Source organism: Myxococcus sp. CA040A, from assembly GCF_013336725.1.
GTDB lineage: Bacteria > Myxococcota > Myxococcia > Myxococcales > Myxococcaceae > Myxococcus > Myxococcus llanfairpwllgwyngyllgogerychwyrndrobwllllantysiliogogogochensis.
Genome location: NZ_JABUMR010000001.1, coordinates 1660120 through 1717790 on the forward strand (window position 1 = coordinate 1660120; position 57671 = coordinate 1717790).

Below are 57671 nucleotides of genomic sequence, written 5' to 3' on the forward strand. Positions count from 1 at the left end.
TTCTCCAGCAGGTCCTTGAGCGGACCCATCTTCCGCACCATGCGGATCTGCTCGACGAAGTCCTTCATCGAGAACTGGCCAGACAAGAGCTTGCGCGCGTCGTCCTCGGCCTTCTTCTCGTCGACGACCTTCTCGAAGTCCTTCATCAGGCCGACGATGTCGCCGAACCCGAGGATGCGACCGGCGAGGCCCTCCGGGCGGAACTCCTCCAGCTTGTCCATCGACTCGCCCATGCCGAGGAACTTGATGGGCTTGCCGGTGACTTCCTTGATGGAGAGCGCCGCGCCGCCGCGAGCATCGCCGTCCAGCTTCGTCAGGATGAAGCCATCCAGGCTCAGGCGCCGGTCGAACTCGGCCGCGGTGCGCACCGCGTCCTGACCAATCATCGCGTCACACACCAGGAGGATGTTGTCCGGGTGGACGTTGGTCTTGATGGACTCCAGCTCGTTCATCAGCGCTTCGTCGATGGCGAGCCGACCGGCGGTGTCGATGATCACCACGTCGCACTTCTGCTCGCGAGCGGCGGCATAACCTCGCTTCGCCAGCTCGGGCGGCTGCACGCCGGGCTCGTGGTAGACGGGCACCTTGAGCCGCTCACCCAGCACCTTGAGCTGATCCACGGCGGCGGGACGGTAGATGTCCGCGGCGACGAGCAGCGGCTTGCGACCCTGCTGAAGCAGCCGGTTGGCGAGCTTGCCGGTGGTCGTCGTCTTACCGGAGCCCTGGAGGCCCACCATCATGATGCCGGACAGCTGCCCCTTGGGCTTGAGGTTCAGGCTCGTGTCGACCGGCCCCATCAGCGCCTCGAGCTCGTCGTGGCAGATCTTGATGAAGTGGTCCATCGGGCTGACCTTGCGCTTCTGGCCCGAGGCATCGGTGATGGTCGTCTGGACGAGCTCGCCCACGGCCTTCTCGCGGACGCGGGCGACAAACTTCTTCACCACATCGAAGGCGACGTCGGCCTCGAGCAGCGAGACGCGGATGTCGCGCAGCGACTCGTCGACCAGCTCGGGGGTGAGCTCGCTCTTGCCGGCGAGGCGGTTCTTGGCGGCGCGGAAGCCCTTGGTGACGGTCTCAAGCATGGGGGGCGCTTTATAACAGGGGGAAGGTGGGATGCGACCGTGGAGCGCATCCCGGACGTCGAAGAGTGGAGAGCCGGGCACCCGGCCCCGCCTGCCCGGGGCGGCCTGGAGCACGGACCCCGAATTCATCAACGCTCTTGAGGGGTTGGCGCATCCCTGGCCCCCGGAAGGCACCCGCCGGGGACCCCATGGGGGAAGTGCCCCCCGGGTCCGCCGGACCGAGCCTCCACCCTTCGGGCAGGCGCGGATACACCGGGTCCCTTGGGGGTTCCTCCCGCGCGAAGGCGGTTGTCCCTGTCGCCCGGATGCAGGACTGGGGGGCAAGGGGGCGCGTTCCGGAGCCCAGCCGTCGCGAGGCGGGACTCGCCCTGGGCCAGGTGCGCCGCCGAGCGGAGGGGCGAAGTCCATCCCTCCGCCTCACGGTCGCGCCTGGACGAGCCAGGGGCCTGGTGCTCAGGCGGCGGAGAGCAGGTCCGCCTTGGGGTACTCGCGGACGTACTTGAGGAAGCCGAGCAGCGTCTTGTCCGCTTCGACCATCACCCCTTGGCGGAACTGGATGGTCTGCAGGACACCCTCGTCGTCATCGAGGAACGCTTGCATGAACTTCGCGGCACGCAGCAGGCGAGGCGCGTCCTTGAGGAAGCTCATCATGGTGCCGCTCACGAGCGCGAACTGCTCCGTGCGGGTCGGCGGCCGGCCCTTGTTCTTGCCTTCCTTTCGAGGCACTCCCGCGAGCAGGTAGGCCCGCGTTCCACCCCCTGGGATGCGCGTGCCGGTGAACATGCCGAAGATGGGGCCCGAGGGCGTGCGGGAGATGGCGGAGAACGTGTTGGTGCCTGTCACCCGGTTCCAGTTCTCCACCTTCAACCCATCACGGGTGGTGTAGTGGACGTCGTGCTCGAGGACGTAGTCCGAGCTGTTCATGTTGATGGGCCCCTCGATGATGCCCAGCTCGTGCAGCGTGTGCAGGTGCTGGTAGTCGTGGGAGTTGCACACCATCACCCAGGGTGGGACGGGGAAGCCCGCCTCATGCACCTTGACGCCGTACAGCAGGTCGCTCTCCTCGTAGCCGCGCACGCCCGGCACGTCGAAAAGCGGCTTCTCGCCGTTGAAGGCCCAGACCATTCCCCACTTCTCCGCCGTGGGAAAAGTCTGGATGCGGGCGCGGTCGGGAATCTTGCAGCCCACGGGGATGTGGGTACAGACGCCCTCCTGGTTGTACTGCCAATGGTGGAAAGGGCAGCGCACCTCGTCGCCAATCACGTCGCCGATGCTCAGGTCCGCGCCAATATGACTGCAATAGGCGCTCATCACCTGCGCCTTGCCGTTCTTCCCTCGAAAGGCAATCACCTTTCCATCCAGGAACCCACGGCCGACAATCTTGCCGGGCTTGAGTTCCCTCGAAAGGCAGACGGCATACCAGTTCTGGTGATAGCCGATTCCGGGGCCTTCGAGGATGGGCCGCGAGTCGCGCACAGCGGGTTCGGTGGCGGGGCGCATCAATGCCGTCATGGGTTCCTCTGGGGGTGGGGGTGGGGAAAGACTGACTGCCGTGGGTCCTCGGCGAAGGCGCGCAGCAGGGCCTGGAGTTCTCGGGCCCAGTTGGTGACGGTGTCGGGGTCGATGCGGTCGCTGTCGTGGATGAGCTCTCCATGCAGCCCCGCCGGGGTCTCTTCCAGGTACAAGGTGAGGTCGAGCAGCGCCGTGTCGTGCGCGAGCGCCAAGGGGGTCGCCTCGAGCGCGGACAGCTCGGGTTGGGGCGCGACGCCCTTCAGGACGAGCATCACGTTGGGCGTCGGGCCTCCAATGGCCTCGGGCGGAACGTCGGGATGGGCATAGGCGCCGAGCGCGACCGCTCGTGCATGCGCGAGCAGCTCCAGGAAGCTCGGTGCGCCCTCGGGACGCAGGCGCAGCGCCAGCGTGTTGATGAACGTCCCGACGAGCGGCTCGAGGTCCGTGTGGCCCCGATGTGCGGCGGGCGTGCCGATGAGCAGGTCTCGCTGGCCACACGCTCGCGCGAGGAGCACGTACAGCGAGGACAGCAGCACCATGAAGAGCGTGCTGCCCGCCTGCTGTCCCACCACCCGCAGCCGCTCGACGACCTCGTGCTCCACGCTGAAGTCGACGGAGCCACCGTGGTAGCGCCGCTGCTCCATTCCTTTCGAGCGAGTGGGCCACTCCAGCCGAGGCGGCGGGGCCGCAAGCTGCTGCTTCCAGTACCCGAGCTGTCGTGGAAGGACCTCCTCCTCGACCCATCGCCGTTGCCAGCGCGCGTAGTCAGCGTACTGGAGGCGCAGGGGCGCGAGTGGACAGGGCTCGCCCGCGAGGAAGGCCGCATAGAGCACCGTCAGCTCATGCACCAGCGCTCCCCGGGATGCGCCGTCCACCACCGTGTGGTGCATCATCAGCACCATCACATGGCGCTGCTCGGAGAAGAGCAGGAGCCAGGTTCGGAACAGCGGGCCTCGGACCAGGTCGATTCGCCGCCGTTGCTCGTCGTGAAGGAGGCGGCGAAGTGCTTCCTGCTGCGCCTCGGCGTCGAGCGCGCACAGGTCCACGGGCTCCATTGCGGTAGCCCCCGGTGGCGCGATGACCTGGACGGGAGTGTCTCCCCGGAGCTCGAACGTCGTCCGCAGCACCTCGTGGCGCTCCACGAGCGTCGCCACGGCACGCGTGAGCGCATCCCGGTTGAGCGGCCCCTCCAGCCGCATGGCGAAGGTGGCGATGTGGGCTGGAGCGAGGTCCGGCTCCTTCACCTCGGCGCGCCACAGCCGCTCCTGGGTGAGAGACAGCGGCGGTGGCCCGTTTCGAGGCAAGGGCTCCAGTCGAATGGACTCCGGCGCCCCCCGCGCCTGCTGAAGCAGCTCCAGCAAGCGCGGCTTGTGCTCCACGAGCGCCGAGCGGAGCGTCGCGTCCACGACGCCCTCTTTTGCTCGGACGCGCAGCTGCTGCCCCTCCGCCCAGAGCTGGACGTGGCGCTCCGTGAGGCTGGAGAGGAGCTGCTCCAGGTTCATAGGGTCAGCTCACTCATTCCCGGCGTGGAGTCCGCCGTCAGCGCCTGCGTCGACGCGAGCTGATTGACGGTGAGCTGCTGCTGGGTGAGCTCCGCCAGTTCCTGGAGGCTGGCGCCGTCGATGAACTTCGCGATGGGCAGGTCCACGCCCAGCGCATTCATCAGGTGGTTCTTCAGCTCGATGGCCATCAGCGAATCGAGACCCAACTCGGTGAGGGGCCGCTCGGGCGCCAGCCGCGATGGATTCTTGATGCGCAGCACCTTGGACAGCCGCTTCTGCAGTTCGGTCACCAGCAACCGGCGAGCCTCCACGGGGGAGACCTCCGAGAGCTTGCGGAGCAGCGCATCGTCCCGGGCCGAGGCTTTCGCACCACCACCGCCCTCCCGTGCGACGAGCGCGGACAGCAAGAGCGGCACCGCGCCCTGCACCTCGAAGCCACCTCGGGCGATGGGCATGACCGCCACTTGAATCGCGGCGCTCGCCGAAAGCAGCGACGACAGGACGGCGAGCCCCTGGGCCGGACGGATGGGATTCATCCACCGGTCGGCGAGTCGCTCCTGGACGCGCTCGTTCGCCGCGGCGCCCACTTCCGACCACGCTCCCCAGTTGATGGTCAGCGCGGGCAGGCCCTTGGCGCGCCGGTAGTGGGCCAGCGCGTCCTGGAACGTGTTGGCCGCGGAGTGGTTCGCCTGACCGCTGTTCCCCAGCAGCGACGCGATGGACGAGTAGAGGACGAAGAAGTCCAGCGGCTGTCCCAGCGTCAGTCGGTGCAGGTTCCACGAGCCGAGCACCTTCGCCGCGAACACCTTCTTGAAGCGCGCGTGCGTCTGCTGCTCGAGGATGCCGTCGTCGAGTGCTCCCGCGGAGTGGATGACCCCTCTCAACGGAGGCATCCCCTCCAGCCCCGACGCCAGGGCCCTGGCCAGCGCGTCTTCCTGCGACACATCCGCGCGGGCCACCACGACGCGCACATTCGCGCTCTCCAGTTCCTGGAGCTGCTCCGACGCCGCCGCTGTCGGGGCCCCGCGTCCAAGCAACAGGAGGTGACGGGCCCCGCGCTCCACGAGCAGTCGGGCCGTGAGCAGGCCCAATCCGTTGAGTCCGCCCGTGATGAGATAGGTCCCATCTTCACGGCACTGGAAGGGCACCTCCGACTCCATCCGCGAATGCCGCATGACGCGAGGCACGCGCCGGATGCCGTCCCGGAAGGCGACCTGCTCGTCGGAGCGTTCCGAGAGCAGCTCGGTCACCAGCCCTTCCAGGTCATCGCGCCGAGGGTCCAGGTCGATGACCGTGCCTCCCAGCTTGGGGTACTCCATCGCGATGCCTCGACCGAGGCCGTGCAGCGGTGATTGCGCGACGCCCGGGGCTCCATCCCCCAGCACGTCGAGCGCGCCCCGGGTGACGAAGCTCAGCGCGGGAGAGAGCCGAGTGGCCAGCAGCGCCTGGAGCAGGTCGAGCGCGCTGCCACAACCGTTGCGGTACGCCGCCTCCAAATCGAGCTGCGCCATGTCGTCCGGTCCCGAGGAGTCGAGGCTCGTGAGGTGGACGACGTGCGTGGGGGCTTGCGTGATTGCGAGCTCTTTCAACAGCTGGGTGAAGTCCGCGACGGTGGCCCCCGTGCCAGAGATCACCGCGCACAGCTCGCCTCGGGCTTCCAGTCGCTCGGCCAGCCTGTATCCCGTGCCTCGTTCGTCCGCGACGATGAGCCACTGCCGCCTGCTGGCGCGCGCGTCCTCGTCGGGCAGTCGAGCCAGGATGACCGCCGCCTGGAGACTGGCTTCGTGCTCCTCTTTCGCCAGCGCCGCGCTCGCGGAGAAGCCCTCCTGCGCGAACAGCGTCTTCCACCCCGCGCTCGAGATGAGCGGGTGCGTGGGGCGCAGGTCCGTGTCCGTGTAACGCCACCAGCCCGACGTCAGGCCGAACGTGAGGTCGACCCAGCGCCGCTTGGACGTGGCCTCGACGACGAGCAGCATCCCCGAGGGCGCCAGGAGCCGCCGCGCGTTTCTCAGCGTCTCCTTCAAGCTCTCCGTGGCGTGCAGGACGTTGGCCGCGACGATGATGTCGAAGCCGCCGGCCTCGAAGCCCTGGGTGGCCGGGTCCTTCTCGATGTCCAGCGTCCGGTACGTCACGAACGGATGCGCGCGGAATTCCTGTGCGGCTCGCTGGAGGAAGAGCGGTGAGATGTCCGTGAAGACGTACTCGGTGCGCTCCGCGGGCAGCTCGGGCAACAGCAGGGCCGTCGTGCCACCGGTGCCGGCGCCAATCTCCAGCACCCTGATCGTGCGCTCCGCGGGCAATCGCGAGACAGCCTGCGCGAGCGCCGTCTTCGCCTGCGCGTTGAGCTCCCGAGGGCCTGGCGAGTCACGGTACAGGCTGGCCGCGACCTCCATGTCTCCCTTGGGGAACAGCAACTCCAGCGGGTCGCAGCGCCCCCACAGGGCCTCCGCGAGTCCTTCGCCGCAACGCTGCACCAACGCCTGCTCCGAGCGATGCGCCGGGTAACGCTCCGCCAGGGACGCCATGCGCGCCGCGACGTCCATGGGCGCCGGACAGGTGACGACCTCCAGTGTCTCTCCCGTGGCTCGCAGCAGGCCTTCCTCGGTGAGCATCTCGAGCAGTCGCCGCCACAGCCGTTGGTGCAGCGGAACGACCCCTAGCCGCGCGGCACGCTCATCCGCCTTGAAGCTCGTGCCCGGCGTGAGGTCGCAGCCCAGCCGCTCCATGGCCTGGAGCACGTAGGGGACGCACAGCGACTCCAGCTCCTGGAGGAACACGCCGTAGGCCGCCAGGTCTTCGCGGCCGGACAAGGCCTCCAATTGAGGGAGGACCGCGTCACGCAGCGAGTTCGGAGTCGGAATCCAGGATGGGGGCACGCGGCGCCCATGGGGCAGGGCGGGGTGCCATTCGAGTGCGTAGAGCCACTCCTCGAGCAGCTTGTCACCCTGGCCCAGCAACGCCTCCAGTCGGACCTGACGGAAGCGCAGTCGCTCCGCCTCCGCGAGCAGTCGCCCATCCGTGCTGAACACTCGAAGCGATGCAATCGCCTCCACGCCTTCCTGGCGACGCTGGAGACTTGCCCAGACCTCTCGCTCCATCGGGGCGTGGAGTCGGAGCCCTTCGACACCGGCGGGGAGATACGGCACGTCCTTGCGCTTGGGGAACGTCACGCCCAGCGCCTGGAAGCACGCGTCCAACATCACTGGATGCACGGTGTACGGCTCCAGCTTGAGTCCCTCCGGCAGGACGATGCGCACGAGGGCCTCGCCCTCCTGGCCGTACATGGCCTGGAGTGCCTGGAACATCGACCCGTACACCAGCCCTCCGCTGGCCAGATGCGCGTAGTAGTCCGCGGGCGCGATGGCCTCCGTCATCCGCGCTCGCAGGGACGCCAGGGACTCGCCCACCGCCTTTGACGGTGACGCCGCTCCGAGTCGCCCCGTGGCCACCTGTTCCCAGGTGGTGACCCGGTCTTGCTCCCGACGCATGAACACCTTGAGGACCTGCGTCGCTCCCTCCTCCTTCACCAGTGTCGATTGAAGGACGACGGCCCCCTTCTCCGGCAGGGCGACGGGCCGCTCGAAGGTGAGCTGGAGCAGCTCCAGCGGCTTCTCACCCGCCATGTTGGAGAAGCGACCCGCGGCCAGTGCCAGCTCGACATGGGCCGCCGCCGGCAACAGCGCGGTGCCCGCCGCGCGATGGTGGTCGAGGAAGAAGGGCTCCCTGGCGCCGAGCGCTCCCTCGAAGCGCACATCGTTCGAACCCGCCAGCTCGACGCGCCGGCCGAGCAGCGGATGGAGCACTCCCGCCTGGGAGGGCAGAGGCTGCGCGCCAGCAGTCTCCGGACCTGTCTCCACCCAGTAGCGCTCGCGCTCGAAGGGCGTGGTGGGCAGGCGCACCCGCCCACGAGACGTCTTCCCGTGTACCTGCGACCAGTCGACGGGGACGCCGCGTGTGTGGAGCGTGGCCAGGCTCTCCAGCATCCGTCGACGGTTCCCCATGCCCGTGTGCAGCGACGGAAGCCACTCGCGTGACTCGCCGTCCTCCGGAATGCACCGCTGCGCGAGGCCGAGCAGCACGCTCGCGGGGCCCACCTCCACGAAGTTCCGCACACCCAAGGCGTGGATGGACTCCACCGCTCGCGCGAAGTTGACGGGCTGGAGCAGGTGCCGGCACCAGAAGTCCGGCTCCGACAGCTCACCCTCCACGAGCTGGCCTGTCATGTCCGAGACGATGCGCAGCCTCGGCGTGTTGAGCCGCACCCGGGAGAGGTGCTCACGGAAGCGGTCGACCATCGGATGCATCAGGGGCGAGTGGAACGCGTGCGAGACGTTGAGCTTCTTCGCCTGGATTCCCTCCGCCGCCAGTGCCTCCACCACCGCGTTGACGGCCTCACTCGCGCCGGAGATGACCGTGCTCGTGGGGCCATTGATGGCCGCGATGGACAGTCGCTCGCGATAGGGCTCGATGGCCGCCGCCACCTTCGCGTAGGGCGCGAGGAACGACGCCATCTCGCCCCCCGGTGGCAGCTCATGCATCAGTCGTCCACGCAGGGCGACCAGCGGCAGCACGTCTTCAAGGCTGATGACGCCCGCCACGCACGCGGCCGCGTATTGCCCCAGGCTGTGCCCCACCACGACGGAGGGCTCCACGCCCCAGGCCTTCCACTGCTCGGCCAGGGACACCTCCAGCGCCACCATGGCGGGCTGGGTGAACACCGCCTGCTCCAGCGATGAGCCGCTGCCCTCCTCGGCGAACAGCACCTCCAGCAGGGGCTTCGGAAGGTGCGGTGCCAGGATGCTCGCGCACCGGTCCATCGCCGCGCGGAACACCGGCTCTCGTGTGTACAGCTCCCGCCCCATGCCCAGGTGCTGAGAGCCCTGTCCGCTGAAGAGGAAGGCAACCTGCGCGGCGCGCGACGCGGCCTCCTCGGAGACGATGAGCCCGTCGATGGGATTGCCATTCGAGAATGCCTGGAGCTGTGCTCGCAGTTCGTCACCCGAGGTGGCGACGGCGGCGAGCCGGTAGGGCATCGTGGAACGGCTGGCGGTCGCGCTGTGACACACGTCGGAGACGTCCTGCTCCGCGTTCCTCGTCAGGTGGGTCGTGTAGCTCCCGGCCAGTGTCGACAGCGCCGAGGCGGTCTTCGCCGAGAGGACCAGGACGTGTTCTCGTCCCGGTTCGGAGGGCGTGGCGCGCTTCTCGGTGATGGGCGCGGCCTCCAGCACCACGTGGGCGTTGGTCCCGCTGTAGCCGAACGAGCTCACTCCCACGAAGTTCCGAGGGCCGCCGGGAAAGTCGCGCCGCTCCGTGACGACGGACACGGGCAACTCGTTCCAGCGAATCTCCGGGTTTGGCGTCTGGAAGTGCAGGTTCTTGGGAATCTGCCGGTGCTGGAGGCTCAGCGCGGCCTTCATCAGCCCCGCCATGCCGGCCGCGATTTCCGTGTGCCCTATGTTCGTCTTCACCGAGCCGATGAGGAGCGGCTCCTCGCGGTGCCGCTCGTCCTGGAAGACGCGGCCCAGCGCTTCGACCTCGATGGGGTCACCCAGCGCCGTCCCCGTGCCGTGGGCCTCCACGAAGTCAATTTGCGAGGGCTCCACGCCACCGTTGCGGAGCGCGGAGCGGATGACTCGCTCCTGGGCGCTGCCGTTGGGCACCAGCAGACCGCTGCTGTGGCCGTCGTGATTGACGGCGGAGCCTCGAAGCACCGCGATGACTTCGTCACCGTCCGCGAGCGCGTCCGACAGGCGCTTGAGCACCACGACGCCGCAGCCCTCGCCCCGGACGAAGCCGTCCGCCCTGGCGTCGAAGGTCTTGCAGTGTCCCTCCGCGGAGAGCATCCGCATCTGGCATTCGACGATGGTGCTCATCGGCGAGAGCATCAGGTTGACGCCCGCGGCCAGCGCCACGTCGGTCTCTCCGTTGCGCAGGCTCTGACAAGCCAGATGCAAGGCCACCAGCGAGGACGAGCACGCCGTGTCCACCACGAGCGTGGGACCTTCCAGCGCGAGCAGATGGGCGATGCGTCCCGCCGCCACGCTCAGGCCCGTGCCCGAGCCGGTGTGCGAGTCAATCTCTCCGGAGGCATGCACCAGATAGGCGTAGTCGCGGTGCATTATGCCCACGAACACGCCGGTGGCCGTGCCCCTCAGCCTCGACGGCGAGAGCCCCGCGTGTTCGAGCGCTTCCCAGCTCGTCTCCAGGAGCAGTCGTTGCTGCGGGTCCATCAGCACCGCCTCACGCGGAGAGATGCCGAAGAACAGCGGGTCGAACCGGTCCACCTGGTTCACGAAGGCGCCATGCCGCGTGTACATCTTCCCCGGCGTGCCGGGGACGGGCGAGTAGAGCGCGTCCAGGCTCCAGCGGTCCGAGGGCACCTCGGTGACGGCGTCGCGCCCCGCCGCGAGCAGCTCCCAGTACGCCTCCGGACTGTCCACGTTCCCAGGGAAGCGGCAACCCATTCCGACGAGTGCGATGGGCTCCGCCGGGACGAGCCCCATCTTGTTGCGAAGCTGCTTGGCGGCATACGCGAGCTGCGTCGCGCTCATCTGGGCCAGTTCATGCGCGTTCATCGGTCACCTCGGGGCCCTGCTTCGTTGGACCGCCCGGCGGCGAGCGCCGCGGTCACATCGGCTTCGGACATCTGATTGACCTCCATCAAGAACGATTCGAGCTCGGCGTCTCGCGGGGCCGCGGACACCTCCTGCGCCTCGGGGGCGGGCACCAGCTCGCGCGCGAGGTGATTCGATAGGGCCTGGACACTCGGGTGGTCGAAGATGAGGCTCACCGGCAGCGAGCGACCCAGCGTCCGCTGGAGCGCGTTGCGCAGCTCCGTCGCCATCAGCGAGTCCATGCCCGCCTCGAAGAGGCCTTGCTCCGGGTCCAACGGACGGCTCGCATCCAGCCCGAGCACCCGCGTCGCCACCGAGGCGATGTGCTCCCGCAGGAGTCGAGGTTTGTCACCGGGAGGCGCGCTCTCGAAGCGGCGCAGGAAGTCCGCGCCCGTCGCGCCGCCCGTGGGTGTCACTCCCGCGAGCTCCGAGAAGTACGGCGCCGCGGCGAGCCGCCCCATCGACTGCCAGCCGATGGCCACGACTCCCACCTGGGGCCTTCGCTGACCCAGCAGTTGCTCGAAGGCGGCGAGCCCCTGCTCGGGACTGATGGGGGTGACGCCCATGCGGCGGACTCGCTCCATCACCCGTTCCGTCGCGGCCACGCCCACCTCGGACCAGGGGCCCCAGTTGATGGAGAGAGCCGGCAGGCCCGACGCATGACGGTGATGCGCCAGCGCGTCGAGGAAGGCGTTGGCGGCCACATAGCTGGCCTGCCCTGACTGCCCCAACAGTGAGGCCACCGAGGAGAAGAGGACGAAGAAATCCAGCGGCTGTCCCAACGTGTGACGGTGGAGATGCCACGCGCCGAGCGCCTTGGGGCCCAGCACTCGCTCGAAGCGCTCCAGGTCCTGCTGCAACAGCATGCCGTCGTCGAGGACCGCCGCCGCGTGGACGATGCCGCGCAACGGAGGCATCGTGTTCGCGAGGCGCGCGAGCAGCTCCGTGACTTGTGCCTCCACGGAGATGTCGACCTGCAAGGTGACGATGCGCGCACCTCGTGCTTCCAACTCGCGCAGGCTGTCCCTCGCTTCAGCCGAGGGGGCGCGCCTGCCAAGCAACACCAGATTCCTGGCGCCACGCTCCACCAGGCGGCCCGCGAGCTTCAGGCCCAGTCCGCCGAGTCCGCCCGTGACGAGGTACGTCGCGTCGCCACGGAGCTTGAGCGTCGTGGTGCCTTCCGCTGCCTCGGCGCTCCTCGCGAGTCGCGACACGAGTCGCTGGCCGCCTCGGAGGCAGACCTCGTCCTCGGGTGTGCGTTGCTGGAGCTCCGCGACGAGCGCCTCGACCCCGTCCGTTCCTTGCGCCGGGTCCAGGTCCACTCGCAGGCACCGCAGCTCCGGGTGCTCCTGCGCGATGGCCTTGCCCAGGCCGGACAGACACGCCTGCACGGGCGTTGGAAGGGGGTTTCCCTGCGTCGCCTGGGCGCCTCTCGTGACGAGCACCAGCCGGGGACTGACGCCTGTCTCGGCCGCCGCTCGCACGAGGTGGAGCGTGCTTCCCAGGAGGCTTCGATAGTCCCGGGCGAACGTGTCGGGCTCTCCGTCTCGCGCCGCACGCACGTCCAGCGCCGCGAGGTGGAGCATCCCCGTGAAGGGCCCCGCCTCCGTGAGCAGCCTCCTCGCGCTTGCCGCGAGCGTCAGGTCCACATGTCGCGTCCCGGTGTCCTCGGGGCCTGTTGTTTCTCCTGGCAGGGCCACGATGCAGTCCGACCCCGAGGCGCGCAGGCGGCGTGCGATATCCGTGGCCCGTCCACCCGTGTCACCGACGATGAGCCACCGCTCGCGAGGCGGCGTGCCCGTGGCGGGCGGCAGGGGCAGAGGACGCCATGCCACCTCGTACATCCAACCGCGCGGCACCCGCTTCGAGTTCCCGAGCAGGGCCTCACGCGGTGCCTGCTGGAACTCCAGTCGCTCCAGCTCCGCGAGGACTCGGCCGTCGGGCGCCAGGAGCGTGAAGTGCGCGGTGTGGACGCGCTGCCCCAACTCCGGCCCACCGTCGAGTCGTGCGTGGACGAAGACCTCACGCCCCAGCTTGTCGTGGACCCGCAGCTGTCCGATTCCCACGGGCAGGTAGATGCTGCCTGGAGGCCCCTCGGGAAACACGGCGCCGAGGACCTGGAAGCAGGCGTCGAGCAGCACGGGATGCAACACGTGCTCGCTTGCTTCGAGCGCATCGGGGAGCGTGAGCTGTCCGAAGGCTTCCTGTCCTCCTCGGCCGAAGCGTGTGACGGCTCGGCACAGCGGCCCGTAGTCGATGCCGTGCTCACCGATGCGCCGGTAGAAGTCCGCGACGGAGACCTCCTCCGCGCAGCGCCTCGCGAGCACCGTGACATCCTGATGCAGCGAGGCCGAGGGCTTCTCCGTCGAAGACAATCGCCCCGAGGCATGGAGGGTGAAAGCTCCGTCGGACAGGCTGTGCACCTCGAAGGTGCCCTTGCGCGCGCCCTCGCCGTCGTCCGGCGTGACGAGGACCTGGACCGTGCGCGGCTCGCCTTCCTCCAGCCGCACGGGCTTGTGGAAGCGGACGTCCTCGAGACTCAGCGCGCCCTGGCCGAAGACCTCCTGGCCCGCTGCCACGCCCATCTCCAGATACGTCGCACCCGGGACGATGACCGAGTCGTAGACGCGGTGGTCGGCGAGAAAGGCGGGAGACTCGGTGCTCAGCTCGCCCTCGAACTGGATGACCCGAGCCGCGGAGTTCAGCCTTCGTCCGAGCAGCGGATGCCGCGCCTGCTCTTCTTCGCTCCTCGCGGACTTGAGCTTCATCCAGTGGCGCTTGCGCTGGAACGGTTGGTTCGGCAGGGGCACCCGTGAGCGCCGGCCGTGGGTCGCAATCCCCGTGAGCCCACTCGATGCTCCTCGCACCCAGAGCTCCGCGAGACTCGCGCGCATCTGCTCCACGTCCGAGTGCCCGTTGCGGAGGCTCGGCAGCCAGACCAGGCGCTCGTCGGGCAGACAGGTGCGCCCCATTCCGAGCAGCACGGGGGTGGGGCCGAGCTCCACGATGAGGTCCGCCCCCTTCGCGTGCAGGGCGCGCAGGCCCGCCGCGAAACGCACGGGCTCCCGGACATGGCGACGCCAGTAGGCCGGCGTCGTCGGCTCGTCACGCACCAAGGCGCCGGTGAGATTGGAGATGAGCGGCAGCTCGGGTGGGCGCAGTCGGAGCTTCGCCACCATGCGCTCGAAGGAGTCGAGCATCGGCTCCATCAGCGGTGAGTGGAACGCGTGGGAGACGTTCAGGGGTTTGACCTCCACGCCCTCTCGCTGGAGGACTTCCCCGACGACCCGAAGCCGCTCGCTCCTGCCCGCGATGACCACTTCCGAGGGCCCATTCACCGCGGCGATGGAGAGCTCCCGGGGATGCGCGGCGACGAGGGCCGCCACTCGCTCCTCGGGTGCGCGTACCGCCAACATGCCCCCCACGCGTGGCAGCTCCTGCATCAGCCTTCCGCGCGTTGCCGCCAGCAGGAGCGCGTCCTCCAGCGACAGCACCCCCGCGACATGCGCCGCTGAAATCTCCCCGACGCTGTGTCCCATCACCACCGAGGGCTCGACGCCCCAGTGCTTCCACTGCTCCGCGAGCGCCACCTCCAGCGCCACCAGCGCGGGCTGCGTGTACGCCGTGTCATGCAACGCGCTGTCACCCGGCTCTCCCGCCGATGGGTAGAGCACCGACAGGAGAGAGACGCCCAGATGCGAGCGCAGCAGTTCGTCACACCGGTCCATCACCTCGCGGAAGCGAGGCTCATGGGCATACAGCTCGCGCGCCATGCCGACGTACTGCGAGCCCTGACCCGTGAACAGGAAGGCGACCCGGGGTTTCCTTCCCGTGGGCACCACTCCCGCGCTCACCCCTGAAGGCCGCTGACCCGAGGTGAACGCCTGGAGTCGCTCGTCGAGCTGCGCTCCGCTGGAGGCCAGCACCGTCAGCCGGTGCGGAAATGATGCGCGCCCCGTCGCGGCCGTGAAGCAGACATCCGCCAGCGGAACGTCCTTGCCCGGCCCCTGCCTCCAGGTGAGGTAGCGCCGCGTGAGCTCCTGCAGCGCCTCCTCGCTTCGTGCGGACAGCGCCAGCAACTCCGGACCGGGTCCCGGTGTCTCCGGCACTCTCTGCTGCGTGACAGCGAGTGGGGCCTCCTCGATGAGGACGTGCGCGTTGACTCCAGAGAGTCCGAAGCTGCTGACGCCCGCGATGCGAGGTCGGGTGCCGCGCTTCCATGGCGTGCGCTCCGTCGTCACCGCGATGCGCGCCGGGTCCCACGCAACTTGCGGGTTCGGCGTGCGGAAGTGCAGATGCGCGGGGAGCTCTTCGTTCTGGAGTGAGAGCACCAGCTTCATGATGCCCGCGACACCGGCCGCTGCTTCCAGGTGACCGATGTTCGTCTTCACCGAGCCGATGAGGAGCGGCGCACCCGGCGCTCGCTCGGGACCGAAGACCGCGTCGATGGCGCGAACCTCTATCGGGTCTCCCAGCGGGGTCCCCGTGCCATGGGCTTCCAGGTAGTCCACGTCGCGCGGCGACAGCCGCCCCGAAGCCAGGGCCTTGCGAAGCAGCTTCTCCTGCGCCGGGCCGCTCGGAACCGTGATTCCGCCGCTCTGTCCGTCGTGATTGACGGCCGAGCCCCGCACCAGCGCCAGCACCGGGTCTCCCGCGCGCACGGCGTCGGAGAGGCGCTTGAGCACCAGCATCCCGCAGCCCTCGCCACGGCCGAACCCATCCGCCGACGCGTCGAAAGTCTTCGAGCGACCATCCGGCGCCGTCGCGCGCATCTTCGACAGGACGATGCTGGTGTCCGGGAACACCATCAGGCTGACACCTCCCGAGAGCGCCAGGTCGCACTCGCGAGCGCGCAGGGCCTGACAGGCCAGGTGCGTCGTCGCCAGCGTGGAGGAGCAGGCCGTGGCGATGACCATGCTCGGGCCTTGCAGGCCGAGCACGTACGAGAGCCGCCCCGCGGCGAAGCTCATGTCATTGCCCGTGCCCATGTACGGCAGGTCGGGCGGGTCGATGCGCTGGAAGGGGACTCGGCCGTAGTCGCCGGTGATGACGCCCACGTAGACGCCGGTGGCGCTGCCGCCCAGCCGGTCCGGAGCGATGCCCGCGTTCTCCAGCGCTTCCCAGCTCGTCTCCAGCAACAGGCGCTGCTGCGGGTCCAACATGGCCGCCTCGCGCGGCGACATGTTGAAGAACGGCGCGTCGAACAGGTCGATGCGCTGGTCCACGAAGCAGCCGTACCGCGTGTACATCTTCCAGAACCGGTCGGGGTCCGGGTCATAGAGCGCGTCCGCGTCCCAGCGCTCCAGCGGCACCTTGCGCGTCGCGCACTGCCCTTCCTGCAGCAGACGCCAGTAGCTGGCGGGGTCATTGGCTCCGCCCGGATAGCGGCAGGACATGCCGACGATGGCGATGGGTTCTTCCTGGACCGCCTGGAGCGCGTCCAGCCGCGAGCGCATCTCCTTCAGGGCGATGGCGGCCTGTTGAAGCGGCGTGGGGACTTCGCGGGGAGGGGAGGAAACCGTCATGGGTCTGCCTCAACGGGAAACGAGTTGGAACTCATGGGTGATGAGCGCCTCCAGCTCCTGGTCCGACATGCCCTGAATCTCCTGGGCGTGCGGAATGGGAGGCGGGGGCGAGGAGGGCGGGAGGTGGGGAGCCGCCACGGGCTCGGGTGGTGGGAGCACTCCCAGCACGTCGCGTCCCAGGTGCTCCACCAGCGCGTCGATGCGCGGGAAGTCGAAGACGAGCGTCGAGCGCAGCGGGCGTTCGAGGCTCGTGGACAGCCGGTTCTTCAGCTCGACCGCCGTGAGCGAGTCCATGCCCAGGTCGAACAGGCGGTGGTCTCCACCGACGGAGTCCAGGCTGCTCATGCCCAGCACGCGCGCGAGCTGGCTCCGGACGTGCTCGTCCAGCAGCACCCGTCGCTCGTGCACGGAGGCGACCTGGAGGCGTGCCAGAAGGCCCTCTCGCGCCGGCTGCTCCGGCTCCGCCTTCGTCTCGGCGAGCAGTCGCGACAGATAGGGACTGGCGCCGACCTTCCGTGCGAACTCCGACCAGACGATGGGCATGACACCCAGCTGCGCGGCCCCGGACGCGAGGATGCGTTCGAGCAGCTCCAGGCCTCGCTCGGGGCTGATGGTGCTCATGCCCAGCTCGCCCATGCGCGTGCCTGCCTCCGCGCGGTTCGCGGCGCCGACTCCCTCCCACGCGCCCCAGGCGATGCAGGTGCAGGGTAGTCCGAGGGCCTGGCGATGGTGGGCCAAGGCATCGAGGAAGGTGTTGGCGGCCGTGTGGTTCGCCTGTCCCCAGGCGCCCAGCAGCGACGTCGCCGAGCCGTAGATGACGAAGAGGTCCAGGGGCTTCGTCCGGGTGAGCACATGGAGGTTCCAGGCTCCATCGACCTTCGGCGCGAGCACCGTGGCGAAGCGCTCCCAGCTCAGTCCCGAGAGGACGCCATCCTCCAGCACGCCCGCGGAGTGGAAGACGCCTCGCAGCGGCGGAAGGCGCCGCTCCAGCTCGGCCAGTGCCTGTGTGAGCGACTCTTCGCGCGAGACGTCGCACGGCAGGCCCAGCACGGTGGCTCCTCGCGCCGTGAGCTCCGCCATCGCCGTCCGGGCTTCGGGTCCCGGCGGCCTGCGCGAGAGGAGCGCGAGGTGGCGTGCTCCCCGCTCAACGAGCCAGCGTGCCGTCAGCAGACCCAGTCCACCGAGCCCACCCGTGATGAGGTACGTGGCATCAGGGCGGATGGACACGCTGTGCGTTGGCGCGAGCTGGCCGGCGCGCACGAGGCGGGCCACCCTGCGCTCCGCGCCTCTCAGCGCGAACTCCTGCTCGTCGCTCGGGTCCAGCACCGCGTCGAGCAACGCCTCGGGCTCGGAGGACGTCGGCGCGTCTTCCAGGTCGATGATGCGGCAGCGCAGCTCCGGATGCTCACGGGCAATCACGCGGGCCAGCCCCCAGAGCGTCGACTGCGCCACCCCTGGCACCGCGCCGCCCGCGGGCTGGGCTCCTCTCGTGATGAGCGTCAGGGGTGGAGGCGGTGACTGCGTTCCCTGCGTGAGCGCCTGGACGCACTGCAAGACGCTGCCGCAGCCTGCCTTCGAGGCTTCGCGCAGTTGTTGCGTGGACAGGTGGGCGGCGGACGCTCCATCCAGTGCCCACAAGTGGATGACGCCCCGAACGTTGGCGACCTTGGCTTGGAACAGGGCAAGGGAGGCGGCGGAACGAGGGTCGATGTCGGACCCCGTTTCGTGAACGAGGAAGCACTCGCCTCCCTGGGCTTGGAGCTGATGGGCCAGTGCCTGACCCACGCCCCCTCGGTCCGCGAGGATGAGCCATGCTCCGGCTGCGCGAGTCTCCTTCGGAGTCCGAGGCGTCTGCGCGACGATGACGGCCTGCTGTCCCAGGAGGGGCGGAAGAGTGTCGCTCGGAGAGGCGATGTCCGCGTGAGCGAAGCCTTCTTCCTCGAGCACTTCACACCAACGTGCTGGTGGCAGAAGCGGGCAGTCGGTGCGCAGGGCGGTGTCCTCGAAGCGCCACCAGCCGTCCGTGAGCCCGAAGGTGAGGTCCACCCAGCGCAGCGCGACGGTCCCTTCCAGCAGGACAAGTGTGCCTCCCGGTGCCAACAGCTCGCGGAGGTTGCGCAGGGTTCGTCGTGCATCCCGCGTCGCGTGCACCACGTTCGATGCGAGCACCAGGTCGAAGCGCTCCTTGCCGACCGGGGTCCGCTCGACGTCCAGCACCTCGTAACGGACGAAGGGAAAGTCCGTGAAGCGCTCCGCAGCCCGCTCCGTGAAGAACGCGGAGACGTCCGTGAAGAGGTAGTCGCTCCGCTCGGCGGGAAGTCGCGGCAGTACCCAGGCCGTGGTTTCACCTGTTCCCGCGCCGACCTCCAGGATGCGCAGCCGACGCTCTGGTGGTGCGCCCGCGAGCGCGCGTGTGACGACCTGCTGCGCCACGGTGTTCATCATTCGGATGACCGGAGTGCCTCGGTAGAGCTCCGCCACCGCGTCTGGATTGCCATCGGGGAAGAGCAGATCGAGCGCGTCACGCTCTCCGCGAAGCACGGCCGCGAGCTCCATTCCGCAGCGCTCCAGCATCGCGAGCTGGGCACGTGTGGAAGACGAGTCCTCCTCGGCGGTGAGCAGTCGCTCCGCTCGTGCGTGCGGGAGTTCCTGGAGGACATGCCAGCCCTCGTTGGTGCGCTCCAGGATGCCTTCCTCGGAGAGAATGGCGAGCAGTCGCCCGAGCAGGCGTTGATGGGGCGGGGCGACCCGGAGCCGCTCCGCCAACTCGCGGGTGCTGAAGCGCTGGCCGGGCTCGAAGCCCGCCCCCAGTCGGTGGAGCGCGGCGAGGATGTAGCCGAGGCTCGCTGCTTCGAGCCGCCCGAGGACCGCCGTGTACCGCGTGACGTCGTCCTCGGGGATGATGGAGCCCAAGCCCTCGCGCACGGCGTCACCGAGGATGCGCGGCGCGGGGATGAAGTCGGCTTCGGCGTCGACCTGCGGCGCAAGAGGCCAGTCGACTGTGTAGAGCCAGTCGGAGGCGGGCTGTCCTCCCAGGAAGGCCTCGCGCCGTGCGAGGCGCAGTTCCAGGCCCTCGACGACGACGAGCACGCGGCCGTCTTCCGCGCGAAGGCACGCGTCGACCTGGAGGCGACCCTTTCCGAGAGAGGGGCGCTCTTGCGTCTCGCAGAAGGCGGCTTCGCGGGGTGACTCGTGGACCGTCAGTCGCTCCAGGCCCACGGGCAGCCACGCCTCGCCCTCCACTGCGTCACCGAAACCGACACTCAGTGCCTGGAGACAGGCATCCAGCAGGGCAGGGTGCAGGACGTAGTTCCCCGCTCGATTCGGAAGGACGACGTGCGCACCCCCTCCGCGCTCGGTGCGCCAGAGCGACTGGATGGAACGGAAGAGTGGGCCGAGCGCCAGGCCATGCTCGCGGGTCCGCTGGTAATGGGACTCGACGGAGAGCAGGGCTTCCCGCGCGGGAGGAACGACGACCGTGGCCTCGGGGCGGCGTGAGTCCTCGCGACGAACCTTGCACGTGACGTGGAGGCGCCACGCACCTTCGGCTCGGCTGAAGATGCGCACCCCGCGCCGTCCCGGACCTTCGGGCGCGAGCACGGTGTGCACCACGATGGTGCCCTCTTCGGGAAGCAAGAGTGGTTGGGAGAGCTCCAGCGCCTCCACGCGCAGGGCTCCCTCGCCAAGAGTCCTCTGTCCGGCCGCGAGCGCCAGCTCGATGAAGGCCGTGGCGGGGACCACCGCGCGCCCGAAGACGCGATGCTGTCCCAGCAGCGGGGGCGAGGCAGGTCCCAGGTGTGCCTCGAAGTGGGCGTCCTCAGGACCCTGTACGGGTGAGTGCAGCCGATGTCCCAACAGGGGATGCGTCGTCGTTGCCGCGCTGGAGGCTGGCGTGCGGCCGGACCGGAACTGGAATGTCTCCTCCTTGAGCCAGTAGCGGCGGCGCTCGAAGGGGTACGTCGGCAGGGTGATTCGGCTCCGGGCTCCACGGGCTTCGAGCGCCGCCCACCGCACGGGAGCACCGCGCACATGAAGCCGCGCCAGTGTCTCCAGGAGCCCGCGTGAATCGGACGAGCCTTTCATCAGGCTGGGCAGGTACAGGCCCCCGTCGTCTGGCAGGTTGCCCTTCGCCAGGTCGAGCAGCGCCGACCCCGGGCCCACCTCCAGGAAGACCTCGCAGCCGGTGGAACGAAGCGCGCGCATTCCGTCCGCGAAGCGCACCGGGCTGCGCACGTGCCCGACCCAGTGGTCAGGTCGAGTGACCTCCGAGCCCATGGCCCGGCCCGTCACGCTGGAGATGAAGGTGACCCGAGGGTCCGTCGTCCGAAGCCTCGCGGCGACGGCTCCGAGGCCCTGCAGCATCGGCTCCATCAGCGGGGAGTGGAACGCGTGGGACACGTCGAGGAGCCGGGACCCGGTGCCTTCCGCGAAGATGGCGGCCATATGTCCCTCGTCCATGAGGGACTGCATGATCCGGCCTCGCTCGGAGACGAGCGTCAGCCCGTCCTCCAGCGAGAAGACTCCGGCGGCACACGCCGCGGCGAGCTCACCGACGCTGTGACCCAAAACCGCCGCCGGCTCGATGCCGAAGGACTTCCACAGTTCAACCAGCGCGTACTGGAGCGCGAAGAGCGCGGGCTGCGCGTAGGCGGTTCGGGACAGCGGCGTGGACGCCGCGTCCTCGTCGAAGAGCACCGAAAGGAGGGAACGCTCCAGGCGCGACGCGAGGACGGCGTCACAGCGCTCCAGCGCCTCACGGAAGCGCGGCTCGGAGGCGAACAGCTCCTTGCCCATGCCCGCGTACTGGGCGCCCTGGCCACTGAAGAGGAAGGCGATGCGCGGAGGCTCATCCGGGATGACTCCTCGGATGACGGACTCCCCTCGCTGGAGCTGGCTCGTGAGCTCCTCGGTGCTCCGGGCGATGAACGCGGCACGGTGACGGAAGTGGGTGCGTCCGCTGTTCGCGGTGGCGGCCACGTCGCCGAGCGGCAACTCGGGATGCCGAGCGAGGTGACGCTGGTATTGGTCGACCTGGGCTTCCAGTGCCTCCGGTGTGGCGCCAGACAGCGTCAGGAGAGACCAAGGGGGCTCGGGAGCGGTGGGCTGTTCCTCTCGCGCGGGAGCCTGCTCCACGATGACGTGGGCGTTCGTTCCCGAGAAGCCGAAGGAGCTGACTCCACCGATGCGCCGGCCATCGATGAGCGGCCAGGGAGTCGGCTCCGTCACGACGCGCACCCCGAGGGAGTCCCAGGCGATGCGCGGGTTGGGCGTGGTGAAGTGGAGGTGGGGCGGGAGGGTGCCGTCCTCCAGCGAGAGCACCAGCTTCATCAAGCCCGCGATGCCGGCCGCCGCCTCCAGGTGCCCGATGTTGGGCTTCACGGAGCCAATCAACAGCGGGGTTTCTGGCGCTCGCTCCTTGGACAGCACGGCGCCCAGGGCCTCCACCTCGATGGGGTCTCCGAGCGAGGTGCCCGTGCCGTGTGCCTCGACGAAGCCGACCTGCTTCGGTGCGAGGTCGGCCTGCTCCAGGGCCCTGCGGATGACCGCCTCCTGCGCGGAGCCGTTCGGCACGGTGAGTCCCGCGCTGCGACCGTCCTGGTTGACCGCCGAGCCTCGGATGACCGCGAGGATTCGATGGCCTGCCCGCTGAGCGTCGGACAGCCGCTCGAGCACGACCACGCCGCAGCCCTCGCCTCGCACCACTCCATCCGCCGATGCGTCGAACGTCTTGCAGCGCCCGTCCGGTGCGAGCATGCGCGTGCGCGACTCAATCATCGCGAGGATGGGGGCGAGCATCAGACTCACGCCGCCCGCGAGCGCCAGGTTGCATTCGCCCAGTCGCAGCGACTGACAGGCGAGGTGGACCGCGACCAGGGACGACGAGCAGGCCGTGTCCACGGAGAGCGCGGGCCCTCTCAAGCCAAGGACGTACGAGAGTCGCCCCGCCGCCACGCTCAGCGCCGTACCCGAGCCCGTATAGGCGTCGATGGACTCCGGCGCGCCCGTGGACATCTCGAAGTAGTCGTGACTGGCGACGCCCACCATCACCCCGGTTGCGCTTCCCATCAGCGAGTCCGGCGCCACGCCTGCTCGCTCCAGCGCCTCCCAGCTCACTTCGAGCAGCAGCCGTTGCTGCGGGTCCATCCGCGCGGCCTCGCGTGGACTGATGCCGAAGAAGGCCGCGTCGAATTGGTCTGGCTGGTCGATGAAGCAGCCCTTGCGCGCGGTCAGCGCACCTTGCGCATCCGGGTCCGGGTCATGGAGCGCCTCCGCATCCCAGCGCTCGACGGGCACGTCGCGCACGGCGTCGCGCCCCGAAGCCAGCAGCTCACGAAACGCTTCGGGACTCGTGGCCCCGCCGGGGAAGCGGCAGCTCATTCCGATGATGGCAATGGGCTCGCGCTGGCCTCGCTCCAGGGTGCGGAGCTTGGACTCGGTTTCCTCCAGCTTGCGCAGTGCGCGCCGCAGGAGGGCTTCCTGACCGCCACTGGGAATTGATGTGCTCATCTAGCCCATGTCCTCGAGCTTTCGCTCCAACCGGCGGACCACTTCGTCGAGCGGCAACTCCTCGCTGGCCTCCTGCTGAGGGCGGGGTGTCGCCGAGGCGAGTCGCAGCACTTCGGTGGCGAGATACGTGGTGAGTTGGTCGACGCTCGGGTGCTTGAACACCACGACGGACGGCAGCGTGCAGGGCAGCGAGGCCTGGAGACGGTTGCGAATCTCCAACGAGCCGAGCGAGTCCAGGCCGAGGTCGAACAATCCCCGGTCGACGCCGACGGCGGACGGAGTCAGGCCCAGGACCGCGGCCACCTGCTCACGCACGTGGGCTCGCAGGAGCGGTTGTTGCTCCGACGCTGGCGCGGCCTCGATTCGCTGGCGGAAACCCTGCTGCGCGGCGCCGCTCTTCCGGAGGGAGTCACCTCGGCTGACAAGCTCCATGAGGAACGTGGAGGACGCAGTGCCGCTGAGCTGTTTCCAGTCGATGGGCACGACGGCGATGTTGGGACGCGCGTGGGCCCACAGCCGGTGCAGCGCGGTGAGGCCGTGAATGGGTGAGAGCAGGCCGAGTCCCTGTCTGCGCAGGCGCTCCGCGAAGACGTCGCTCGCGGCCGTGCCCTCTCCGGACCACGGGCCCCAGGCGACGCTCAGGCCCGGCAAGCCGAGCGAGCGGCGGTGTCGCGCCAGGCCATCCAGGAAGGCATTCGCCGCGGCGTAGTTCGCCTGTCCCGCATTCCCCAGCAGGGAGGACACGGAGGAGAACAGGACGAAGAAGTCGAGCGTGTGTCCCCGGGTCGCGGTGTGGAGGTTCCAGGCTCCCTGGACCTTGGGGGCAAGGACCTGGGCGAAGGACTCCCACGACTGTGTCCGCATAGGCCCATCGTGGACGGCGCCCGCCGCATGTACGACGCCTCGAAGTGGCGGAAGCAACCCGCGCACCTCGTCGAGCGCCGCGCTCACGCTCTCCAAACAGCTCACATCCGCTTCGAGGCAGAGGATGCGCGCGCCCGCGGACCGGAGCGCGGCGATTCCCGCGTCATCACCGGGGGGCACGTTTCTGCCCAGGAGCGCCAGGGAACGCGCGCCCCGGTCGACCATCGACTGCGCGACGAGACGACCCAGGCGCCCGAAGCCTCCGGTGATGAGGTAGGTGGCATCGGGACGCAGAGCGCCCTCCGCGCGAGATGCCTCCGCGACGCGCAGCCGTGCGACCTGTCGTGACCCACCTTCGAGCCGGACCTGCGCCTCCTGGCTCTCACAGCGAAGCTCCGCGAGGAGTTCGCGGCTTGCGTCGGGCCCTGTTGACGGCGCGAGGTCCACCCGCCGACAGCCCAGCTCCGGATGCTCCAGGGCGATGACCTGCCCCAGTCCCCACAGCAGCGAGCCAGTGCCAGGATTGCCTTCCTGGACGCCTCGCGTGACGAGCTGGAGGACCGGAGGGGGTTCGTTCCGCGCGACCAACGCCTGGACGAGATGGAGCACGCCGCCACAGGTCCGGTGAAGGTCCTCACCCAGTGTCTCCGTTTGGAGTGCCTGGTCGGACGGCGCGTCGAGCGAGCCCAGGTGGGTGACCTGACGCAACGGGCGCTCTTCGTGAGCCAGCTCCGCTAGCAACCGCGTGAAGTGCTCTGGGTTCGTGGGGTCGAGCTGGAAGCGATGGGCTTCATGTCGCTCGTAACGTGGGCCGACGCGGGCGATGACGCAGGCGTCTCGTCCATCCTCTTCCACGCGTGCACGGAGGGCTTCGGCGACACCCTGTTCGTCCGCGATGAGGAGCCATGTCGAGGGGCGATGGGTGACCTCGCTGACGGGACGAGGTTGCTCGCGCCAGGCGGGCTCATAGAGCGCGTCCTCGAGCCCCGGCCGTGCGCCTTGGAGGAAGGCTTCTCCCCGGACGCGCTTGAGCTCGAAGCCCTCGACGCGGAGCACTTCGTCGCCTGCCTCGTCGTAGACGAAGACGTCCGTCAGGAGGGGCGAGCGGGGGATGACCCGACTCACCAACCTGTTGGGCAGTGACGCTCGGTGGACGCGCACCCGGCCGAAGCTCGCGGGCAGCATCCATTCGCCTTCCTTCAGCTCCGGGCCCACCGCGCCGACGAGCTGGAGGCATGCATCGAGCACGGCGGGATGGACGTGATGGGGCTTGGGCTCGTCGCGCAGTTGCTCCGGGACTTCGATGCGCGCGCAGGCTCCCGCGTCGTCACTCCACAGCTCGACGAGGCCTCGGAACGACTCTCCGAACTCCGCCCCGAGCTTTCGGGCTCGCGTGTAGTGCGCTTCTCCAGGCTGCGTCCCGAGGCCTGAAGGCTGAAGGAGTGAGGCTTCGAGCCGTGTCGGCACCAGCGTCTCAGCGCCTGTCGGCCGGACCTTGCCGGAGGCATGGCGTATCCACCGGGACTCTCCCTCGTGGGTCTCCTCGCGTCGGAAGACCTCGATGGAGAGCACCTGCTCGCCCGTGGTTCTCACCACGGTCTGGAGCGTGACTTCACCTTGCTCCGGCAGGATGAGCGCCTGTTCGAGCGCCAGGTCCTCGACGACGAGCGCTTGATTCGGAAGGGCGACGGCGCCGGCCGCGAGGGCCAGCTCCAGATACGCTGTGCCGGGCAGCAGGGCCGTTCCGAGCGCGCGGTGGTCGCCCAGATAGGAGGGCGAGGTGGCACCGACTCGCGACTCGAACAACATCTCTCCCGGCTGCAGGGTCGCCGCCGCCACGCGTGCTCCGAGCAGCGGATGTGTGGTCCGGATGTCTTCGCGGCGCGCGGTGCTTCGCGGACCGGCCTCGTCGGACCAGAACCGCTGTCGCTCGAACGGGTACGTGGGAAGCGCCACGCGTCGGCGTGCCTCCGCCTGCTCGTAGCCGCGCCAGCTCACCGGTGCGCCGTGCGTGTAGAGCGCCGCCAGGCACTCCAGCAACTGGTGCCAGTCTTCATGTCCCTTGCGCAGGCTCGACAACCACTGTGCCTGGGCCACGGGCAGACACTCGCGCCCCATCCAGACCAGGGTCGGCTTCGGGCCGATCTCCAGGAACACCTGCGTCCCCTGTTCGGCCAGGGTCCGCATCCCCTCCGCGAGCTGCACGGGCTCACGCAGGTGTCGCACCCAGTACTCGGGCGTCGCGACCTCTGCTCCCGCGAGCCGGCCCGTCAGGTTCGAGATGAGGGCCCGCGTGGGCGAACGGTAGGTGACGGTCCTCGCGACCTTCTCGAAGGCCGGCAGCATGGGGTCCATCAGGTGCGAGTGGGCCGCGCGCGAGGCTTCCAGCTTCTTGACCTCGATGCCCTGCGCCACCAGCTCGTCCGTGAGCTGCCGCACGGCGGGTCCTTCACCGGACACGACCACGTTCTGGGGCGCGTTGATGGAGCCGATGGACGCGCGTCCATCATGCTTCGTCAGGGCCTCGCGGACGCGAGCCTCGTCCGCGAGGACGACGATGGTCTCGCCCTCCAGCGCGAGCTGCTCCATGAGCCGTCCGCGCGCTGAGACCAGTCGCACGGCATCTTCCAGCGAGAAGACACCCGCGTTCATCGCGGCGACGTACTCGCCCAGGCTGTGTCCCAGGACGGCGTCAGGCTCGATGCCCCACGAGCGCCACAGCTCCGTCAGCGCGTACTCCACCGCGAAGATTGCGGGCTGGGCGTAGGCCAGCTCCGTGAGTCGGTGGGACTCGCTCCCGTACAGCACCGCGAGCAGGGGTGTTTCGAGTTCCGTGCGAAGCAGCGCCGCCACCCGCTCCAGAGCCTCGCGGAACACGGGACTCGTGTCATGGAGCGCTCGCCCCATGCCCTCGTACTGCGCTCCGTGGCCGGTGAAGAGGAACGCGATGCGAGGGGGCTGATCGGACTGTGCCTGACCTCGGGACACGCCCGGCGCCATGGTTCCATCGAGGCTTGCTCGCAGTCGCTCCCGCAGCTCCTCGGCGGTGCGTCCCACGACGGCCAGTCGATGGGAGAAGTGCGACCGGACCAGGCCCGCCGTGTAGCAGATGTCCGCGAACTCGGAGTCAGAGGCGCTCGCGAGGAAGCGCTCGAAGCGTCGGCCCAGGGCTTCGAGTGCGCGAGGACTGCGCGCTGAAAGCGGCAGCACATGGACGGGGCGTCGGGACGGCGAGGTGTCACGCCTGGGCGCCGCTTCAAGCACGACGTGCGCGTTCGTCCCGCCCACGCCGAATGAACTCACCCCCGCGCGACGCGGATGCGGACCCTCCGGCCATGGCTGGAGCCGCGCGTTGACGTAGAACGGGGTCTGCTCGAAGCCGATGGCGGGATTCGGGCGCTCGAAGTGGAGGGTGGGAGGGATGAGCCCTCGCTCCACGGTCAGCGCGGCCTTGATGAGCCCCGCCACGCCCGCTGCGGTGTCCAGGTGGCCAAAGTTGGATTTGGCCGAGCCCACCACGCAGAAGCCCTTCGCCGGAGTTCCCAGCCGGAAGGCCTGGGTGAGCGCGGCGATCTCCATCGGATCTCCGAGCGGCGTCCCGGTGCCGTGCGCCTCGATGTAGCCGACCGTCTCCGGAGGGATGCCCGCCATCGCCTGGGCGCGAGCAATCACCTCCGCCTGTCCGTCGCGATTCGGCGCGGAGAAGCCGACCTTGTCTCCGCCGTCGTTGTTCACCGCCGCGCCGAGGATGACGGCGTGGATGGCGTCCCCGTCGGCGAGCGCCTCATCGAGCCGCTTGAGCACCACGACCCCCGCGCCGCTCGCGGGGAGGATGCCTTGCGCCTGGGAATCGAAGGGGCGGCAGTGGCCGTCAGGGGAGAACATCCCGGAGCCGGGCTCCGCGAGATATCCCAGGTGGTGGGGCACCTTGATGGAGACTCCGCCCGCGAGGGCCATCTCGCAGTCGCGGTTCCACAGGGACTGGCAGGCGAGCGTCACCGCGACGAGCGACGTCGAGCAGGCCGTCTGCAGCGTGATGCTGGGGCCCGTGAGGTTGAGCTTGTAGGAGACCTGTGTGGCGACGAAGTCCTTGTCGTTGCCGAACAGCCGCTGGAAGTAGGGCAGGGGCTGGGTGAGGTCGAGCTCGGGGTAGATGTAGTTGCTCAGGCTCTTGCCGGCGAAGACGCCGACCTTCTTTCCCGTCGCGTCAGGGCGGTAGCCCGCGCGCTCCAGTGACTCCCACACGCATTCGAGGAACAGCCGTTGCTGCGGGTCCGTGAGCAGCGCCTCGCGAGCGGTGAGCCCGAAGAAGTCCGCGTCGAAGCCGGCGATGTCGTCGAGGACCGCGCCCGCCTTCACGTAGTGCGGATTGCCAATCATCTCCCGGGCAAGGCCCTGCGCCCGCAGCTCCTCGTCCGTGAAGAAGCGCACCGACTCGACGCCCTCGACGAGGTTCTTCCAGTAGGCCTCCACATCAGGCGCGCCCGGGAGCCGAGCGCTCATGCCGATGATGGCGATGGGGCTTCGCTCGAGGGTGTCCGCGCGGGCCTGGGTCACCCGCTGAGAGGGGCCACCAGTGTCTCCGCGTCGCACCCGTCCCAGGTGCGCGGCCAGCGCGGCGAGGTTCGCGTTCTGGAACAGCTCCACGGTGGGGATGTCCGCGCCCAGCTCCTGCCGGATGCGGGCGTTGATGCGCACGAGGTGGACGGAGTTGGCGCCCAGCTCGAAGAAGTTCTTCCTCCGCTCCACCTCCGGGAGTTGAAGGACGTCGCGGACGATGGCGGCCAGCGCGGCCTCGGCTTCGTGCGCGGGCGCTCCGTCATCGGTACGCGATTCGGTGAGGACTCGCAGGGCCTCCGGCCTGGGCAGTGCGGCGCGGTCCACCTTGCCCGTGGGGCCGAGCGGGAGCTGCTCCAGGAACACCACGATGGAGGGGACCATGTGGTCCGCGAGGCGCTCCCCGAGGAAGCGTCGCAACGGCTCCTGAGACAGCGTGGCGCCCGCGCGCCGCACCACGTAGGCGAGGAGGCGAGGCGCGTGGCGGTCTCCATCCGCCACGACGACAGCGGCGGAGACTTCCGGGTGGAGTCGGAGCGCGGCCTCGATTTCACCGGGCTCGACGCGATGGCCGAGGATGGAGAGCTGGAAGTCGACGCGGCCTAGAATCTCGACGGTGCCGTCTGGCAGCAGTCGTCCCAGGTCGCCGGTGCGGTACAGGCGCTCGCCCGTCACGGGGTGAGTGACGAACCGCTCTCTCGTGCGGGCCTCGTTGCGCCAGTAGCCATGGGCCACGCCGACGCCCGAGCAGCACAGCTCGCCGGGGACCCACAGGGGACGCTCCCTGAGCGTCTCGTCCATGACGTGGTAGCGGGTGTCCGCGATGGGCCGGCCGTAGGGGATGCTCTTCCAGTCGGGGTCGACCTTCCCGATGGGGAACCAGATGTTCCAGAGGCTCGTCTCGGTGGGCCCACCCACGCTGACGGGTTGCACACCCGGCACGAGCGCGCGGAGTCGCTCGGGCAGGTCCAGGGGAATCCAATCGCCGCCCATAAAGGCGAGGCGCAGCGCGGGAGCGAGCGGCTCGGGACGCCCGCTGGCGTGGGCCAGGAGCATCTCCATCATTCCAGGGACCGAGTTCCAGACGGTGATGCGCTCGGTGCGCAGAAGCTCTGCCCAGCGCGCGGGCTCCTTCCGCGCCGTGGCCTCGCAGAAGACGATGGCGCCGCCCGCAGACAGCATCCCGAACACGTCGAACATCGACATGTCGTGGTTCAGGGCCGTCAGCGCCAGGACCCGGTCCTCTGGACCGATGGAGAACTCGCGCAGCGTCTCGTCGAGCGCGTGTACGAGCCCTCGGTGTGCGAGCATCACTCCACCGGGGCGACCCGTGGAGCCGGACGTGTAGATGATGACCGCGAGGTCATCCGCGCCCTGAACCGGGGCCACTGGCAACGCAAAGCCAGAGGTCGGCTCCAGGGGCTCCACCGTGAAGCGTCGTGGGGTGGCGGGCCATTCGAGGCGCGGCTCCAGCCATGGCTGGGTGACGAGGTGCTCACAGGTGCTGTCCTCGAGGAGTTGCTTCAGTCGCTCCCCGGGAACACCCGCGTCGATGGGGAGATAGGGCGCGCCGGCGATGGAGCAGGCGAGGGTGGCCACCACCTGCTCCCAGCCCTTCTCCATCACCACGGCCACGGGGTGGTTCTTCCGCGCGCCCGCCTGGGTGAGCGCGTGGGCGAGCGCGGTGCACCTCTGCAGCAGCTCGCCGTAGCTCAGCGTGCGTCCGGGGGCGATGACCGCGGGCCGGTCGGGCTGTGCGGTGGCCTGCTCCACGAAGCGCGAGTGCAACAGGCGTTCGGAGCGTTCGCCGTCACGCCGTGGTCCGGCGGCGACCTGGGGCGCGGACAGGCGCAGGGGCTTTTCGTGGACGACGTCGGGCTCGTCCACGAGCCGGTCGATGAGCCGCTGGTAGGACGCGAACATCGCGTCGAGGAGGCCCGGAGCGAACAGCTCATCCGCGGCGTCCCAGTTGTAGAACACGCCGCCGTCCTGGAAGACGAGCTGGTGGTCAATCCACACCTGCGGCGTCTGCGTGACGGAGTGGACGACACGGCCGAAGGCGCGGCCCAGGTGGTCCACCCAGCAGGAGTCCCAGCCCTCGACGCCGCTGGCGAAGCTGGTGAGCACCACGGGCATCAACGCGCCGCTGATCTTCCCGCGCTCGCGGAACATCTGGCGGAGGATCTCCACCCCGCCGATGTAGCGGTGCTCCAAGTCCTTGAAGAGCTGCTCCTGGAGCGCTCGGGCACGCTGCTGAAAGGTACCGCCCGCGCGGTGGTCCACTTCGACGAGCAGGAACGAGGAGAAGGTCCCCACCATCTTCCCCACGTCCTCGTGCAGGGGAAGTCGGTTGTAGAGCGGCACGTTGAGCGTGAAGTGCGGGCTCTTGCTGAAGTGGGCGATGACCTCCGCGTAGCAGGCGAGCAGCAGCCCCGTGGGCGTGAGCTGAAGCTCGCGTGCGCGCTCCACCAGGCGCTCCCAACGTGCTCGCTCGATGCGGGCTTCACGGCGCACGAAGTGCGGATGACGGGGCGCACCCACCTGCTGGACCCTGGGCAGGTCGGGCGCGGGGGGCAGGGTGGCAATCCTTCCGCGCCAGTAATCCACCGAGCGACGGTAGAGCTCCGTCTCCTGGAGGGCGCGCGTGGCCAGGACGTAGTCGCGGAACGACTGGCCATGCTCGCGCGGGTCCAGCGTCGCGTCCGGGTCGGCGTAGAGCTGGATGAGCTCCCGGAAGAGGACCTGCACGCTCCACGAGTCGACGAAGGTGCAGTCGATGCTGAAGTAGAGCCGGTGGCCTTCCTCCAGCCGCACCGCGCGAATCTCGAACAGGGGCCAGGTGTCGAGCGGCAGGATTTGCTGCGCCAGCCGCTCTCGGTGGGCGTCCAGGCGGCGCTGACGTTCCTCCGGGGACAGCGCGCGGTAGTCCTCGACGGCCACTTCGTAGTCGGGGACGTCGCGGAGGATGCGCTGCGTCCCGTCGGGCAGGGCGACGGCGCGGAGCATCTCGTGGCGTTGGATGAGGCGTCGCCACGCTTCACCGAAGCGCGCGGGGTCCAGCGTCTCGCTGTCTATCTCGACGTAGACGTGGATGGCCGCGCCCAGCTCGAAGTCGCCGCCACGGCCGACCCAGTAGGCCTGCTGGATGTCGGTGAGCGGGAAGGGCTCGTCCCGTTCCTCGGGGCGGCAGATGAGCGCGGGCAGCTCCGCCGCGCGTGCATCCCCCATGCTGTCGTCGAGCAGCGCGATGAGCTCCGCCTTGCGTGCGGAGAGTTCCGCGCGCAGGTCGGCGGTGAGCGCGCCTTCCGGTGCATCCACCGCGAGCCTTCCGCCCTCCACCCAGAGACGAATCCCCAGGTCGAAGAGGCGCGTGAGCAGTGCCGTCACCCCGCTGTCCCGACTCAAGTCTTCCCCTCCTCGTTGATGGTGAAGCAGGGGAAGTAGTTGGTGTGACCGGCGCGGTACGCCTCCGCCAGCTCGGGCAGCTCGTCGAAGGTGTGGATGCGCGGGCCGACGTCGGGCATCCAGCCGTGGGCCTCTCCGAAGGCCACCGCGTCCACGCCCTCCTGATAGCGCGCGTAGTGGGTGTGGATGTGCTGATGCCGGGTGATGCACTCGCGGGCGCGCAAGAGGGAGATGGACATGCCTTCCTTCCAGCCGGCGGTGGCAATCACACCCTGTCGGGCCAGGGCCTTGATGGTGGCCCGGTAGACGGGCGTGCCGATGTAGTCGAGGAACAGGTGGACCATCTCTCCGTCGGTGCGACGAGAGACCTCCGCGAGGAACCCGGCCTCCGCGGCCTGATAGCGGGCGCGGTAATCCGGGTCGGAATCCCAGCGCTCCGGCTCGTAGCTCAAGCCGCTGAAGGCGCGCCGGTCGATGACCTCCAGGCCCGCTCCTCGAATCTCATCCAGGTGCCGGTGCGCGCCGGACAGCATGACGACGCGGCAGCCCTGGAGTCTGGCGAGCGCCAGCTCCGCGAGCGTCGTTCCTCCGCCCCAACCCCAGACATGCGGCGACGGGCACTCCTGCTCCGTCATCTGGGTTCGGAAGACCGCCGAAGCGACGCGCCAGTTCGCCCACGCGGTGACATAGCGGACGCTGAAGGCCGCCCACTGCGCCAGCGAGTGCCGTGTGTTCTCCGGAATGGGAATGACCTGCCGGCCCTTGAGCTTCATCAGCGTGGCCATGCAGCCCATCTGTCGCGGGGCCTCGTAGCCCAGGGCCTTCACGGTGTAGCCGTAGGCATCCGTCTCCCCGCTCGGGAACATCATCGCGAGCTGGCCGCCCTGGACCTGGGTGACACCCCTGCCTGTCTCGAGCACCCGGACGACGCCCGCGTTGCCGAGCACGATCTCCTGCTCCTGGCGGACCTTGCAGATGTCGATGGGCTTTCGTTCGAGCGCGTGCTCGTTGTTTCCCTCCCAGCAGCCGTAGAGCGGCGCCGCGAGGACCTCGTCTTCCTGGATGGCGTCGACGGTGACGCGCGTGCGCGTCAGTCGGGCGCGCCGTGGCTCATCGGTGCCACCCTCGCGAATGACCCAGGCGTCGGCTTGATAGCTCATGTTTGGAATCCCCCTGTGCGCGTGGTGTGGCTACAGCGTGAGAAGCTCTCGTCGCCCACCGACCGCGGGGGCTCGGGGCTCCGTCAACTGCGCGCGCAGCCACCGCGTGAGCAGCTCGTCCGCCAGCACGTCCACGCTCGTCGCCTCGAAGAAGTGGGAGACGGGCATGTCGATGGACAGCTCAGTGCGGATTCGTCCCGTCAGCTCGATGAGCCGGAGCGAGTCGAGCGCGAGCTCCTGGAGGGATTGGAACGCGACGTCCGGCGTCTGTCCCCGGAGCGCGACGCGGATGACCGTGCCCCGCAGGTATTCCCTCATCAGGGCCCGGCGCTGCTCAGGCCTGGCCGCCCCCAGCGCCGCGAGCACGTCCGTGGACGGTGGCGGAAGCGGAGCACGTGCGGGCTCCGGGGTGATGGGCTCCGGCGGCGTGTCGGCGCGGGGCACGACGAGGTCGGGAAGGAAGGCCGAGAGCGCCTGCCCCGGCGCGGATACGGCCCGGCTCAGGATGGTCTCGAAGTCGCGGAGCAGCCTCGCCGCCTCATCCGTCTCGAAGCGCTGGCGGGAGAACTTGAGCGTGCCCGAGATGACGCCTTTCTCCTCGTGAAGCGCGAGGAACAGGTCGAAGTCACACGTGCCGCCTTCGAGCTCGACGGGAGCGACGTCGAGCTTCGTGAGCTGGAGCGGGTAGCGAGGGGTGTTCTCGAAGGCGAAGAGGGCCTGTGACAAGGGCTCGCCGCCCAGGTCGACTCCGTCGAGGAGCTGCACGGGGAGGTCCTGGTGCGCCAGCGCGCCCGCCACGACACCGCGCACCTGCTCCAGCAGTTGCTGGAAGCTCGGGTCACCGCGCAGGTCCGCCGGCAACACCAGCAGGTTGACGAAGTAGCCGATGAGGCGCTCGGTCTCCGCCTGCGGACGATTGGCGATGGGGCTGCACACGAAGTGCCGCTCCTGCCCGCCGGAGTGCCGATGCAGCAGGACGTGGAACGCGGCGAGCAGCACCATGTAGACGGTGGCGCCCGCTTCCCGGGTGAACTGGAGGATGGCGTTGGAGAGCTCTGGAGAGAGCGTGATGGGCAGCCGTCCCAGCTCGCGCAGGCCCGGTGCGGTCACGTTGCCAGCCCGCGTCCGCGAGGCGAGGCGGGGGCCGTGCAGCCGTTCCTTCAGGTGCTCCCGCCAGTACGCCTGAAGCGCTTCGCGAGCGCTGCCCTGGAGCCACTTGCGCTGCCAGAGCGCATGGTCCGTGCAACGCACGTCCAGCTCCGGCAGGGGCGCGGAGCCGCCTTCGTGGAAGGCCGTGTACAGCTCCGAGAGGTCCCGGAAGAGCACGTCCTGGGACCAGCCGTCGTAGATGATGTGGTGGAAGTTGAGCAGGAGGACATGCTCCCGCGCGCCCAGGACGAACAGCGTCGCGCGGAACAGGGCCTCCCGGTGGAGGTCGAACGGGCGCCAGGCCTCCCGACCCAGTGCCTCTCGCAGCCGGGCCTCTTGTTGCTCGGGCCGTTGTGCCTCATCGCGCAGGCTGACGGTGGGGAGCACGAAGGCGCCGGGCGCGCGGACGCGCTGGACGACCTTGCCACGGCTGGAGTCGAACGAGGTTCGCAGGGACTCGTGCCGGTGTTCGAGCGCCTCCAGGGCCAGACGCAGCGCTCGCCAGTCCAGCGGACCGGAGAGACGGAAGGCCACGGGCAGGTGGTACGCCGAGCCGCCCGGGTTCGCCTGGTCCAGGTACCACAGGCGCTCCTGCTGAAAGGACGCGGGAGGGTCCTCGATGTGCTCGCGCAGGACCAGCGGTGGAGCCTCCGAGCGCAGCGCATGCAGCTGCTGGAAGGCCCTCCAGATGTCCGGATGCATCAGTCGGTCTCCTGCCCGTCACGGCCGCGAAGCCGCGTGACGGTGAACGCCCGGATGGCCTGGAGGCTGCGGAAGTTCTCCATCACGATGTCGGGCGGACTGACGGAAATCTCGAACCGCTGCTCCAGGAAGTTGACGAGGCGGAAGATGCCCATCGAGTCGATGACTCCGCGCGCGATGAGGCTGTCGTCATCAGCCAGTCCGGAGTCCTTGGTCCGGAAGAGGAACTCCTGGTCGATGTGGGCGCGGATGATTTGCGCGACCTGCTCTTCGGTGTAGCTCGCCACTGGCTCGTTCACGGACGCTCACTCCGGCTTCAGGGAATACGAATCCCCTCGGGTCGGTGACCCGATGAGGCAAACACTGTCTTCGAGAGAGGGCTCACACGAGCTGTCGTGCCTGCTCCTGGAGCCGGACCTTGTCTTTCTTTCCTGTCGTCGTCTTCGGCAGGGCTTCACACGCGTCGATGCGCGTGGGGACCATGTAGCGGGGAAGGTAGTTGGCGCAGTGCTGTCGCAGGTCCTGCGGACTGGTGCTCGCGTTGTCGCGCAGCACGACGAACGCGCGCAGCTCATTGCCAGTGAGATCGTCCGGGAGTGTCAGCGCCGCGCTCTCCTCGACATCCGGATGGCGCAGGAGCACCTCTTCCACGGCGCTCAGTTCAATGCGGTGACCCCGGACCTTGACCATGTCATCCCTGCGGCCCAGGAAGCACAGCGCGCCGCCGCTCTCCCGGATGACGCGGTCCCCGGTCCGATAGGCGAAGGCGTGGCCCGGAATGGGCCCGAGCACCTGACGTGTGCGCTCCTCCATGCCCCAGTACCCGCTCATCAGCGTGGGGCCCGCGACGCACAGCTCCCCTTCTTCGCCAGCTCCCGCGAGGATGCCGTCATCGCGGATGACGAAGACCTCGTCCCCACAACAGACCTGGCCAATGGGCAGGGGCTCGGAGCGCGCGAGGTCCGCGGGGGTGACGAGGTGGAACGTGCAGACGTTCGTCTCGGTGGGGCCGTAGAGGTTGAGGTAGCGCGGCCTGGGCAGGGTGAGGACGAGCTGGCGCAGATACTTGAGCGGGAAGACCTCACCGGCGAAGAGCACGGTGCGCAGGTTCGGAAAGCCGTGCCGCGACAGCTCGCCCCGGGCCACCAACTGCGTGAGCACCGAGGGGACCGAGTACCAGATGGCGATGTGCTTGTACGCGATGAAGTCCGCCAGCTCGCGAGGGAAGACGGAGAGCGAGGTGGGGACGAGCACGAGTGTCGCGGCGCCCTTCGCGGTCGCGAAGACGTCGAAGACCGACAGGTCGAAGTGGAGGGGCGCGTGGCTGGAGACACGGTCCCCGGGGCGCACTCCCGCGACGCTGAAGGCCCAGTCGACGAAGGCGTGCCCGGCGCGGTGGCTGAGCATGACGCCCTTGGGCTGACCCGTGGAGCCGGAGGTGTAGAGGATGTACGCGAGGTCCTCGGGTGAGGACTCGGCGAGCGGCTCCACCGGGGCGCTGGACTGGGCTCGCACGTCGGCCCAGGTGAGAGTCACGGGGGCGCCCTGTTCCTGGGGGACGCGGAGCGTGTTCGTCGGGCGGGCCTCCACCAGGATGATGCAGCGCAGACTCTCCACGGCGCGCAGGGAGGCATGCCAGGTGGGGATGGAAATGACACCCGAGAGCGCGCAGTCCCGGGCGATGAAATTCAGCCGCCACTCGGGCGAGGCGGGGTCGATGGGGACGTAGGCGGCACCGGCCTTCAGGATGCCGAAGAGACCGATGATGGCCTCCAGGGACTTGTCGAGGTGCAGGCCCACGCGGTCGCCCCGGCCGATGCCCTGGTTCCTGAGCGTGCGGGCCATCTGATTCGACGCCGCCTCGAGCTCTTCGTAGGAGTAGGTCCGCTCTCCGTCGATGACGGCGATCCGGGCCGAGTGGGCCCTGGCGCTGTCTTCAAGATACTGGAACAACATGGCTGTGGTTCTCCGTCACAGGCCCATGGAGCGGGCCACGAGCTCTCGCTGGAGCTCCGAGGTGCCGGAGAAAATCCGGCTCCCCAATGCGTCACGCACTTCCCGCTCCAACTGCGTCTCGGTGAGGTAGCCCAGCCCTCCGTGGAGCTGCACCGCCTCCAGGCTCGTCTGGACCCAGGACTCGCTGACGTGGAGCTTGACGAGGGAGGCTTCGAACATGGCCGAGCGGCCCTGCTGCTTGAGCCAGGCGAAGCGGTACAAGAGGCCCCGCGCCGTCTCCAGCCGCAGCTTCATCTCCACCAGCTTGCTGGAGATGGCCTGGAAGCCACCGATGGGCCTGCCGAACTGCTGGCGCTCACGGGCGCGGCGGATGCAACGCTCCAGCGTGCGCTCCATCGCCCCCAGCGCGGGCGCGAGGATGAGGCCGCGCTCGTACTCCATCATCTGCGAGAAGAGGGCAAGCCCGCCGCCCTCTTCACCCAGGCGGTTGCTCGCGGGGACCTCGCAGTCGTCGAGCCGCAGCTCGCCCATGCTCGCCGTGCGCAGGCCCATCTTCGGGACGGTGCGCTCCACGTGGAGCCCGGGCTGGCCCTTCTCCACGAGGAAGGCCGTCAGGCCGTCGCGTCCCCGTGAGGCGTCCACGGTGGCGAAGACGAGCAGGATGTCCGCCACGGGGCCGTTGGTGACGAAGACCTTGCGGCCCTGGAGGACGTAGCCTTCGCCCTTGCGCGTCGCGGTGGTCTGGAGGGCGGCGACGTCCGAGCCGGCCTCGGGCTCCGTCATGGCGTGGCCCCCCAGCATCTCTCCGCGTGCGAGCGCCGGAAGGTAGCGCTCCTTCTGCGCCTCCGTGCCGAAGAGCAGGATGGGGAGCGCACAGGCCCACAGGTGGGCGCCCAGCGCGAAGAGCAGCCCGTTGTCGGCGCAGCCGTACCCGAGCCCCTCCAGCGCCTGGGCGGTGATGGGCACCGGGTGCTCCGCGCCGCCATACCGGCGCGGAATGGGAAAGCCCGCGGCACCGAAGCTGGCGAGCCGGTGCCACCCTTCGCGGTTGAAGGTGCCCTCGGCGTCGAGGGTGACGACGTCGAAGTCGAGGCGCTCGCGGCCGAAGGCGACCGCCGCGGCCTTCATCCGCCGCTCGTCGGGTGTCCACGCGAAGTCCATGACGGCTCAGCCTCCGCTTCCCGTGAGCGCGGGCACGGGGGCCCGTGGACGCGGTGACATGACCTGGGCGAGCAGCTCCGGGGGGACGGTGAAGTCGTCGAACCAGCGGCCTCCGAAGGGGCGCTGGATGGGGATGATCTGATCGCTGGAGTACGAGAGGACGCGGCGGTTGTAGGCGCGGATGACGTCGCGCAGGGACGAGGGCAGGGCGCCATCCAGGGTGATGGCGCGTTCCATGTCCGCGAGCAGCTCCTGGGTGTCGGAGATGGCGGTGAGGATGCTCTGGCTGATGGCGCGAGGGAGGACTCCCGCCTGGCCCTTGGCGCGAACGAGCGCGGCGACCGCGCTGTACGTCGTGTCCTGGAGCTGCTTGCGGGACAGCCAGCGCGTCTCGTAGTTGAGGCGCCGGTGCCAGAGCGGCTCCACCATGGCCTGGCGGTGCTCTTCCAGGGTGCGGTGGAAGATGCGGTAGCCGTGCTGCTCGGGCTCGACGAAGAAGCGCGAGCCCGGGTCGAGGAAGGGGACCATGGGGCACAAAAGCGGCAGGACGCGCTGGCCCTGGAACTTCTCCATCAGCCGGATGCTGTAGTCCACCGTGTCAAAGATGGACTGCGGCGTCTGCTGGGGCATGCCGATGAAGAACCAGATCATGACGCCGGCGATGCCCGCGTCGAGGGCGCGAGGAATCCACGCCTCCATCTGCTCCATGGTGTACGTGCCGCGCCCGGCGAGCTTGCTGATGACCGGGTCATGCGACTCGGGGGACAGCATGATGTACGACTGGCTCGACTCCCCCATCTTCTTCAGCGTCTCGTCCGGGGTGAGGTGGAACTGCTCGACGAAGAGCTGCCGGTAGCCGCTCTGCTTCACGGCGTCGAGGTACTCGTGGAAGCGCGGGCGCGTCTCCGAGTAGCACTGGAGCGCGTAGATGCCCGTGGTCGCCGCGGCGGGGCCCATGGACTTCAGCTCGTCGACGATGCGCGAGTGGTCCTTGGAGATGAGCGTCTTCTTGACGCCCATGATGTTGCGATAGGCGGACCGCGAGCCGCCGCACCAGGGGCAGTCATAGGCGCAGCCGGTGTTGGGCAGCGTCATGATGAGCTTGGTGGTCGCGACGTCGTCCACGGCGTCGCGGTAGTAGGACCAGTCGACCGTGGCGTCGTTGTAGTTCGTCGCGGGCTTGTGGCTGAAGCCGGTGCGTTCCACCTGCTGGGTGCGGCGCTTGTAGAGGAGGTTGGGGATGTCCACGAGGCGCCGCTCGCCGGACTTGATGGTCTCCACCAGGCGTCGGACGGGCTCCAGGGTGTCGTAGCCCTGCACGACGATGTCGATCTCCGGATACTGGATGAGCTGCTCCGCGTAGAACGTCGCGGAGATGCCACCGCAGATGATGACCGCGTCGGGGTGGACGAGCTTGATGCGCTTGGCCAGCTCGATGGTGCCGTGGCACTGCGCCATCCAGTGCAGGTCCAACCCGAAGACCGGGGCCTCAAGCCGCCCGAGCAACTGGTCCACGTCGAGCTCGGGGTGCTTGAGCATGAGCGCCGCGACGTTGACGATCTTCACCGACAGGTCGTGCTTGCGCAGGTGCTCCTGCATGGAGAAGAACCCGATGGGGTACATCTCGTAGATGGACGTGACGTTGACGCTGTCCGAGTCGCTGAGATAGGCGAACAGCAGGTCGTCGCGCTCACGAAAGTCATACACGCTGGGCGCGTGCAGGAGAAAGAGGTCTGCTCGTAGCGTACTGGACGACGTGCTCATGAGCAGCGTTCTCCGGGGGTGGAGCTGCGATGAAGCCTGTCTTTGAACGCCGCCGAGAATGGACGGGTGACCGGTGAAAGTCGTTCGTCCCCGGGTCTGGGACGTGCGCTTCTTTCAGGACAGTGAATTCCGGAATTCTCGCTGAATCTGAGAGCGAGGCGGCGCGCGTGAGTTGTGAGGAGAACGTGGCGTGTGCGGGGAGGGCAGGAGTGTCCGAGCGCTCACAGGTGGGATGCGGGGTCCATCGGGAGTGCGGGCCGGGGAGCGGTGGATGGCCGCGGCGCCGCCCGGGCCTGTCCGACCTGCCGGGTCGACGTGCCTTGACGTGTCAGGCGCTGGCTTTGACACGTCAAAACATCTGGCTGACGCGTCAGCTTTCGGGAGGCAGTGATTGCGCGGGGATTCGTGTGGATGGGATGGATTTCGATAGGTCTCAATGTGAGCGATTGGTATAGGCCGTGTTCCCTCGAAAGGAGCCGCATGAATCGATACCTGCGTCGAGAGTTGCTCGTTCACTCTCATGTCCTTGCACGTGCCGTGGTGTCCGCCATGGCGCTCGCCCTCCTGGCTTCCTGCGCGACGAAGGGAGGCGGCGGCACTGGCGGTGCTGGCACCACCGTCTTCGTCGGGAAGATTGTCACCCTGGATGCGCAGGGGACGGTCGCCGAGGCCGTCTCCGTGGATGGGCTCGGACGCATCTTGAAGGTGGGGACGGAGGAGGAGGTGACGGACGGGCTCGGCTCCGGAGTGGGGTGGGTCCGCCTGCAGCCGGAGCAGGTGCTGATGCCGGGGTTCATCGATCCGCACATGCACCTGTTGCCGACGCTGGCCCAGAACCTCCTGGGGACCCACAATCTGGCGCCCTGCCTGCCTCCGCCGTACAGGCTGGACACGCCCAAGGACTGCTCCACGCATGCGGATCTGCTGAGCGCGCTCCAGTCGATGCAGGTGAAGCCCGCCGACGCGAACGCGGGCAAGGAGTTCGTCCTGGGCATGAACCTGGACCCGTCGCGGCAACAGTTCGTTCGGGGCAAGTGTGGCGTGAGCGGCGAAGTGCCCTTCATGAAACAGCCGAAGCTCTACCTCGATGCGTGTGTGAGCAAGGACCGTCCGGTCCTCATCCTGGACCAGTCGGGGCACCTGGCGTACGTGAACGAGAAGGCCTTCGAGGTCGTCTGCAAGGGGGCACGGAAGTGCAAGCCCCCCGAGTCCGTCACGGCCAACGGTGGACGGTGGGTGGAGGACGACAATGGGAACTACACGGGGCTGCTCCAGGAGTCCGCGGCCTTCGCGCCCTTCATGGCGGCGATGGAGAAGGGCCTGCCGCTGGGGCTGGCGCACTCGAATCCGCGCCAGCTCGTCGAGGAGTACGAGCAGGACATCGCGCGGGGGATTCAGGACCTGCGCCGGGCCGGGCTGACGACCATCGCGGATGGAGGACTGGCGAGCGCGTCACAGGTCCAGGCCGTGAAGTTCCTCGCGGAGCAGAAGGACTTCCCGCTGCGTGTCACGGCCCTGGTGACTCACGATGCGGCGACGCAGGGGAACATCCAGGCGACGGGGCCTTCTTGCGACCCGAGCAGGGACTCACAGTGCAAGCTGCCGAAGTGGCTGGGCGCTGGGGGCATCAAGCTCTGGGTGGATGGCTCGACGCAGGGCTGCACGGCGCTGCTGGGGCCTCCCTATGTGTACCTGGCGGATGGGGGCCACTGCTCGGACGCGAAGGAGGGGGAGGCCGACTTCGCGAACGTGCAGGCCATCGTCGATGTCTTGAGCCCGCTCTGGGCGACGAAGTCCTGGCGGTTCCAACTGCATGCGAATGGCAACCTGGCCAATCAGTGGGCCATTGATGCGTTCGCGCAGCTCCAGCAGCAGCAGGTGAGCCCGCATCGGGTGCTGCTCATCCACAACACGGTGGGACAGGAGCAGCTCTCCAAGAACATCGGCGACATGCGCAAGGGCGCCTACGTGGCTGCCGACGGGAAGACGGTGCCGAGCCTGGACGTCCGGGTGACGCACCTCATCGGGCATGTGGCGTATTGGGGGGCAGCCTTCAAGGACATGCTGGGCGAGGAGGGGGCGCGCAACCTCGACCCGATGGCGTTTGATCGCCGGTATGGAATCCCGTTCTCGCTCCACAGTGACTCGATGGTGACGCCGGCTCGCCCGCTCTGGTTCGTGGAGCAGGCCGTCACTCGGCGCACGTGGGCCTATCCTGACTTCACGGAGACCTTCGTGCTCGGGCCCGAGCATGTGGTGACGGTCGAAGAGGCGCTGCGCGCGGTGACCGTGGAGCCGGCCCGGCAGCATGAGATCGACCAGTGGGTGGGCAGCATCGAGCCGGGCAAGGTGGCGGACTTCGTCGTGCTGGGGGCCAATCCACTGGACTACGACAAGGCCCGGGGCGGGGACCCCACGCAGATCAGCCGGATTCCGGTGATTCAGACGTACCTGAATGGCAGGGCGACGGTGGGCGGGAACTGACCCTGCTTCCGTGGTGCTCCTCCCGGTTTGCCGGGAGGAGTGGCTGCACTGGGAATGATCTGCTTCACCTTGTTGGGGAATTTGGGTAGCAAGGGGTTCAGGGCGCCTGCACCGGGATGCAAAGCGGGGTGGGGCGAGGTAAGGTGCCGGAACTCCTGGCGCACGAGTGGCGGAACTGGCAGACGCAGCGGACTTAAAATCCGCTGGCCCGAAAGGGCCGTCCGGGTTCGATTCCCGGCTCGTGCACTTCTTTGCTCAGTCTTTATATATTGCGTGACTGAAGTCACCCCGGCTTCTACGTGGTGCGGTGTGGAGCAAGGAGTCGTACTGGCCAGTTTGCCTCGTGTGCTTCAATAGATCCGAGAATGATTGAGGCGGTTCGAACAATCACGGATAGCAGCCTTGTTCGATTCGATGTGGATGCCGCAGGGAAAGGCATCTCGCTCAAAATCATCAATGCATCGCAGTTCACGCCGATGTAGTGGCTTGTGGAGTGACGCGGTGCCGCATGTTGAAAGGCGACGCCATCTCATCATGCGCGGACACTTGCTGGGTTGACATTGCTCGCATTCAATACAGGTCGCCGGCGAATTCTGAGAGGTATGGCTTGTGCGGCGTGCCCTCTGTCTGCTCAATGAAGCGAGCGAAGTCGCGGGCCTTCTGAAGACCCCCGCCTCGCTCGTCGGTGTGCTGGTGCACTCCCTGTCACAGGGGGACGCCGGGGGCTCTTTCCGGGAGGGGCTCGAACTTTCCGTCACCGGGAGTGTGGCCTCTCCGCTCCTCACAGCGGGGGCCTGTTGCCTCAGTGGGCCGAGCGCGTGGACTCTTGCGTTTCCGGGCCACTGGCGATGTGGCCAGCGGACTCCCGAAGGGGTCTCTATTCGCAAAGTGCAGCGCTCACAGGATGAGCCGAGTCGAGCGTACCTATTTCTCCCGGAAAGGCTCCCATGACTCACCGAATTTTCCTGCTCGTTCTGCTCACCGCCCAGGCGCTCATGGGCTGCGGCGGCGATGCGGTTTCATACTCAGCGCCGGTCGGCATCAACCTCAAGGCCAAGTCGTCCGACACGGTCAATGCCACCGTTACTTCCCAGAAGGGCATCTCGACGGAGTCGGGCAATCCCTTCAAGGTCTTCGTCGATACAGCGCGCGAGAAGTTGAATGGCCGGCAGCCATCACGCGTTGAGCTCGCCAGCCTCACGCTCACCCTGGGCGCAGCTAGCGTGGGCGTGGCGTCGCTCGACGAGGTCTTCACCGGCCGCGTGGACATCCTCTTCCTCACGGAGGAGTCCAACAACACGTACTTCGCGGGCCATCTGGAGAACCCCACGGGAAGTGGCCCAGTGCCGTTCATCGTCGACTTTGACTCGGAGGCAATGGCGGCGGAGGACTACACGCGCTTTCTCTCAGGCAAGTTCAATGTGGTACTGCGCGGCTCGGCGGCCCCCTCCTTCACGAGCAAGGGCGCGAACGTCGACTTCCAATCGACCTTCTCCTTCACGGCTTTCGAGTAGTGGCCCGAGGCGCGTCGTTAGAGCAGTTTGACGACTGTGAGCGTCACAGGTCCCGCAACGTCCGAAACACCTTCGGGCGTGAAGCATCCAAGCAGGTCGGTGTTCAACAACGTCAAGGTTCTCACGACCTGGGCCCCTTGAAACCTGCCGCTTACCACGACGCCATTCGCGACAATTATCTTCTCTCCCGCAGGCCCGGCTGAGGCAATGCTGCTCCCTGCGATGACGCTGGTGGTGCTGTCATTCCAGGTGATGGTGTGTGTGAATGATGTGGAGGCGAAGGTGCAGCTATTGATGCTTGAACCAAATCCTTGTGAAGTTCCTGATGCAATTCCCAGCGGAATCCCCAGGCACGGGCCATAGGTGGTGTTCGATGTGAAAGATACCTGCTGTGGTGTATTTGTGAGACCAGGCTCGTAATGAAGGGCGCTTGTACCTGCGCATTCCAGCGTCACTGTTTCTGCTGCTGCGACTCCCGAGGAGAGTAGCGCTACCGCAATCCCGAGGTGGTACCAGTCCCTTTGTGGTGGCTTGGCGTGTTGCATTGTTGCCTCCTGGTTCGGTCGTCTGTTCCTCTTGGGGAGCGGGGTCCGAGTGGGGCAGGCATGTTCAGGATGCAGCGGTTTTCGTTAAAGACAAGAGCGGGAAGTTCTGCTGGATTTTGTTGGCTCAGTGCGTGTTTGCTGGGTGATAGACCTATTGTCCTGGAGGACGATGGGGGCTCTGTCCCCTGTGTCGGAGAAGAAGTCGCCTCTGCTGAGCCCTCGCGCGCGACAACTCCCGTGACGCTCACCGATGGCCGAGTCGCCCTTGAAGCCTTCCTTCATGCGGATGACCGCGACTTCGAACAGGTAGCGCCCGGCGCGGGGGTAGCGGCCTCCAGTGGCGGCCTGAGCGGTGGCAATCTTCGTCAGTGCGTTGTTCATGGCTACGTGGGCCCTTCGGCTTGGGTCGCGTCAGCAGCGAAGTGCGCTGACCCCACGTAAATGCGTGCGGATTCTGGGAGTGGTTCAGGGGGAGTGTGTATCCCGAAATTCCTCACCCTTCACATAGGTCAGATTTGGAGGATGGAGATTGATTGTTTGACAGACTCCAAAGGCAAGGCAGGATTCAATGCAAGTCAAGGGTGCGGAGTCGTCCTTGTCAGAGCGAAGCTCTGCCTGGGTAGACACCTAGAGGGCAGGCAGTAAAACTGGAGGACATATGGATTTGATGCGCATCATTGCGTTGGGTGTTGTGCTGTCAAGCGGATTGGCTGTGGCGGGCGAAAAGCACGATCGGTTTGTTTATATCGACACCCAGAATCGCACTGCGCATGCGGGCATGGGATCCACTCGAAACTCGGCAGATTTCGTTCAGTACATTGTCTGCCAAGTCATCGCAAATGCCAGCGGTATTTCTGGCAGCTGCGCAGCACGGGCCGCAGCTGGGACGTATGTTACTTGCCAGACGACGAATCAGTACATGCTGGAGGTGATTAAGTCGATCAGCGACTCCAGCTTTGTTGGTTTTAAATGGGATGAAAATGGGGGGTGCACCGAGGTTTTTGTTAATCATGGCTCGTCCTATGTACCCAAATTGTAACTCGTGCCGCCTTGGAGAGCACAGGAGGACTCGCAAGCATTTGCGTGCCGAGGCCAACCAGTGAGCGGCGACTGTACTCTGGTGTTGTGTGGTCTAAACGCCGGTTGGGACACTCCCACCTGCCGGGCCAGTGTCGAGGCAGTCACCGCGCTCGGGCCCATCATCCGCTTCACCATCTGCGCCTTGAATGCGTCTGTGTACGGCACTTCAACCGCCTGCACTCGCCCCCATTGGGTGGTCAGCTCGGCACGTCAGCCGAGGCGACAACTTCCCTGACACAGGGGGCGAGAGTTGCTGGATAGGGCCGGCCTGCTGAAGCCCAACCCGCCCCGGTCCTGAGCAGTTCCTGAAGCGCCTTCAGCAGGCCCTTCTCATGACTCGACAGGCCTTGACTGGCGCCGGTGTAGCTCACTGAGCATGCTTCTGCGAGACGTCAAGCATGCTCAGTCATATGCGGCGTGCTGTTAGTTTGGACTCCAGCAGCGGTACCTGACCTGAACCACGTTCGACACGTAGGTGTTGGCGTCGAGGACGCGGAACCGGATGTACTTGTCGTAGTATGTCCCGTATGTGTAGAGCCCCCACTGGCAGTAGTCACTATAGGTGGTCGAGTTGTTCCACCAGTCGTCGCCATACGGCCCATTCCCGAAGTCATCAATGATCGACCACTGGTAGGTATACGGCGCTACACCGTTACTGGCGCTGCCGGTGCAGGAGACCGCATAGGTCTGCGGGTTTCTTCCGCATCCCATGGTTGCCGTTGGAGGAGGGATGTCGAGGGCGGTGACGGTGTCTCCCGTGTCGATTCCCTCTTCCTCGGACGCAAGGGGCTCGCCACAGGCACCAAGCAAGACCCCTGCCGAAACTATCACCGCACCACGTAGAAAGTGCTTCACGATAGTCGGAACTGACATGAGGCGCTCCTGTGTGTTCAGGGTGGAAAGGCAGTCGTATATTAACTGACTTGCATGAGAGTCCTGGTTGCATGAGTGGCGAGTGTCCAGAATCGCTCAGATGAGGCTCCGTGCCCTCGATGCCGACGCGATTTCGCGGGTCGCCACGCGAACAGGTCCATCCCTAGGCTTAGGGATGTTTGTTCGCGGGCCGTCGGAGTATGTGAATGAGCAGTTGGGCGTGCCCAATGACGTGATTGGAGGATACGCAATGAAGCGCAATGGCCTATTTCGACGGGGGTTCCTGCTGGCGGCCGCACTGGCGTCAACAGGGTGCAGTGATTCTCAGGATGATGGTCAAACGCCGATCAACCTCGCCCCTCCATCACTGGCTGAGGCGCAACTGTCACTCCAGCGCATCGACCAACTCTACGAATCCGACCCGGCGGCCGCATTGGACGCCACGCAGAAGCTGCGGCCGAAGCTCGATGAACTCAACCACCTGGTTGCCCGTGTCGAGATGGCACCCGCGCACTTCGTTGAATTCTACGATGTGCAGCCCGGTGGCCTCCTCGTCGTGGAGCGCGGGCCCGTCGAGGATGGGCGTTTCCTGCGCGACCAGGAGGGGACCGACCGCTCCGCCGTCGCGCTCTATCGCCGGCTCACGGGAGGCGCCACGCCGCCGGACGCATTGGTCCGGGCCGAATCGCGCCGGGAGGCGCCCGAGGACTTCCATCTGCCTGCGTGGGATGCGGCCGTCCCGAGCCTGGACTTCTCCGAGGGATTTGCCCCGGATCCTGGTGCGCAAACGGGAGACTCTGTCACCCAGTCATGGACGAGTGACCAGGGGCCACTTTGGCGAGATTCTGCCTGCTACAAGTGGGGAGAGTTTTTCGACTGTCTGCCCAATAGAACCGGCAATGGTGCGGCCTCTCGTAACGCGAAGACGGCCTTCATCCAGGCCGCTCCCTATCGGGGGAGTTTGAGGTTGCAGCTCTCCTACGACAATGTCGCGAGAGGGGCCTGGGCCGTTTTCGCGGGGGAGATGGCGTCGTACTGGTGGCATTCCGCCAGCTATTGGGCCTGCCCGGGTGGCCAAGCCTGCGGCGTGCAGGAGTACTACATCCGAAACCATCGGTGGGATGTCTTGGACGCGGACGGTGATGGATATCACCTGACCTGGGCGTTCAGGTCGAACTGCAACTGGATCTCTTGCGACACGCCCCCCTTCTGACAAATCCCTGCCGTCCGAGAAGGCTCGGCCCTGTCGCTACCGAGCCTTCTTCTTCGCTTTCGTGGACACCTCGTCGTGATACCCCGCCACGCGCATGCCGAGTGTCTTGGCCAGATTGACCACGGAGTCCAGCGGCACACGGGTGTCCTTCAGCCGGTTGTGCGCCGGGTCCAGGAACGCTCCCTGGGTCTCCGAGAAGTCCGTCCGTGTCAGCGTGCAGCCCCGGAAGTTGCTTCCGGAGAGGTCCGTCCCCTTGAAGTCCGAGTCGGTCAGGTCCAGGTCGTAGAAGTTCACCTCGCGGGCCACACACCGCAGGAACTCCATCTTCCTCATGCTGAGACCGACGAATGAGCAGTAGGACAGGCCCGAATCCACGAACGAGAACTCCGGGTTCGAGGCGATGTTGCTCCAGTCGATGCCGATCAGCTTGGAGCCCTCGAACCGGACCTCCCTGAGCGCGATCCGGCCGAATTGCGCGCGCGTGACGTTGCATCCCCGGACGACGCACGCTTCGAGGATGCTGTCCTTCCACCAGCTCTCCTGGAGCTGACAGTTCTCGAAGGTGCAGCGATAGAACTCCTTGTCGGCCAGTTCGGCGTTCTGGAGATCGAGGTTCGTGAAGGTCTCGTTCTCGAAGTACGTCTCTCGCAGCAGGCGCTGCGTTCCCTCGGCCCCGGCTCCGTCGGTCTCGCTCACAGTCCCACTATCGCCTGTTCCCGCTGACTCAACGGCGACGATGAATGGGGCGATGCCTCACCGCTTCTGGCGAGAATCAGGAGTTCGAAGTTGCATCGCACGGCCCGAGTGTGCGCAACGCGAGCCCTCCTGGATGTCGCACTGCGGACGACATTCTCCTCGACATCAGGGTTGTCGGCGCCCCCGCTCATGGGGAAGTCTCCGCTCCATGGAGAAACTCATCCCCGGCCTTCACCACTTCCAGACGGAGGTCTTTCGCTCCAAGCAGGAGCTGTACTCCCGGCTCGCCGAGGCGCAGAGCCCCGAGGTGCTCTTCATCACCTGCTCGGACTCGCGAGTCCTCCCCAACGAGCTGACCGGCGCGGGGCCGGGCGAGCTCTTCATCATCCGCAACGCGGGCAACCTCGTCCCGCCCCACGGCACCCCCAACAACGGCGAGGCGGCCACCATCGAGTACGCCGTGGCGGCCCTGGAAGTGCGCCACATCATCGTCTGCGGCCACACCCGCTGCGGCGCCATGCAGGGCCTTCTCCACCTCGAGCAGTTGGCCCGCCTCCCGGAGATGCGCGACTGGCTCCGCCACGCTGAGCCCACCCGCCGCATCCTCCAGGAGAGCTACAGCCACCTGACCGGCCCCTCCTTGCAGACCGCGGCTGTGATGGAGAACGTCCTCGTCCAGGTCGAGCACCTGCGCTCGCTGCCCGTCGTCGCCGAAGGGCTCGCACGCCGCCAGCTCAACCTCTATGCCTGGGTGTACCAGCTCGAGTCCGGCTCGGTGCATGCCTATGACCCGGAACTTGGGCAGTACGCCCCCGTGGTCGCCGTGGACGGCGACTCCGCGCGCGCCCGTGGTCGCTTCGGGCTCCGTCAGGTGTTCTGAGCGGGCCCGTACTCCCGGGTGCTAATTCCCGGGCCTGATGGTTGTTCGACACGGCTGGATTGACGTTGGAGAGGCAGGGGGCTTTCGTTGCGCCAACTCTTGAGCTGGGCCGTGATGTCCGGCCTTTGTCTGGCAATGACGGCGTCGGCGTCCGAGCGGCAGCGGGAGGTGCTCGGCCGCGCGCTGTTCTTCGATACCTCCTTGAGCGCCGATGGCCGGGTCGCCTGCATGTCTTGCCATCTGCCGGAGCGCGTCTTCTCCGACAGGGATGCTCGCTCTCTCGGCGCGCATCACCGCGTGGGCACGCGAAATGCTCCCAGCCTGCTCGATGTGGCGGATGCTCGGACGTTGTTCTGGGATGGGAGGAGGACCTCCCTGGAAGCGCTCATCCTCGACCCGCTCCTGCATCCTCAAGAGCACGCGCTGAGTTCTCCCGAGAACCTGGTGGCTCGTGTCCGTCAGCGCCATGCCGCGGCCCACGCCCTGGCTTTTCCCAACGAGGAGGTCTCCACCGGGACCATCACCCGGTCCATCGCGGCCTATGTGCGCACGCTCAAGTCCGGCCCTTCTCCGTTTGAGCGCTTCCACTTCGGCAAGGATTCCGCCGCGCTCGACGAGTCCCAGCGCCGGGGCCTCAAGCTGTTCCTGGGTCGCGCCGAGTGCGGTCGCTGCCACACCGTGGGCCCCCAGGCGGCCACCTTCACGGATGGGCGCTTCCACGCGGGCGAGCCGCGCGAGGACCTCAAGTCGCGGCTGCCCACGGTGGCTCGCGAAGTGACCCGAATGTCCGAGACCGAGCGCTTCTCCGCCGTGGCCACACGAGAGGACGTGGCCGCGCTGGGGCGCTTCGTCGTGACACTTCGCCCGGAGGACATGGGGCGCTTCCGGACGCCCAGCCTGCGCAATGCCGCCCTCACGGCGCCCTACATGCACGACGGCGGTGTTCCCTCGCTGAGCGAGGCCGTGGAGCGCGAGCTGGATTCTCGCGTCGGCCGAGGCGCCCGCCGGCCCCCGTTCACCCCTCAAGAGCGGGCCGACCTGGTGGCTTTTGTCGAGGCGCTCACCAGCACCTCGTTCTCCGAACTCACGCACACCGAGGTGATCCCGAAGCCCAGGAGTGAGCGCGCCCTCTCTGGGGAGAGGGTGACACCCTGAAGCTTCGCCCTCCGATTTCGAGGCACGTTGTCAGGCGACGTGACATGACGGCTCGTCAGGACGGTGCTCCCGTCGAATGCTCGGGCTGCCTTGGCCCTTGTCAGTCCATTCCCGGCGAGTGACCTTGTCAGGAGAACCCATGTCGCGGCACGCAGAGACCACGTTCCTGAATGTCGACTTGGACCTCAAGAGTCAGTTCGGCCTGTCCAGGTTGCTGAGCGCGCTAGGCGACTCGGTCGCCCCGGTTCACGCCGAGGACGGGTTCGCGTGCCTGGAGCTCGACGAGCAACCCGAGTCGCCCGAGGAGGCGGTGATGCGTCTGGCGACCCTCATCACCCGCCTTCCCAAGGATGCGCGGGAGGAGTGGGACCGGTGTTCGGAGCGGACGCTGGATATCGGCATCCAAGCCGGCGCCACGCCGCATCAGGTGCGCTACCAGCTCCCCGTGGCGGCACTCGCCCTCGCGGTGAGCATCAACGCGGAGGTCGTCATCACGGTCTACGCGTGCGCCGAGCCGTCGCCCTGACCGCCATCACCCCGTGAGCGCCGTGCGTCGCCGGTGACGTACGGCCACGAGGAGCATGCTGGCGAACGTCACCACCAGCACGGCCATCTCCTCCAGGCTGTCGAGCGGCGCCTCGTTCTCGTTGATGAGCGCCAGGCTCAACAGGCACAGCACCAGGTGGACACTGAAAACGGGAAGCGACGCGCTCCCCAGCAGCACCAGCACCCGCGGCTTCAGCCAGTGATAGACGCGCGGTGAGCCCCGGTCCGCGAGCACCGCCAGCGCCAGGAAGTTCACCAGTCGCAGCGGCGCCAGCGTCCACTTGTCCAGGAGCACGGGCAGGCGCGTGAGCAACACGAAGGGCTCCACCTCGTACCGCGCCAGCAGGAACATCAGGCCCACCACCCACGCGCCCCCCAGCAGCACCGAGGATGCGCGTCCCTGAGGCGCCTTCGTCCTGGCCCGCTGGCTCCCCGTCCACACGCCCAGCACCCAGAGAAACTGCCAGGCGAACAAGTCGAACGCCCCGGACTGGTCAATCTTGACGGGCAGCCACGTGAGGTCTCCCAGCCACGTGTACAGCGCGCGCTTCAATCCGAGCTGCGCCCAGAGCCACACGAGTCCACTCAGGCACAGCACCTTCGCCCAGCCCGCCTCGCGCGCCGCGAGCAGCACGAACGGCGTCAGGAACAGCAGCACGACATACAGCGGCAGGATGTCGAGCAGCGGCGGGCAGTACAGCAGGACGAGGCTGCTCAGCAGCGCTGTGAGCGGCTCCTGGTGGTAGAAGTCGAGCAGGTTGCGGATGGCGGGCCGGTTCGCCAGCCACCCCATCGTGCCGATGACGGTGAAGGCGAAGAGCAACAGCCCGACATGGTGCGCGTAGACCTTCAGCGCCCGACTTCGCAGGCTCGCCCACAGGCGCACGGGTGTGTCCCAGCTCTTCGCGTGCGAGCCCCCCACGAGGAACGCCGACAGGAACACGAACCCCTCGGCCGCCGACACGAAGCCGAACGGCTGGCTGCTGTACGCGTTCAGCCGCGTGGGCAGGTGCGTCAGCGTCATCAAGACGAGAAGCAGTCCCCGCAAGGCATCCAGCTCGGGTCGGCGTGGCATGGAGACGTCGAGCGTCCGGGCGCGGAAGGGCGGGCGCCCTCGGCCCGTTACGGCGCGCCCAGCTCCTGCTCCAGGAACCCGCGCAGCGCGGCCGGTCGCCGCAGCGCGGTGTCTCGCATGAACTGGACGTCCTCACGCCAGCGCTCCATCGAGGTCGGGTACCGCCACCGCCCGATGTGCTCGGGCAGCTCGGGCTCGAGCCGCGCCGCCGCCGCGTCGAGAAACGCGACGACTCGCTCCGGCGCGAAGGTGTTCTCCAGGTGCCAGCGGAAGCGGGCGATGAACAGCCCCTTGAAGTCGGGCGACTTCAGCAGGCTCCGCAGCAGCACCACGAAGGGCTCGCCGAGGCGCTCGTCATGCAGGAGCCGTCCCAGCGAGTTGAACTCCGGCCCCGCGAAGAACGAGGCGTCCAGGTCGTACAGCAGCCAGCGCCAGCGACCGTCCCCGGCTCCCGTCGCGCCGTTCCCCGCGCGATTGCGCCAGAACTTGACGTTGTTGTCCGGCCAGTCCTCGTTGCCGAAGTAGAGCTGCGCGACGTGGTAGTCGATGAAGTCCTCCACATCCATGCGCTCCACGACGTGTGCATAGTGCTCGGGGACGGAGAGGTCGTGCTCCCGCACGTACGTCAGCAGCTCCGTGTACGGGAGGCTGTCCTCCGGCTCCCCCGTGTCGAGGTCGCCGGCGTTCTCCAGGATGACGATGTCCTTCCGGTTCAGCCCGTGGTGGCTCGCCAGGTAATACTCGTCATAGCGCTCGCGCAGCTCATGCAGCCCCCAGTACTCGCCATTGAGGAACACCACCGTGGGCCGACAGGCCTGGAGGGCCAGCGTCGTGTCGCGCAGCAGGCCCTGGAAGACGCAGTCCTTGAGCTTGGTGTATTGCTGGTCCTGTCCCGAGGTGCGGACCATCAGGCGCTTGAAGTCGCGCAGCGGATGGCCCGGGAAGATGTCGGCGTGGAACAGCTCGGGGCCATAGTCTTCCTTGGCATACAGCCGCAGGCTCTTCTGCGGCAGCGCCGCGCTCCCCGAGCCGTGGATGCGCACCCCCGCGTTCTGGGCAATCACAGGCGTGCCCGCTTCTTCGAACCACTCGACGTGGACCGGGCGCTCCCAATCCTTGCCATCCTGCATGTAATTGCCGGTGCCCCACCCCTCGAACCCACCAGGCGTCTCCTCGTAGACGCGGCCCGGGACATAGATTCCGCGGACGGCGTCGAAGAAGTTCTCCGCGTCCGTCACCAGTGACAGGACGGGCAGCGTGTAGGGCCGCTGGCCGATGAGATACGTGCGCGCCTGCCCCGTCTCCACCGGCGTCTCACCCGCGAACCGCTGCACTCGCACCACCGTGCCGAGCGTCACGGGCAGGGTGGGTGGCTTCCAGCGCCAATCCTCGGGCGAAACCTCGGGGTTGGTCCGGATGAGGCTGAGCGGCGCGGGCTGCCCGCTCCGGTTCATCAGCGCCAGGGGGGCCGTGTAGACGGGAGAGGAGGGCCCCGGAGTCGAACCATCCAGGGTGTAGCGCGTCGTCGTGTCAGGTGACGTGGGCAGCGTGAGGAGCGCCTCGGATGCATACAGGCTCTCCGGCGACGTGAAGCTCAAGCGCTGGAAGTCGAGCCGGGTACGGTTCTCCGTCCCGGTGTCGTGATAGGCGATGACCTCCAGGGCCTCGCTCGCGTGACTCGGCTGCCAGGGAATGCTCCACCGACCCTCTCCCTCCAGCACCGCCTCACCGAGGAGCATCGAACCCTCGTAGACCTCCACCCGGACGACGCCCGCATCGACCCGGAAGCCGCCGCGCAGGACGTGCTGCTCGTTGTCCATGGCGTCGATGGTGAGGCCGACCGGATGGGGCGCCTCCTCCACCTGCTCACCGGGCTCGTCCTCACGAGGCGTGTCCCGACAGGCACCGAGCGACAGCATGAGCAGGGCGAGCGCCCCAGAGAGCGTCCGTCTCCCGGGTGGAGTGAGGCTGCGCGGGCGCGCCAGGGCGCGGCGCCCCGGGACTTCGGGAGAAAACGACTCATTCATGTTCGGGGCACGGTGGTGGGGGGCCAGGGGCGACAAGCACCACGCGGCCACTCAGCAATACTCGTGCCTCAAACTATCTCCCTGAATTCACGGAGTGGTGTCGGGAGGGCGTGGCAGTGTGCCACGCTGGGGATGGCGGATTGCCATGGCTGCTGCTCACTCGAGCGAGGGTGGGACTTGCGATGACGGAGCCGAGACCCCGGCACTGTGCGACGTGTGGGCGCGCGCTGAGCCCCCGCGAGGTGTACTACCGCTTCAACCTGGTGCTGGAGGGTGAGCAGGACCTGCTCGACTCCGGTGACGAGCCCGGAGACGGGGAGCGGGACGCCCTCGCGGAGCTGGTCCAACGGCTGGAGGAAGGGCCCGAGGACGCCCGCGAGCTGGAAGACCAGGTCCACTGGGAGCGCGCGGGCGTGGTGTGCGGAGCGTGTCGCATCGTGGTGGTGCGCATGCTCGATGCGGGCCCGGGGACGCCTCGACCGCACTGACGTCCCGGGCCCTACGACGAGACTTCACAAGCGTGCTTCAGCGGCCCCGGCGCGCCACGGAGAAGGCGAGGTCGTCGTGGTCCAACCACATCCCGGGCTCGCAACTGGCGTGGGAGGGATTGGTTCCGAGCACGCCCCGAATCGCCTGGAGTCCTCCGTCGGGCAGGGTGAAGGTGGTGGACAGCTCATGTTCACCGGGGACCTCGACCTGGAGCCTCGCGACGTGTGTCCATTGAGGGGTGCGTGCGTCGGGGGCGTGAAAGAGATTCACCTCCTCCAGGAACGGCACGAAGCCAAAGACAGTCGCCGTGAGCGTCACCTGCCTGCCCGCGGTGAGGGGGCCGCCATCCTGGCTGGTGATGCGCAGTCCCTCCAGCGTCGCGGTGACGAGATAGGTGCCCTCTTCTCCATCCGGGCAGCTGCCGCCGAGCGTGTTGGGCGCATGGGGTTCCGGGCCGACGCCTCCCATTCCCCGGACGAGCTGCCCGGTGTCGCACGAGGCCGTGAGCGCGGTGCATCGGGGGGCGAGGAGCGTCGAGTCGTAGTCGGCGATGCCAGGGTTGCGCACCGTCACCGTCACGGGCGCGGTCCGGTGGGCCTTGAGCGCCGTGTCGTAGGCGCGGACCTCCAGGGTGGTGGGGCCATTGAGTTCCTGTCGCGTGTCCCAGGCGAAGTCGAAGGGGCGGGTGTCGTCGCTGGCGAGGAGCACTCCGTTGACCCAGAGGTCCACGCGGCGGATGGCGACGTCATCCCAGGCCAGCACATGCACGCGCGGCGTGTCTCGGACCGTGGTTCCCGGCAGCGGGGTCAGCAGGTGCGCCCAGGGGCGGTGGTCATCGCCAGGGGAGGGCGCGAAGCGGGCCTGGAGCAGCAGGTTGGGTGAGCGCGGCCCGGCCTCCTTCACCCGTCCAGGGATTGCGGCGCCCGCGAGTGCCTCCATCACCTGCGTCGGCGTGGCGGTGGGGTGAGCCTCCAGATAGAGCGCGGCGGCGCCCGCGACGTGCGGTGTGGCCATCGACGTACCGGAGAGCACCTCGGTCGCGCTGTCGTCGGCGATGCCCGCGGAGATGATTTCGTCACCCGGCGCGAACAGGTCGATGCAGGCGCCGTAGTTGGAGAACCACGCCTTCCTGTCCGCGAGGTTGGTGGCACCCACGGTGAGGGCTTCCGGCGTACGGGCCGGTGATCCACCGCATGCGTCGCCGCTGCGATTGCCCGCCGCCACCACCGTGGTGATGCCCGCGGCCACGGCATTGCGGACCGCGAGGTCCAGCGCCTCCGAGGGCTCCATTCCCAGACTGAGGTTGGCGACGGCGGGAGACTCATGGTGGGCGGTGACCCAGTCGATGCCCTCGATGATTCCAGAGACGGTGCCCTCTCCGCCGCAGTCCAGGACGCGCACGGGATGCAGCGTCACCGCCCTGGCCACGCCCCACGTCGAACCGCCGAGCGTTCCCGCGACATGGGTGCCATGGCCGTCGCAGTCCTCCGCGCCACCGTCGGGGTCCACTCCGTCGAAGCCCGCTCCCAGGCGCCCCAGGAACTGCGTGTGCGTCGAGCGGATGCCCGTGTCGATGACATAGGCGTGGACGCCCGCGCCGCCGTGCGTGGGCTGGTAGAGACCATCGAGTGGAAGGTCTTCCTGGTCCACGCGGTCCAGGCCCCAGGAGTCCGTCCTCGGCTCCGCGTACAGGCGCACCCAGGCGTCCTGTTCGACGAGCGCGACGCGTGCATCCGCGCGCAGTGCCGCCACGCTCGCTTCATCGAGCTCGGCCGCGAAGCCCTGGAGCGCATGGGCATACGTGCGGCTCACCTTCGCCGCGTGGGTACTGGCGACGCTCAGTACGTGCTCGCGCGCCTTCTGGGGCAGGAGCATGGCTTGGGTCGCGGGTGGCTTGAGCACGACGATGTAGTGGTGAGGGACGCGCCGTGTCCCGGTGCGCTGGGATGTGGCGGCCTGGGGCGAGAGGTCGGTCGGGTTCGTGCAGCCGCCGAGGACAAACGCTGACAGGACAAGAGACAGGGGTGTGGTGGAACGGAACTTCATGGGTGTGGGCCTGAGAGTGGGCCGACCCCTCTTCCGGGCACAGGGGGGCCCGGAGCGAGGTGGCGTCATGGTGAGCCCGCTTGGACGCCGAAGGACTTCGGGTTGATCAATCCCCGCCTCAGGTTTCTGAGCAGGCTGGGGGAAATCAGGGTGTGCCTGTCAGCGTTCCGGATTGCGCGCCGAGTGACAGCTCGCTGGCACCATCATTGCTGTTGAAAGAGGCTCACTCGATGGGAGCCTTCATGGACTCGAATCAACTGCGCCAGCTCTTCGCGAAGGCCCTGCGAGCCTCGTTGGCTTCCCCTCTGTTGCTGGCCGGTTGCGGCGGCCTGGACCTGAAGGGCTACTCGCCTCCCGTGTGTGAGGACGATTGGAAGCTCTCGATGAGCGGCCTGTCCCCGGCGACCCAGCCGGACCTGGTGCAGCTCCGCCGGAGCCAGGACACCGGGGACGGGAGCAGCAACCCGCGCCTCCATACGGTGCTGTCGTCTTCGGGCACGGCTTGCGCGACGGCGTCCCAGCCCGCGACGTGTCAGGCGGAGCTCGCCGCCCTGGCCCCTCAGGAGGGCTTTCGCTCCGTCTGCAACTTGTTCTGCGAGTCGTACTACCTGGCGACCACGGAAGGCGACACGGTGGCGGCCAAGACTTCGTTGGAGGCACTCATCGGCTTCCTGGGCGCCATCGACACGCCCCAGGAAGCCCTGCTGCGTGTCTTCGCTGACGGTTACACCTTGAGCTGCACCACGCTGGAGCGGGGGGCGGTGAAGGCGAACGGCGATGGCAGCTTCAACGTCGTCGCGACCCAGGGCTTCGCCTGCGGAGAGGGGACCCAGGAGACGCAGTTCGTCCTGGGGGTGTCGGCTTCGGGCGAGGTGGTCGAGAAGGAACGCGACGTCCTGAAGCGCGGCGACAAGGGCTGCAGCGTGGGACGTCGGCCCGCGGGACTCCAATCGGAAGGCTTCGTCGAGTGCGCGGATGCCGTGGGCCGGCACCTGGCCCTCATCGCGCACCTGGAGGCGGCCTCCATCCAGGCGTTCCTGCGGCTGCGCGCGGAGCTGGCGCTGCACGGCGCGGACCTCTCGCTCCAGGACGCGGCGCTTCGCAGCGCGATGGACGAGGTGATGCACACGGAGGTCTGCGGACGTCTGGCCCGGAAGTACGGTGCGACGCCGGAGCGGCCCCAGGTGGCGTCGCTTCCGCCCAGGCCGCTCGCGGAGGTGATGCTCGACAACGCGGTGGAGGGCTGCGTGCGCGAGACGTACGGCGCGCTGGTCGCCCACCACCAGGCCCTGCACGCGGAGGACTCCGAGGTGCGCGAGGCCATGGCGCGCATCGCCGAGGATGAGACGCGGCACGCCGACCTGTCGTGGGCCATTGACCGCTGGGCGAGCACGCGTCTCCCCGAAAGCGAGCGGACAGCCGTGCGTGAGGCTCGGCTGCGCGCCATCGAGGCCCTGCGCGCGGAGGTGGCCGAACCGACGGACTCCGCGCTCATCCGTGAACTCGGCCTGCCCGCGCCCGAGGTCGCCGTGGCCCTGGTGGACACGCTCACTCGCGAGCTCTGGAACTGAGACCTTCTTTGCGACAG

Annotated in this window: 28 protein-coding genes and 1 tRNA gene (1 of these 29 running past the window's edge); 10 read left to right on the plus strand and 19 right to left on the minus strand. The window is 67.9% G+C overall.

Annotated features, from left to right (window positions below; genetic code table 11):
• The 13 genes from ffh to HUA75_RS06815 all read right to left on the minus strand — a co-directional run.
• Positions 1–1082, minus strand: the 5' portion of a protein-coding gene (ffh, locus tag HUA75_RS06755; protein ID WP_141649456.1) for a signal recognition particle protein. The gene continues 565 nt to the left of window position 1, outside the view; the window shows 1082 of its 1647 coding nt (coding positions 1–1082); it begins with the start codon at positions 1080–1082; its stop codon lies off the left edge, out of view.
• A gap of 453 nt (positions 1083–1535) precedes the next feature.
• Positions 1536–2594, minus strand: a complete 1059-nt coding sequence (locus HUA75_RS06760; protein ID WP_141649502.1) for a Rieske (2Fe-2S) protein — start codon at positions 2592–2594, stop codon at positions 1536–1538.
• Positions 2591–4096: a condensation domain-containing protein gene (locus HUA75_RS06765; RefSeq protein WP_174485833.1), complete on the minus strand. Its 1506-nt coding sequence runs from the start codon at positions 4094–4096 to the stop codon at positions 2591–2593. The genes HUA75_RS06760 and HUA75_RS06765 overlap by 4 nt, the downstream gene beginning before the upstream one ends.
• Entirely contained in the window at positions 4093–10671 is a 6579-nt protein-coding gene (locus HUA75_RS06770) for a type I polyketide synthase (RefSeq protein WP_174485834.1), read from the minus strand. Before HUA75_RS06770 ends, HUA75_RS06765 begins: the two co-directional genes overlap by 4 nt.
• Positions 10668–16235 (minus strand): type I polyketide synthase, encoded by a 5568-nt coding sequence (locus HUA75_RS06775; protein WP_174485835.1) that lies wholly within the window; start codon positions 16233–16235, stop codon positions 10668–10670. The genes HUA75_RS06770 and HUA75_RS06775 overlap by 4 nt, the downstream gene beginning before the upstream one ends.
• 9 nt (positions 16236–16244) lie before the next feature.
• Positions 16245–22742 carry a type I polyketide synthase gene (locus tag HUA75_RS06780; protein WP_174485836.1) on the minus strand — a complete coding sequence of 2166 codons (6498 nt, stop codon included), beginning with the start codon at positions 22740–22742 and terminating at the stop codon, positions 16245–16247.
• Complete coding sequence (locus tag HUA75_RS06785) at positions 22743–31568, minus strand: non-ribosomal peptide synthetase/type I polyketide synthase (RefSeq protein WP_174485837.1); 8826 nt, start codon at positions 31566–31568, stop codon at positions 22743–22745.
• Entirely contained in the window at positions 31565–32728 is a 1164-nt protein-coding gene (locus HUA75_RS06790) for a zinc-binding alcohol dehydrogenase family protein (RefSeq protein WP_174485838.1), read from the minus strand. Before HUA75_RS06790 ends, HUA75_RS06785 begins: the two co-directional genes overlap by 4 nt.
• A 30-nt stretch (positions 32729–32758) precedes the next feature.
• Complete coding sequence (locus tag HUA75_RS06795; protein WP_174485839.1) at positions 32759–34579, minus strand: condensation domain-containing protein; 1821 nt, start codon at positions 34577–34579, stop codon at positions 32759–32761.
• On the minus strand, positions 34579–34878 hold the full coding sequence (locus HUA75_RS46495) for an acyl carrier protein (RefSeq protein ID WP_174485840.1): 300 nt from the start codon (positions 34876–34878) through the stop codon (positions 34579–34581). Before HUA75_RS46495 ends, HUA75_RS06795 begins: the two co-directional genes overlap by 1 nt.
• Positions 34879–34960: 82 nt before the next feature.
• On the minus strand, positions 34961–36535 hold the full coding sequence (locus tag HUA75_RS06805; protein ID WP_174485841.1) for an amino acid adenylation domain-containing protein: 1575 nt from the start codon (positions 36533–36535) through the stop codon (positions 34961–34963).
• Between the two features lie 15 nt (positions 36536–36550).
• The gene (locus tag HUA75_RS06810) at positions 36551–37696 is read right to left on the minus strand and encodes an acyl-CoA dehydrogenase family protein (protein ID WP_174485842.1); all 1146 of its coding nucleotides are present in this window, start codon (positions 37694–37696) and stop codon (positions 36551–36553) included.
• Positions 37697–37702: 6 nt separating this feature from the next.
• Positions 37703–39460 carry a B12-binding domain-containing radical SAM protein gene (locus tag HUA75_RS06815; RefSeq protein WP_174485843.1) on the minus strand — a complete coding sequence of 586 codons (1758 nt, stop codon included), beginning with the start codon at positions 39458–39460 and terminating at the stop codon, positions 37703–37705.
• 549 nt (positions 39461–40009) lie between these two features.
• Between HUA75_RS06815 and HUA75_RS06820 the strand changes: the two genes are divergently transcribed.
• The 3 genes from HUA75_RS06820 to HUA75_RS06830 all read left to right on the plus strand — a co-directional run bounded on the left by HUA75_RS06820 (position 40010) and on the right by HUA75_RS06830 (position 43458).
• Positions 40010–41944: an amidohydrolase gene (locus tag HUA75_RS06820; protein WP_254627374.1), complete on the plus strand. Its 1935-nt coding sequence runs from the start codon at positions 40010–40012 to the stop codon at positions 41942–41944.
• A gap of 160 nt (positions 41945–42104) precedes the next feature.
• Positions 42105–42190 (plus strand) — tRNA-Leu (locus HUA75_RS06825).
• Positions 42191–42891: 701 nt separating this feature from the next.
• Positions 42892–43458 (plus strand): hypothetical protein, encoded by a 567-nt coding sequence (locus tag HUA75_RS06830; RefSeq protein WP_174485845.1) that lies wholly within the window; start codon positions 42892–42894, stop codon positions 43456–43458.
• A gap of 17 nt (positions 43459–43475) precedes the next feature.
• Here the strand turns inward: HUA75_RS06830 and HUA75_RS06835 are convergent, their stop codons facing one another.
• Complete coding sequence (locus HUA75_RS06835; protein ID WP_174485846.1) at positions 43476–44003, minus strand: hypothetical protein; 528 nt, start codon at positions 44001–44003, stop codon at positions 43476–43478.
• Positions 44004–44661: 658 nt separating this feature from the next.
• Between HUA75_RS06835 and HUA75_RS06840 the strand changes: the two genes are divergently transcribed.
• Complete coding sequence (locus HUA75_RS06840) at positions 44662–45042, plus strand: hypothetical protein (protein ID WP_174485847.1); 381 nt, start codon at positions 44662–44664, stop codon at positions 45040–45042.
• A gap of 464 nt (positions 45043–45506) precedes the next feature.
• Here HUA75_RS06840 and HUA75_RS06845 read toward each other — a convergent pair whose 3' ends face one another.
• The gene (locus HUA75_RS06845) at positions 45507–45956 is read right to left on the minus strand and encodes a hypothetical protein (protein ID WP_141642380.1); all 450 of its coding nucleotides are present in this window, start codon (positions 45954–45956) and stop codon (positions 45507–45509) included.
• A gap of 250 nt (positions 45957–46206) precedes the next feature.
• Here HUA75_RS06845 and HUA75_RS06850 point away from each other — a divergent pair, with 250 nt between their 5' ends.
• Positions 46207–47169: a hypothetical protein gene (locus HUA75_RS06850; protein ID WP_174485848.1), complete on the plus strand. Its 963-nt coding sequence runs from the start codon at positions 46207–46209 to the stop codon at positions 47167–47169.
• A 36-nt stretch (positions 47170–47205) separates the two neighbouring features.
• On the opposite strand, the gene HUA75_RS06855 is transcribed toward HUA75_RS06850, so the two are convergent.
• A complete protein-coding gene (locus HUA75_RS06855; RefSeq protein WP_174485849.1) occupies positions 47206–47865 on the minus strand; it encodes a pentapeptide repeat-containing protein in 660 nt (219 codons plus the stop codon).
• Between the two features lie 208 nt (positions 47866–48073).
• Between HUA75_RS06855 and HUA75_RS06860 the strand changes: the two genes are divergently transcribed.
• From HUA75_RS06860 to HUA75_RS06870, 3 genes are all read left to right on the plus strand, one after another.
• On the plus strand, positions 48074–48745 hold the full coding sequence (locus HUA75_RS06860) for a carbonic anhydrase (RefSeq protein ID WP_174485850.1): 672 nt from the start codon (positions 48074–48076) through the stop codon (positions 48743–48745).
• 114 nt (positions 48746–48859) lie between these two features.
• Entirely contained in the window at positions 48860–49900 is a 1041-nt protein-coding gene (locus HUA75_RS06865) for a cytochrome-c peroxidase (RefSeq protein ID WP_174485851.1), read from the plus strand.
• Between the two features lie 139 nt (positions 49901–50039).
• Positions 50040–50426: a hypothetical protein gene (locus HUA75_RS06870; RefSeq protein ID WP_141642375.1), complete on the plus strand. Its 387-nt coding sequence runs from the start codon at positions 50040–50042 to the stop codon at positions 50424–50426.
• 6 nt (positions 50427–50432) lie between these two features.
• On the opposite strand, the gene opgC is transcribed toward HUA75_RS06870, so the two are convergent.
• Positions 50433–51521, minus strand: a complete 1089-nt coding sequence (opgC, locus tag HUA75_RS06875) for an OpgC domain-containing protein (RefSeq protein WP_174485852.1) — start codon at positions 51519–51521, stop codon at positions 50433–50435.
• A 47-nt stretch (positions 51522–51568) separates the two neighbouring features.
• Positions 51569–53548: a CotH kinase family protein gene (locus HUA75_RS06880; protein ID WP_174485853.1), complete on the minus strand. Its 1980-nt coding sequence runs from the start codon at positions 53546–53548 to the stop codon at positions 51569–51571.
• A 182-nt stretch (positions 53549–53730) separates the two neighbouring features.
• Here HUA75_RS06880 and HUA75_RS06885 point away from each other — a divergent pair, with 182 nt between their 5' ends.
• Positions 53731–54036, plus strand: coding sequence for a hypothetical protein (locus tag HUA75_RS06885; protein ID WP_141642372.1), 306 nt, complete (start codon positions 53731–53733; stop codon positions 54034–54036).
• Positions 54037–54073: 37 nt separating this feature from the next.
• Here HUA75_RS06885 and HUA75_RS06890 read toward each other — a convergent pair whose 3' ends face one another.
• A complete protein-coding gene (locus HUA75_RS06890; RefSeq protein WP_174485854.1) occupies positions 54074–56083 on the minus strand; it encodes a S8 family serine peptidase in 2010 nt (669 codons plus the stop codon).
• 242 nt (positions 56084–56325) lie between these two features.
• On the opposite strand from HUA75_RS06890, the gene HUA75_RS06895 reads away from it, so the two are divergent.
• Positions 56326–57654, plus strand: coding sequence for a ferritin-like domain-containing protein (locus tag HUA75_RS06895; protein WP_174485855.1), 1329 nt, complete (start codon positions 56326–56328; stop codon positions 57652–57654).
• Positions 57655–57671: the final 17 nt, after the last annotated feature.

Bases quoted from the DNA above. Each gene is read 5' to 3' on its own strand.
- HUA75_RS06820 (WP_254627374.1), top strand. From the start codon at position 40,010: ATGGCGCTCGCCCTCCTGGCTTCCTGCGCGACGAAGGGAGGCGGCGGC.
- HUA75_RS06780 (WP_174485836.1), bottom strand. From the start codon at position 22,742: ATGAGCACATCAATTCCCAGTGGCGGTCAGGAAGCCCTCCTGCGGCGC.
- HUA75_RS06895 (WP_174485855.1), top strand. From the start codon at position 56,326: ATGGACTCGAATCAACTGCGCCAGCTCTTCGCGAAGGCCCTGCGAGCC.
- HUA75_RS06770 (WP_174485834.1), bottom strand. From the start codon at position 10,671: ATGAACGCGCATGAACTGGCCCAGATGAGCGCGACGCAGCTCGCGTAT.
- opgC (WP_174485852.1), bottom strand. From the start codon at position 51,521: ATGCCACGCCGACCCGAGCTGGATGCCTTGCGGGGACTGCTTCTCGTC.
- HUA75_RS06890 (WP_174485854.1), bottom strand. From the start codon at position 56,083: ATGAAGTTCCGTTCCACCACACCCCTGTCTCTTGTCCTGTCAGCGTTT.
- HUA75_RS06815 (WP_174485843.1), bottom strand. From the start codon at position 39,460: ATGAGCACGTCGTCCAGTACGCTACGAGCAGACCTCTTTCTCCTGCAC.
- HUA75_RS06775 (WP_174485835.1), bottom strand. From the start codon at position 16,235: ATGACGGTTTCCTCCCCTCCCCGCGAAGTCCCCACGCCGCTTCAACAG.
- HUA75_RS06840 (WP_174485847.1), top strand. From the start codon at position 44,662: ATGGATTTGATGCGCATCATTGCGTTGGGTGTTGTGCTGTCAAGCGGA.
- HUA75_RS06870 (WP_141642375.1), top strand. From the start codon at position 50,040: ATGTCGCGGCACGCAGAGACCACGTTCCTGAATGTCGACTTGGACCTC.
- HUA75_RS06880 (WP_174485853.1), bottom strand. From the start codon at position 53,548: ATGAATGAGTCGTTTTCTCCCGAAGTCCCGGGGCGCCGCGCCCTGGCG.
- HUA75_RS06790 (WP_174485838.1), bottom strand. From the start codon at position 32,728: ATGAGCTATCAAGCCGACGCCTGGGTCATTCGCGAGGGTGGCACCGAT.
- HUA75_RS06885 (WP_141642372.1), top strand. From the start codon at position 53,731: ATGACGGAGCCGAGACCCCGGCACTGTGCGACGTGTGGGCGCGCGCTG.
- HUA75_RS06795 (WP_174485839.1), bottom strand. From the start codon at position 34,579: ATGCATCCGGACATCTGGAGGGCCTTCCAGCAGCTGCATGCGCTGCGC.
- HUA75_RS06860 (WP_174485850.1), top strand. From the start codon at position 48,074: ATGGAGAAACTCATCCCCGGCCTTCACCACTTCCAGACGGAGGTCTTT.
- HUA75_RS06805 (WP_174485841.1), bottom strand. From the start codon at position 36,535: ATGTTGTTCCAGTATCTTGAAGACAGCGCCAGGGCCCACTCGGCCCGG.
- HUA75_RS06760 (WP_141649502.1), bottom strand. From the start codon at position 2,594: ATGACGGCATTGATGCGCCCCGCCACCGAACCCGCTGTGCGCGACTCG.
- HUA75_RS06810 (WP_174485842.1), bottom strand. From the start codon at position 37,696: ATGGACTTCGCGTGGACACCCGACGAGCGGCGGATGAAGGCCGCGGCG.
- HUA75_RS06835 (WP_174485846.1), bottom strand. From the start codon at position 44,003: ATGCAACACGCCAAGCCACCACAAAGGGACTGGTACCACCTCGGGATT.
- HUA75_RS06845 (WP_141642380.1), bottom strand. From the start codon at position 45,956: ATGTCAGTTCCGACTATCGTGAAGCACTTTCTACGTGGTGCGGTGATA.
- HUA75_RS06830 (WP_174485845.1), top strand. From the start codon at position 42,892: ATGACTCACCGAATTTTCCTGCTCGTTCTGCTCACCGCCCAGGCGCTC.
- HUA75_RS06765 (WP_174485833.1), bottom strand. From the start codon at position 4,096: ATGAACCTGGAGCAGCTCCTCTCCAGCCTCACGGAGCGCCACGTCCAG.
- HUA75_RS06865 (WP_174485851.1), top strand. From the start codon at position 48,860: ATGTCCGGCCTTTGTCTGGCAATGACGGCGTCGGCGTCCGAGCGGCAG.
- HUA75_RS06850 (WP_174485848.1), top strand. From the start codon at position 46,207: ATGAAGCGCAATGGCCTATTTCGACGGGGGTTCCTGCTGGCGGCCGCA.